The organism is Actinorhabdospora filicis (genome assembly GCF_030269765.1).
In the GTDB taxonomy this organism is placed as follows: domain Bacteria; phylum Actinomycetota; class Actinomycetes; order Mycobacteriales; family Micromonosporaceae; genus Actinorhabdospora; species Actinorhabdospora filicis.
Map to the genome: position 1 here is coordinate 110484 of NZ_BSTX01000008.1, position 55575 is coordinate 166058.

Annotated in this window: 56 protein-coding genes and 3 tRNA genes (2 of these 59 running past the window's edge); 29 read left to right on the forward strand and 30 right to left on the reverse strand. The window is 72.2% G+C overall.

Going from position 1 to position 55575, the window contains the following annotated elements:
• The 3 genes in view from QSK10_RS33325 to nudC are tightly spaced (at most 6 nt apart) and all read left to right on the forward strand, a layout consistent with a single transcriptional unit that may run on beyond the window.
• On the forward strand, window positions 1-501 hold the end of the coding sequence (locus QSK10_RS33325; protein ID WP_285667543.1) for a M16 family metallopeptidase. The gene continues 810 nt to the left of window position 1, outside the view; only the last 501 of its 1311 coding nucleotides appear in the window; its start codon lies beyond the left edge, outside the window; its stop codon occupies window positions 499-501.
• Entirely contained in the window at window positions 498-1811 is a 1314-nt protein-coding gene (locus tag QSK10_RS33330) for a M16 family metallopeptidase (protein ID WP_432705395.1), read from the forward strand. The genes QSK10_RS33325 and QSK10_RS33330 overlap by 4 nt, the downstream gene beginning before the upstream one ends.
• 6 nt (window positions 1812-1817) lie before the next feature.
• Window positions 1818-2672, forward strand: a complete 855-nt coding sequence (nudC, locus tag QSK10_RS33335; RefSeq protein WP_285667544.1) for an NAD(+) diphosphatase — start codon at window positions 1818-1820, stop codon at window positions 2670-2672.
• Window positions 2673-2703: 31 nt separating this feature from the next.
• Here the strand turns inward: nudC and QSK10_RS33340 are convergent, their stop codons facing one another.
• Window positions 2704-4968, reverse strand: a complete 2265-nt coding sequence (locus QSK10_RS33340) for an ATP-binding protein (protein WP_285667545.1) — start codon at window positions 4966-4968, stop codon at window positions 2704-2706.
• Window positions 4969-5083: 115 nt separating this feature from the next.
• On the opposite strand from QSK10_RS33340, the gene QSK10_RS33345 reads away from it, so the two are divergent.
• Window positions 5084-5251 carry a hypothetical protein gene (locus QSK10_RS33345; protein WP_285667546.1) on the forward strand — a complete coding sequence of 56 codons (168 nt, stop codon included), beginning with the start codon at window positions 5084-5086 and terminating at the stop codon, window positions 5249-5251.
• A 54-nt stretch (window positions 5252-5305) separates the two neighbouring features.
• Window positions 5306-5710 (forward strand): signal peptidase I, encoded by a 405-nt coding sequence (lepB, locus tag QSK10_RS33350; protein WP_285667547.1) that lies wholly within the window; start codon window positions 5306-5308, stop codon window positions 5708-5710.
• Between the two features lie 377 nt (window positions 5711-6087).
• Here the strand turns inward: lepB and QSK10_RS33355 are convergent, their stop codons facing one another.
• The 3 genes from QSK10_RS33355 to QSK10_RS33365 form a co-directional block, all read right to left on the reverse strand.
• Window positions 6088-6546, reverse strand: coding sequence for a DIP1984 family protein (locus QSK10_RS33355; RefSeq protein ID WP_285667548.1), 459 nt, complete (start codon window positions 6544-6546; stop codon window positions 6088-6090).
• 45 nt (window positions 6547-6591) lie between these two features.
• Window positions 6592-7419 (reverse strand): hypothetical protein, encoded by an 828-nt coding sequence (locus QSK10_RS33360; protein WP_285667549.1) that lies wholly within the window; start codon window positions 7417-7419, stop codon window positions 6592-6594.
• A 166-nt stretch (window positions 7420-7585) separates the two neighbouring features.
• Window positions 7586-7819 (reverse strand): mycoredoxin, encoded by a 234-nt coding sequence (locus QSK10_RS33365; RefSeq protein WP_285667550.1) that lies wholly within the window; start codon window positions 7817-7819, stop codon window positions 7586-7588.
• A gap of 83 nt (window positions 7820-7902) precedes the next feature.
• Between QSK10_RS33365 and QSK10_RS33370 the strand changes: the two genes are divergently transcribed.
• From QSK10_RS33370 to QSK10_RS33390, 5 genes are all read left to right on the forward strand, one after another.
• Window positions 7903-10017 carry an ATP-dependent DNA helicase UvrD2 gene (locus QSK10_RS33370; RefSeq protein WP_285667605.1) on the forward strand — a complete coding sequence of 705 codons (2115 nt, stop codon included), beginning with the start codon at window positions 7903-7905 and terminating at the stop codon, window positions 10015-10017.
• 163 nt (window positions 10018-10180) lie between these two features.
• The gene (locus tag QSK10_RS33375) at window positions 10181-10618 is read left to right on the forward strand and encodes a hypothetical protein (RefSeq protein ID WP_285667551.1); all 438 of its coding nucleotides are present in this window, start codon (window positions 10181-10183) and stop codon (window positions 10616-10618) included.
• 157 nt (window positions 10619-10775) lie between these two features.
• Window positions 10776-11129, forward strand: a complete 354-nt coding sequence (locus QSK10_RS33380; protein ID WP_432705396.1) for a WhiB family transcriptional regulator — start codon at window positions 10776-10778, stop codon at window positions 11127-11129.
• 1 nt (window position 11130) lies between these two features.
• A complete protein-coding gene (locus QSK10_RS33385) occupies window positions 11131-11370 on the forward strand; it encodes a hypothetical protein (protein ID WP_285667552.1) in 240 nt (79 codons plus the stop codon).
• A gap of 1071 nt (window positions 11371-12441) precedes the next feature.
• A complete protein-coding gene (locus QSK10_RS33390; protein WP_285667553.1) occupies window positions 12442-12654 on the forward strand; it encodes a hypothetical protein in 213 nt (70 codons plus the stop codon).
• 178 nt (window positions 12655-12832) lie between these two features.
• Here QSK10_RS33390 and QSK10_RS33395 read toward each other — a convergent pair whose 3' ends face one another.
• Together QSK10_RS33395 and QSK10_RS33400 are read right to left on the reverse strand one after the other, a co-directional pair.
• Window positions 12833-13369, reverse strand: coding sequence for a M48 metallopeptidase family protein (locus tag QSK10_RS33395; RefSeq protein ID WP_285667554.1), 537 nt, complete (start codon window positions 13367-13369; stop codon window positions 12833-12835).
• A 315-nt stretch (window positions 13370-13684) separates the two neighbouring features.
• A complete protein-coding gene (locus QSK10_RS33400) occupies window positions 13685-13846 on the reverse strand; it encodes a DUF5679 domain-containing protein (RefSeq protein ID WP_184786008.1) in 162 nt (53 codons plus the stop codon).
• 226 nt (window positions 13847-14072) lie between these two features.
• Between QSK10_RS33400 and QSK10_RS33405 the strand changes: the two genes are divergently transcribed.
• Window positions 14073-15386, forward strand: a complete 1314-nt coding sequence (locus QSK10_RS33405; RefSeq protein ID WP_285667555.1) for an ABC1 kinase family protein — start codon at window positions 14073-14075, stop codon at window positions 15384-15386.
• 653 nt (window positions 15387-16039) lie between these two features.
• Here QSK10_RS33405 and QSK10_RS33410 read toward each other — a convergent pair.
• Window positions 16040-17329 carry a zinc-dependent metalloprotease gene (locus QSK10_RS33410; protein ID WP_285667607.1) on the reverse strand — a complete coding sequence of 430 codons (1290 nt, stop codon included), beginning with the start codon at window positions 17327-17329 and terminating at the stop codon, window positions 16040-16042.
• 128 nt (window positions 17330-17457) lie between these two features.
• Between QSK10_RS33410 and QSK10_RS33415 the strand changes: the two genes are divergently transcribed.
• From QSK10_RS33415 to QSK10_RS33445, 7 genes are all read left to right on the forward strand, one after another.
• Window positions 17458-18492, forward strand: a complete 1035-nt coding sequence (locus tag QSK10_RS33415) for a YlbL family protein (protein WP_285667556.1) — start codon at window positions 17458-17460, stop codon at window positions 18490-18492.
• A 42-nt stretch (window positions 18493-18534) separates the two neighbouring features.
• Entirely contained in the window at window positions 18535-21432 is a 2898-nt protein-coding gene (locus tag QSK10_RS33420; protein WP_285667608.1) for a UPF0182 family membrane protein, read from the forward strand.
• A gap of 96 nt (window positions 21433-21528) precedes the next feature.
• The gene (locus QSK10_RS33425) at window positions 21529-22173 is read left to right on the forward strand and encodes a hypothetical protein (protein ID WP_285667557.1); all 645 of its coding nucleotides are present in this window, start codon (window positions 21529-21531) and stop codon (window positions 22171-22173) included.
• 10 nt (window positions 22174-22183) lie between these two features.
• Complete coding sequence (locus tag QSK10_RS33430; RefSeq protein WP_285667558.1) at window positions 22184-22681, forward strand: hypothetical protein; 498 nt, start codon at window positions 22184-22186, stop codon at window positions 22679-22681.
• A gap of 34 nt (window positions 22682-22715) precedes the next feature.
• Complete coding sequence (locus QSK10_RS33435; protein WP_285667559.1) at window positions 22716-23345, forward strand: DUF1707 SHOCT-like domain-containing protein; 630 nt, start codon at window positions 22716-22718, stop codon at window positions 23343-23345.
• Window positions 23346-23463: 118 nt separating this feature from the next.
• Entirely contained in the window at window positions 23464-24792 is a 1329-nt protein-coding gene (locus QSK10_RS33440; protein ID WP_285667560.1) for an FAD/NAD(P)-binding protein, read from the forward strand.
• Between the two features lie 52 nt (window positions 24793-24844).
• Window positions 24845-25474: a hypothetical protein gene (locus tag QSK10_RS33445; protein WP_285667561.1), complete on the forward strand. Its 630-nt coding sequence runs from the start codon at window positions 24845-24847 to the stop codon at window positions 25472-25474.
• Here the strand turns inward: QSK10_RS33445 and QSK10_RS33450 are convergent.
• Genes QSK10_RS33450 through QSK10_RS33460 form a run of 3 tightly spaced genes read right to left on the reverse strand, consistent with a single transcriptional unit; the run spans window position 25434 to window position 29904 of the window.
• Entirely contained in the window at window positions 25434-26366 is a 933-nt protein-coding gene (locus tag QSK10_RS33450) for a TolB family protein (protein ID WP_285667562.1), read from the reverse strand. The genes QSK10_RS33445 and QSK10_RS33450 overlap by 41 nt on opposite strands.
• Window positions 26363-27589, reverse strand: a complete 1227-nt coding sequence (locus QSK10_RS33455; protein WP_285667563.1) for an MFS transporter — start codon at window positions 27587-27589, stop codon at window positions 26363-26365. The genes QSK10_RS33450 and QSK10_RS33455 overlap by 4 nt, the downstream gene beginning before the upstream one ends.
• Before the next feature lie 59 nt (window positions 27590-27648).
• The gene (locus QSK10_RS33460; protein WP_285667564.1) at window positions 27649-29904 is read right to left on the reverse strand and encodes a metallophosphoesterase; all 2256 of its coding nucleotides are present in this window, start codon (window positions 29902-29904) and stop codon (window positions 27649-27651) included.
• A gap of 144 nt (window positions 29905-30048) precedes the next feature.
• On the opposite strand from QSK10_RS33460, the gene QSK10_RS33465 reads away from it, so the two are divergent.
• Together QSK10_RS33465 and QSK10_RS33470 are read left to right on the forward strand one after the other, a co-directional pair.
• Window positions 30049-30933 carry a hypothetical protein gene (locus QSK10_RS33465; RefSeq protein ID WP_285667565.1) on the forward strand — a complete coding sequence of 295 codons (885 nt, stop codon included), beginning with the start codon at window positions 30049-30051 and terminating at the stop codon, window positions 30931-30933.
• Window positions 30934-30943: 10 nt separating this feature from the next.
• Complete coding sequence (locus tag QSK10_RS33470; protein ID WP_285667566.1) at window positions 30944-31690, forward strand: arylamine N-acetyltransferase family protein; 747 nt, start codon at window positions 30944-30946, stop codon at window positions 31688-31690.
• 4 nt (window positions 31691-31694) lie between these two features.
• On the opposite strand, the gene QSK10_RS33475 is transcribed toward QSK10_RS33470, so the two are convergent.
• The 5 genes from QSK10_RS33475 to QSK10_RS33495 form a co-directional block, all read right to left on the reverse strand.
• A complete protein-coding gene (locus QSK10_RS33475; RefSeq protein ID WP_285667567.1) occupies window positions 31695-32426 on the reverse strand; it encodes a nucleotidyltransferase domain-containing protein in 732 nt (243 codons plus the stop codon).
• Between the two features lie 22 nt (window positions 32427-32448).
• Entirely contained in the window at window positions 32449-33405 is a 957-nt protein-coding gene (locus QSK10_RS33480) for an NAD(P)-dependent alcohol dehydrogenase (RefSeq protein WP_285667568.1), read from the reverse strand.
• On the reverse strand, window positions 33402-33629 hold the full coding sequence (locus QSK10_RS33485; RefSeq protein WP_432705397.1) for a helix-turn-helix transcriptional regulator: 228 nt from the start codon (window positions 33627-33629) through the stop codon (window positions 33402-33404). The genes QSK10_RS33480 and QSK10_RS33485 overlap by 4 nt, the downstream gene beginning before the upstream one ends.
• Window positions 33623-34051, reverse strand: coding sequence for a hypothetical protein (locus QSK10_RS33490; RefSeq protein WP_285667569.1), 429 nt, complete (start codon window positions 34049-34051; stop codon window positions 33623-33625). Before QSK10_RS33490 ends, QSK10_RS33485 begins: the two co-directional genes overlap by 7 nt.
• Before the next feature lie 182 nt (window positions 34052-34233).
• Window positions 34234-34653 carry a hypothetical protein gene (locus QSK10_RS33495; protein ID WP_285667570.1) on the reverse strand — a complete coding sequence of 140 codons (420 nt, stop codon included), beginning with the start codon at window positions 34651-34653 and terminating at the stop codon, window positions 34234-34236.
• Between the two features lie 85 nt (window positions 34654-34738).
• Here QSK10_RS33495 and QSK10_RS33500 point away from each other — a divergent pair, with 85 nt between their 5' ends.
• Window positions 34739-35575 carry an alpha/beta fold hydrolase gene (locus QSK10_RS33500; RefSeq protein ID WP_285667571.1) on the forward strand — a complete coding sequence of 279 codons (837 nt, stop codon included), beginning with the start codon at window positions 34739-34741 and terminating at the stop codon, window positions 35573-35575.
• Between the two features lie 143 nt (window positions 35576-35718).
• On the opposite strand, the gene QSK10_RS33505 is transcribed toward QSK10_RS33500, so the two are convergent.
• The 3 genes from QSK10_RS33505 to QSK10_RS33515 all read right to left on the reverse strand — a co-directional run bounded on the left by QSK10_RS33505 (window position 35719) and on the right by QSK10_RS33515 (window position 36483).
• Window positions 35719-35958, reverse strand: a complete 240-nt coding sequence (locus tag QSK10_RS33505; RefSeq protein WP_285667572.1) for a hypothetical protein — start codon at window positions 35956-35958, stop codon at window positions 35719-35721.
• 131 nt (window positions 35959-36089) lie between these two features.
• Window positions 36090-36166: transfer RNA gene (locus QSK10_RS33510), tRNA-Met, on the reverse strand.
• A 240-nt stretch (window positions 36167-36406) separates the two neighbouring features.
• A tRNA-Met gene (locus QSK10_RS33515) sits at window positions 36407-36483 on the reverse strand.
• 142 nt (window positions 36484-36625) lie between these two features.
• Here QSK10_RS33515 and QSK10_RS33520 point away from each other — a divergent pair.
• Window positions 36626-37480, forward strand: coding sequence for a hypothetical protein (locus tag QSK10_RS33520; RefSeq protein WP_285667573.1), 855 nt, complete (start codon window positions 36626-36628; stop codon window positions 37478-37480).
• Here QSK10_RS33520 and QSK10_RS33525 read toward each other — a convergent pair.
• The 6 genes from QSK10_RS33525 to QSK10_RS33550 all read right to left on the reverse strand — a co-directional run bounded on the left by QSK10_RS33525 (window position 37477) and on the right by QSK10_RS33550 (window position 42357).
• Window positions 37477-38382, reverse strand: coding sequence for a DMT family protein (locus tag QSK10_RS33525; RefSeq protein WP_285667610.1), 906 nt, complete (start codon window positions 38380-38382; stop codon window positions 37477-37479). The two genes, QSK10_RS33520 and QSK10_RS33525, sit on opposite strands and share 4 nt — an antisense overlap.
• A gap of 100 nt (window positions 38383-38482) precedes the next feature.
• Entirely contained in the window at window positions 38483-39076 is a 594-nt protein-coding gene (gene rdgB / locus QSK10_RS33530) for an RdgB/HAM1 family non-canonical purine NTP pyrophosphatase (RefSeq protein WP_285667574.1), read from the reverse strand.
• Window positions 39073-39804: a ribonuclease PH gene (gene rph, locus QSK10_RS33535; protein WP_285667575.1), complete on the reverse strand. Its 732-nt coding sequence runs from the start codon at window positions 39802-39804 to the stop codon at window positions 39073-39075. The genes rdgB and rph overlap by 4 nt, the downstream gene beginning before the upstream one ends.
• 360 nt (window positions 39805-40164) lie before the next feature.
• Window positions 40165-40246 (reverse strand) — tRNA-Leu (locus QSK10_RS33540).
• A 44-nt stretch (window positions 40247-40290) separates the two neighbouring features.
• The gene (gene bcp / locus QSK10_RS33545) at window positions 40291-40767 is read right to left on the reverse strand and encodes a thioredoxin-dependent thiol peroxidase (protein ID WP_285667576.1); all 477 of its coding nucleotides are present in this window, start codon (window positions 40765-40767) and stop codon (window positions 40291-40293) included.
• A 75-nt stretch (window positions 40768-40842) separates the two neighbouring features.
• Window positions 40843-42357 (reverse strand): S1 family peptidase, encoded by a 1515-nt coding sequence (locus tag QSK10_RS33550; RefSeq protein WP_285667577.1) that lies wholly within the window; start codon window positions 42355-42357, stop codon window positions 40843-40845.
• A gap of 242 nt (window positions 42358-42599) precedes the next feature.
• Between QSK10_RS33550 and QSK10_RS33555 the strand changes: the two genes are divergently transcribed.
• From QSK10_RS33555 to QSK10_RS33570, 4 genes are read left to right on the forward strand one after another with little or no spacing between them, the layout of a single operon-like run.
• Window positions 42600-43298: an energy-coupling factor ABC transporter permease gene (locus tag QSK10_RS33555; RefSeq protein WP_285667578.1), complete on the forward strand. Its 699-nt coding sequence runs from the start codon at window positions 42600-42602 to the stop codon at window positions 43296-43298.
• Window positions 43295-43648, forward strand: coding sequence for a PDGLE domain-containing protein (locus QSK10_RS33560; protein ID WP_285667579.1), 354 nt, complete (start codon window positions 43295-43297; stop codon window positions 43646-43648). The genes QSK10_RS33555 and QSK10_RS33560 overlap by 4 nt, the downstream gene beginning before the upstream one ends.
• Before the next feature lies 1 nt (window position 43649).
• A complete protein-coding gene (gene cbiQ, locus QSK10_RS33565) occupies window positions 43650-44411 on the forward strand; it encodes a cobalt ECF transporter T component CbiQ (protein WP_285667580.1) in 762 nt (253 codons plus the stop codon).
• Window positions 44408-45151, forward strand: coding sequence for an energy-coupling factor ABC transporter ATP-binding protein (locus QSK10_RS33570; protein ID WP_285667581.1), 744 nt, complete (start codon window positions 44408-44410; stop codon window positions 45149-45151). Before cbiQ ends, QSK10_RS33570 begins: the two co-directional genes overlap by 4 nt.
• Before the next feature lie 1018 nt (window positions 45152-46169).
• Here QSK10_RS33570 and QSK10_RS33575 read toward each other — a convergent pair.
• Window positions 46170-48710, reverse strand: a complete 2541-nt coding sequence (locus QSK10_RS33575; protein WP_285667582.1) for a glycoside hydrolase family 84 protein — start codon at window positions 48708-48710, stop codon at window positions 46170-46172.
• Between the two features lie 187 nt (window positions 48711-48897).
• On the opposite strand from QSK10_RS33575, the gene QSK10_RS33580 reads away from it, so the two are divergent.
• Window positions 48898-49197 (forward strand): trypco2 family protein, encoded by a 300-nt coding sequence (locus QSK10_RS33580; RefSeq protein ID WP_285667583.1) that lies wholly within the window; start codon window positions 48898-48900, stop codon window positions 49195-49197.
• Here the strand turns inward: QSK10_RS33580 and QSK10_RS33585 are convergent.
• From QSK10_RS33585 to QSK10_RS33605, 5 genes are all read right to left on the reverse strand, one after another.
• Complete coding sequence (locus QSK10_RS33585) at window positions 49194-49673, reverse strand: excalibur calcium-binding domain-containing protein (RefSeq protein WP_285667584.1); 480 nt, start codon at window positions 49671-49673, stop codon at window positions 49194-49196. The genes QSK10_RS33580 and QSK10_RS33585 overlap by 4 nt on opposite strands.
• Window positions 49674-49762: 89 nt before the next feature.
• Window positions 49763-50815: a hypothetical protein gene (locus QSK10_RS33590; RefSeq protein WP_285667585.1), complete on the reverse strand. Its 1053-nt coding sequence runs from the start codon at window positions 50813-50815 to the stop codon at window positions 49763-49765.
• 11 nt (window positions 50816-50826) lie between these two features.
• Entirely contained in the window at window positions 50827-51549 is a 723-nt protein-coding gene (locus QSK10_RS33595) for a DsbA family protein (RefSeq protein WP_285667586.1), read from the reverse strand.
• A gap of 30 nt (window positions 51550-51579) precedes the next feature.
• Window positions 51580-52056, reverse strand: a complete 477-nt coding sequence (locus QSK10_RS33600; protein WP_285667587.1) for a MauE/DoxX family redox-associated membrane protein — start codon at window positions 52054-52056, stop codon at window positions 51580-51582.
• Between the two features lie 62 nt (window positions 52057-52118).
• Entirely contained in the window at window positions 52119-52706 is a 588-nt protein-coding gene (locus QSK10_RS33605; protein WP_285667588.1) for a sigma-70 family RNA polymerase sigma factor, read from the reverse strand.
• A gap of 605 nt (window positions 52707-53311) precedes the next feature.
• On the opposite strand from QSK10_RS33605, the gene QSK10_RS33610 reads away from it, so the two are divergent.
• Together QSK10_RS33610 and QSK10_RS33615 are read left to right on the forward strand one after the other, a co-directional pair.
• The gene (locus QSK10_RS33610) at window positions 53312-53950 is read left to right on the forward strand and encodes a zf-HC2 domain-containing protein (protein WP_285667589.1); all 639 of its coding nucleotides are present in this window, start codon (window positions 53312-53314) and stop codon (window positions 53948-53950) included.
• 11 nt (window positions 53951-53961) lie between these two features.
• Window positions 53962-55575 carry the 5' portion of a copper resistance CopC/CopD family protein gene (locus QSK10_RS33615; protein ID WP_285667590.1) on the forward strand. 42 nt of this gene lie beyond the right edge of the window, so the window shows 1614 of its 1656 coding nt (coding positions 1-1614); its start codon is at window positions 53962-53964; the stop codon falls past the right edge of the window.

A 55575-nucleotide genomic window follows, 5' to 3' on the forward strand; every position in this document is an offset into this window, starting at 1 on the left:
CCGGGCTACCTGCCCTACGTCGTGCTCGCCGAGGTCCTCACCGACGGCGACGCCTCCCGCCTGGTCGAGCGCCTGGTGTCCCGCGACCGCGTCGCCACCAGCGTCGGCGGCTACCTCGGCTTCATGGGCGAGCCCTTCGCCGTGCGGGACCCCACGGCGCTGGTGCTGTCCTCGCACCTGCCGCCCGGCGGCGACCCGGACAAGCTCCTCACCACCGTCGACGAGGAGATCGCCCGCCTCGCGCAGGACGGCCTCGCGCCCGGCGAGCTGCACCGCGTCCAGGCGCGCATCGCCACCCACCTGCTGCGCGACGAGGACTCCGTCCTCAACCGCGCCCTGCACCTGGCCACCTACGAGATCCAGCGCGGGGACGCGTCCCTGGCCCTGGACCTGCCCCGCCAGCTGGGCGAGGTCACCGCCGAGCAGGTCACCGCCGCCGCGGCGACCCTGCGGCCCGAGCGCCGCGCATCCGTCGAGGTCGTCCCGGGAGGAGACCAGTGAGCATCACCGAGGTTCCGGACCTGGCGCCGGAGACCACCCTCACCCTGCCCGAGTCGGTCGAGAAGACCCTCGGCAACGGCCTCACCGTCATCGCCGTGCACCGCCCCAGCGTGCCGCTGGTCGAACTGCGCCTGCGCCTCCCGTTCGCCCAGGCCGACACCGCGATCTCCTCGGTGCTCACCCAGACGCTGTTCGCGGGCACCGCGGGCAAGTCCATGGTGGACATCGCCGCCGAGCTCCAGGCCGTCGGCGGCGGGCTGTCGGCCGGGGGCGACCCCGACCGGCTCCTCATCGCCGGCAACAGCCTCGCCGACGGGCTCCCGCACATGTTGCGGATCCTCAACGAGGTCCTCACCGGGGCCGTCTACCCCGCCAATGAGGTCCGCACCGAGCGCGAGCGCATCGCCGACCGCCTCAAGGTCGCCGCGCAGCAGCCCGCGCACGTCGTGGCCCGCGCCCTGAACCGGCGCCTGTACGGCGACCACCCCTACGCCAGCCAGACCCCCGAGGCCGAGGACGTCCTGGCCGTGGAGACCGGCGTCCTGCGCGCCATGCACGACGAGCGCCTCCACCCCAACGGCGGCGTCCTCGTCCTGGTCGGCGACGTCGAACCGCACACCGCCATCGCCGCCGTCGAGGAGGCCCTCGGCGGCTGGAACGGCGCCGGGACGCTCATCGAGCTGCCCCCGGTCGCGCCCTTCGTCACCGGCCCGCTGACCCTCGTCGACCGGCCCGGCTCGGTCCAGTCGAACATCCGGCTGGCCATGAACGGCGTATCGCGCACCCACGCCGACAACGCCGCCCAGCAGCTGACGAACCTCGTCTACGGCGGGTACTTCTCCTCGCGCCTGGTGGAGAACATCCGCGAGGACAAGGGCTACACCTACTCGCCGCGCTCGGGCGTGGAGCACTCCGCGGCCGGCACCGAGCTGTCCATCTCCGCCGACGTGGCCACCGAGGTCACCGCCCCGGCGCTGTGGGAGACCCTCTACGAGATGGGCCGCCTGGCCACCGTCGCACCCGGCAAGGAAGAGGTCGAGCAGGCCCGCAGGTACGCCCTGGGCACCCTGCGCCTGGGCACCTCCACCCAGTCGGGCCTGGCCGGGCTGGTCTCGGTGCTCGCCGGATCCGGGCTGCGCCTGGACTGGCTCGCCGGGCACGCCACCCGCCTCGCCGAGACCACCGTCGACGACGTCGCGCGCTTCGCCGCCGCCAACTTCGCCCCGGCCAACGCCGTGGCGGTGATCCTCGGCGACGCGCAGGTCATCACCCCGTCCCTGCGCGCGATCACCGCGATCGAGGCGGCCTGACAACCGATGCTCCCACTCCTCTCACGGGGCGTCATCGACCGGGCGGCGCACCGCCGCACCGACGAGGCCTGGCTGGCCGCCGCGTGGCGTTCCTCGCGCGTCCTGGTCATGGACACCGACGGGCGCGTGCCCGTCGATGACGCCGGTGGGCTGCGCCTGCTCGACCCGGGCGACGTCCCGGCCGGGGAACGCTGGTTCCTCGGCCAGGACGCCGACGGCACGCCCTACTTCGCCGTCCACGCCGAGGTCGGGGCGTCCTCGTCGACGCTGCGGGAACTCGCCCTCGACCTGAGCGACGCCGACGCCGAACTGGTGTCCACCGCCCTCGCCCTGGTCAACTGGCACGCCTCGCACGTCTACAGCCCCGTCACCGGCACCCCCGCCGTCACCACCCACGCCGGATGGGTGCGCTCACCCGAGGGCGGGGGACCGTCGATGTTCCCCCGCACCGACCCGGCGATGATCGTGCTGGTCACCGACGGCGGCGACCAGTGCCTCCTGGCACGCGGCGCCGGGCGTCCCGCCAACTGGTACTCGTGCCTGGCCGGATTCGTCGAGCCCGGCGAGTCGGCCGAGGCGTGCGTGGCCCGCGAGGTCCAGGAAGAGGTCGGCCTGGCCGTCCGCGACATCACCTACGTGGTCTCGCAGCCCTGGCCGTTCCCCGCCTCCCTCATGCTCGGCTTCTACGCCGTCGCCGACCCCGCCGACCCCATCCAGCGCGACCCCGGCGAGATCGCCGACGCCCGCTGGTTCACCCGCGCCGAACTCCGCGACGCCCTCGAAGGGCGCTCACCGGACATGGCGACCCCCGGCGCGATCTCGGTGGCGCACCACCTGATGTCGGGCTGGGCCTACCGCTAGCGAGAGGGCACCGGACACCCGGTGCCCTCTCTCACTTCCCCAGCAGCGCCCGGACCTCGCCGGCCTGCGCGTCGCCGATCTCGGTGAACAACCGCAGCGCCTCCTCCCACTCCTCCTCGGCGGGCTTGCCCAGCGCTTGCCGCGACACACCCCGGAACCGCTGCGTGGCCGCGATGCCCCAGCGCTCGCCGATCTCCCGCAGCAGCGCCAGGGCCCGGTCGAAGGCGTCCAGGGCGTCCTCGTGCCGCCCCAGGCCCGCCAGGCCGCGCCCGAGGTTGTGGCGGGCGATGGCCTCGGCCCGCACGTCGGCGCACTCCACCGCCAGCTCCGCGGCCCGCCCGGCGGCGGCCACGCACTCGCCGTACCGGCCCTCCAGCCGGTGCAGATCGGCGATGTTGGTCAGCGCCATGCCCTGGTGCGAGGCGTCATCGCGGGCCACCCAGATCGCCAGCGAGCGCTCGTAGACGTCCATCGCGTCACCGGTGCGGCCCAGGGACGAGTAGCCCGCCCCGAGGTTGTTCAGCGCCAGCCCGGCGCCCAGCTCGTCGCCGAGCTCCTCGCGGATCACCAGGGCCGCCTCCCAGTCGGCGACGGCCTCCTCGAACCGGCCCGCGCCCCTGCGGGCGATGCCCAGCGCGGTCAGCAGCAGCGCCTCGGCGGGCCGGTCGCCCACGGCCCGGGCGGAGTCCAGGCCGGTGAGGTGGGTGGTGATCCAGTCGGCGCGCAGGCCCCGGGTCTCCAGGAACGGCATCAGCGAGATCGCGATCTGCCAGGCGTGCCGGTGCAGCCCGGCGCGGGCGGCGGCACCGACGGCGGCGACCAGGTTCGGATGCTCCAGGTCGAACCACGCCAGCGCCCCGGCCCGGTCGGCCGGATCGAACGGGGACACCGCCTCCCCGGCCAGCTCCAGTGGCCGCCGCCGCGGCGACAGCCGCAGCGACGCCCGCCACGCCGAATGCAGGTACCACGACAGCAGCAGACCCACCGCCGCGCGCATCTCCCGCTCACCCCCGTGCGCGCGGGCGAAGGCGGCCAGCAGATCGTGGACGCGGTAGCGCTCGGGATGCGGCCGCTGCACCATGTTCGCGTCCGACAGCAGCTCCAGATCGGCCCAGGCCGCGTCCGGCGTGCGCCCGCTCAGCGCCGCCGCGACGTCCAGGCCCAGCTCACCCGGATGTGCCCCCAGCAGCCGGAACGTGCGCCGCGCCGACTCGGGCAGCCGCACGTAGGAGGCCTCGAAGGCGGCGGCGACACTGCGGTCGGCGTCGGCGAGCCGCGCCAGCGCGTTCCCCTCCGGCAGCTGCTCCACGAAGGCCGCCACCGGCCAGTCCGGGCGGTGCTGCAACCGCGCGCCCACCACCCGCAGCGCCAGCGGCAGCGCACCCACCCGCGCCACCAGCGTGTCCACCACCTCCGGCTCGGCGGTGACGCGCTTGCGGTCGGCGATGCGCGCCAGCATCTCGGCGGCCTCGGCCGCCGACAGCACCCCCAGCGACAGCGAACGCGCGCCGTCCAGCCCCAGCCGCCGCCGCGAGGTCACCAGCACCGCCGAGTCGGGCCCCGACGGGAGTAACGGCTCGGCGAGCGCGGCGTCCCGGCAGTCGTCCAGGACCACCAGCAGCCGCCCCGACGCCGTCCGCGAACGCCACAGGACCGCGGCCTCGTCGGCGTCGGCGGGCACCTTGGCCGCGTCCAGCCCCGAGGCGCGCAGCAGCGTCCCCAGCGCGTCCAGTGGCTCGCGCGGCGGCCGGTCGGGCCGGTGCCCGTGCAGGTCGAGGAAGACCACGTCGTCGAAGTCGGGGGCGAGGCGGTGGGCGACGCGCACCGCGAAGCTCGTCTTGCCGACCCCGGCCATGCCGTCCACGACGACGATGCGCGAGGAGCCCGTCAGGTGCGCCTCGACCGTCCGCAGCTCGGCCTCACGGCCGGTGAAGTCGGGCAGGTCGCGCGGCAGCGAAGGCCTGCGGCCACCGCCGCGCAGCTCCCGCCACGCCGCGGCCCACCGGGCCACCACCGGCGGGATCTCCTCCCCGGACAGCCCGCCCACGGCGAGGCAGGCCGCCACATAGGCCTCCACGAAGGACCGCCGCGGCAGGCTCGGCAGCCGCTCCCCCCGCAGGACATAGGAGACGGTGCTCGGCGGCAGCGCGTCGATGACGTCGCCGTTCGGGGCGGTCGTGGTCCCACCCCGCTGGCGCAGCTCACGCAGGGACGGGCGGCCCGCCCAGTCCCGCAACTCGGCGAGCAGGGCGATGAAAGCGGCGGGATCGTTGGCGCGGACGGGATCGGGGGACACGGCGGCTCCGGCGGAAGTTGATCTCTCAGGCCGTCTCAGATTGTCCACCTCCTTCTCGGACACGCCCTCCGCTGATGAGCTGTGATCACTGTCAACCGATCGCGGAGGTCCCCCCGTGAAGCTCATCGCCAAGCTCGCCGACCGCCTGATGGCGCGGGTCGCCCCCAAGGCCGACGCCGACGCCGGCTGCATCTTCCTCTACGAGCACTGCTTCAGCTACAACGGCCGCAAGCGCTGCTGTGCCTACTACGACAACTGCGCCCGGAAGTGCTACGACGAGTAGAGCCAGACCGGACGGCGGGCCGTCGCCATGCCCGCCGTCCACTGAGGAGTCCCCATGCCGTACCTGATCGCCGCCGCCATCGGCTGTCTCTCGGTGACGGCGGTACTGCTGATCAGGACCCGGCTGGTCATCGTCACCGTCCACGGGCCGAGCATGGAGCCCGCGCTCGCCGACGGTGACCGGCTCCTCGTCCGCCGCGCCGGACTGGACCGCGTGCGCGGCGGGGACATCGTCGTCCTCGCCAGCCCGCAGCGGGGGTCCACCTGGTTCGTCAAGCGCGCCGTCGCCGTCCCCGGCGACCCGGTGCCCGAGGCCCTGCGCGAGATCGCGGGCGGGGAGACCGTCCCTCCCGGACGGTTCCTCATCCTCGGCGACAACCCGGCGGTCAGCGCCGACTCCCGCCGCTTCGGCTACCAGCGCGCCGACGGGCTGCTCGGCGTGATGGTCCGGCGGATGTAGACGTCCCGCTCGGGACAGGTCAGGGCCCCGGTTCGGTGAGCCGGGGCCTTTTCGCGACCACCCCGGAGGCGGTCCGCCCTTCGGCCTCACCCTCGCCGGGATCGCCGCTCACCTACGGGGAGTGGCCCAGCGCGAAGGCCCGGCCGACCGGCCGGGCCTTAGCGGTACGTGGAGGTCCCCTGTCCCGCCCTCCCCGCCCCGGGTCCACACGGTGGTGATGAGTCGTGCGCGATGCGCTCTCACTTGTAGGCCGTGCGGGGCATGCGATGTGCAGGTGAGGATTCGAACCCCTACGCCGCCCTCGGCGCGCCATGCAAGTCGGCCGGATACCGCCGGCCCGGTTCGTGTGCGCCCCCGGGGCGAGTACCGACTCCACGTCACTCCAGCAGGTCGGCCTCCCAGTTCGCGCGCTGGACGCGCAGGTCCAGCTCCCGCAGCTCGCGCGCCACCTCGTCGGCGCGCGCCCGCAGGTCGGCCACCGACAGCGCCGAGAGCATCTTCAGCTCCGAGCGCAGCTGCCGCTGGTACCCGCCGGTGGCCGCCGCGTCGGCCGCCGAGGTGAGCACGCCGTGGTGCAGCCGCAGCACGTCCCGCCTGGCGAGGGCCTCGGTGAGCGTCATCGCGTCGATGTGCACCTCGGCGTTGGTGCGGTTGATGCGGCCCATGAGGTACTCCAGCCGCGCCAGGACGCGCGCGACCTCGTCGAGCAGCGCGGCGGCGTCCTCGGTGGGCGTCTCGCCCTCCTGGTACCGCGCGTTGCCCAGGACGCGGGCGCGCAGCTCCTCGACCCGGCGGGCGGCGTCGGCGCGTTCGGCGAGGGCTTCGGCGAGCTTCATGAGGGGAGGGTATCGAGGCGCGGACGCGGGCGCGGCGGGTTCGGCTCAGCCCGTCCCGGCCTGCGCGGGAGGCTGCGGATTGGCCACCAGGACGACGGTGATCGCGTCGACCGAGAAGGTCCGGCCCTCGCCGTGGCGGGCGTGGAAGGTGCGCCCGAGCTGCTCGCCCGAGGAGTACACGTCGACGATGCCCTGGTGCACCCGGCCCGCCTGCGCCCCGGTGACTGCGGCCTGCTCGACGGTGATCCGGTCGCCGCCGTCCACGGCGACCACGGCCGCGACGTGGTAGGGCCAGCGTGGCGGGTTGGACGGCACTTCGCGCCTGCCCCTGGGCGGGACGGCCCACCGGTCCTCGATGATCGCGTAGGCCTCCCCGACGTTCGGGGCGGCGCCCCGATCGGTGCCCTGCGGCCCGGCGGCGCGCCAGTTGTTCGCGCGCTGCCGGTTCTCGGTGTCGCCCTCGCCGAACAGGTCCTGAGTGCCCCGGAACAGGCTGTAGTCGCCGCCGGGCGCGAGCTGCCGGCCGTGCATGAGCTCCTCGGCGGTGTGCGCGCAGTCGGCGAGGAACTGGCCGCCGGGCAGATAGTGCACGAACCGCCGGTTCAGGTAGGTGGCCACGGCGGGCGTCGGGCCGCAGCCGCGCGGCGCGGGCGCATCGTCGCGCGCCCAGATCCCGGTGGCGTCGGAGCGGGTGGCCCCCGTGACGATGTACAGGCCCCCGGCGGTGACCCGGTAGGGCGCGGTGAAGTCACCGTTGTTGGTGCGGCGCTCGGTGAAGCGCTGCGCCACCGCCGCGTTGCCCGCCGCGCGCTGCAACGCCAGGATCGCCTCGTGCGGTCCCGGCGTCCGGCCCGGCTCCGCCCGGCGCGGCACGGGTCGTTCCCCCATCGGCGTGCGAAAGCGCATCGGCCCACCCCCGGTTCATTGAATCGGAAGCCGGCCGTCCGGTTCCAGGGACCGAGGGGCAGAGAAGATCACCCGAAGGGGACGCGCCCATGAAAAACGGGCCGCCCGGGGCGGCCCGCGGTTCCACCCGCCACTAGACGGCGAGCTTCTCCTTCACCTGCACGATCGTGGGGTTCGTCATCGCCGAGCCGTCGGCGAAGCGGACCGTCGGTACCGTCTGGTTGCCGCCGTTGACGCTCATCACGAAGTCGGCGGCGGTGGGGTCGGCCTCGATGTCCACGATCTCGTAGGCGATGCCCTCCCGGTCCATCTGCGTCTTGAGACGACGGCAGTAACCGCACCACTCGGTCGAGTACATGGTCAGCATCGAACACACCTTTCGTCCGTTACAGGGAACCTCGATCGAGGCTACGCCGGTTGCAACGTCACAGGCGCCTGGAATGATGGCCGATTGTGACCGGAAACCGAGTCGAGCAGGTCCTGGCCGGGTTGGACGACGAGCAGCGGGCCGCGGTGAGCGCGCCGGCGGGCCCGGTGTGCATCCTCGCGGGGGCGGGGACGGGTAAGACGCGCGCCGTCACGCACCGCATCGCCTACCGCGTCGCCAAGGGCGACGTGCGGCCCCAGCACGTGCTGGCCGTCACGTTCACGCAGCGTGCGGCGGGTGAGCTGCGGGACCGGCTGCGGCCCCTGGGCGCCGACGGCGCGCAGGCGCGGACCTTCCACTCGGCCGCGCTGCGGCAACTGCGGTACTTCTCCTCGCGCCTGCTCGGCAGCCGCGAGGTGCCCGAGCTGATGGACAGCAAGGCCAAGTTCGTCGGCATCGCCGCCGCCCGCCTCGGGCTGGCCTTCAGCCGCACGAAGCTGCGCGACATCGCCGGCGAGATCGAATGGGCCAAGTCCAGCCTCGTCGAACCCGACACCTACCAGGCGATGGCCCTGCGCGCCGGGCGCGACATCCCCGGCGACGCCGCCGAGGTCGCCAAGATCTACACCGCCTACGAGGAGGGCAAGCAGCGCGCCGGGGTCATCGACTTCGAGGACATGCTGCTCTACACCGCCCGGGGCATCGAGGAGCACGACGACATCGCCCAGCAGATCCGGGCCCAGTACCGCCTCTTCGTCGTCGACGAGTACCAGGACGTCAACCCGCTCCAGCAGCGCCTGCTGGACGCCTGGCTCGGCGACCGCGACGACCTCACCGTCGTCGGCGACGCCGCCCAGACGATCTACTCGTTCACCGGCGCCACCGCCGACTACCTGCTGGACTTCACCCGCGTCCACCGCGAGGCCACCGTCGTGCGCCTCGTGCGCGACTACCGCTCCACCCCGCAGATCGTCGGCCTGGCCAACGAGACCATCGGCGCCGCCACCGGCGCGCAGGCCCGCCTGCGACTCAAGCTCATCGGCCAGCGGCCCGACGGGCCGCCGCCGCAGACCCTCACCTTCGACGACGAGCACGCCGAGGCCGCCGCCGTCGCCGCCCGCTGCGCCGAACTCATCGCGCGGGGGGTGCCCGCCGGGCAGATCGCCGTCCTGTTCCGCGCCAACGCGCAGTCGGAGGCCTACGAGGCCGCCCTCTCCGACGCGGGCGTGCCCACCGTCGTGCAGGGCGCCGCGCGCTTCTTCGACCGCCCCGAGGTCCGCCAGGCCGTGGTGGCCCTGCGCGCCGCCACCCGCACCGCGCCCGCCGAAGGGCTCGTCGACACCGTCACCGAGGCCCTGGAGGCCGTCGGATGGCGTCCCCAGGGCGCGCCCGGCGGTGGCCAGGCGCGCGAGAAGTGGGAGGCCGTGGCCGCCCTCGTCCGCCTCGCCGAGGAGCACGCCCACCTCGACCTGCCCGGCTTCGTCGACGAGCTGGCCCGCCGCGCCGCCGTCCAGCACGTCCCGACCGTCGACGGGGTGACCCTGGCGTCCCTGCACGCCGCCAAGGGCCTGGAGTGGGACGCGGTCTTCCTCGTCGGGCTCGTCGAGGGCACGCTGCCCACCACCTACGCCCGGACGTCGGCGCAGGTCGAGGAGGAGCGCAGGCTCCTCTACGTCGGCATCACCCGCGCCCGGCACTCGCTGTGGCTGTCGTGGTCGCTGTCGCGGCTGCCCGGCGGACGCCCGCGCAGGCCCTGCCGCTTTCTCGCCGAACGCCTCGCCGGGGACCGTCCCGAACTGGCCAAGCCACCCGCGGCCAAGCCCGGCAAGAAGGCCCCGAAGTCGGGCCCCATCATCTGCCGGATCTGCGGAAAGACCCTCATCGACGCCGAGGCCCGCAAGCTCGGCCGCTGCGTCGACTGCCCCTCCAACATCGACGAGGAGCTCTACGAGCGGCTCGTCGAATGGCGCCTGGCGGTCGCCCGCGCGACCGCCCTGCCCGCCTACACCGTCTTCACCAACGCGACCCTGACGGCCATCGCCGAACTGCGCCCGGAAGAAATTTCTTCCCTCGCCAAGATCGCCGGTGTCGGGCCGAGCAAGATCACCAAGTACGGCGAGGCGGTCTTGGCGCTGGTGGGGGGCGCTTCCGTCGATGACCTATCGGCCGAACAGATGAACTCGGCAACGACTTCATAAATACGGTTGCGCGCTCGTGAGGCGGGGGCATAGCCTTCAAACCGCTGCGGCAGGACCAGGTGTGGGCCTACCGGAGTGGCGGTGTCGGGTTAGGGTTGACACCGAGTTATCGACAGCCGGTCCGTCACGGGCCCAGGAGAGCAGAAATGGAGGTGTGTTTCCGATGGTGAGCAACACGTTGATCGAACGTCGCGAGGCGCACGACCCTGCCCTCCTGACCGCCATCCGGAAGCCGCTTTCGCAGGACGCGTTCGCGTGCCCGGCGAATGGCGACCGGGGCCTGAGCCTGTGGACCGGTGGCAAAGCCTCCGTCCTGCCGGCCGTGACCGAGCCGATGACGACCGCGAGCGAGCGCATGGAGCGCCGCCTTGCGCCCGTCTTCGCCGGTGTTCAGGGGACCAGTGTGTCCATCGCCGGACGCGAGATCGTCGCGGGCACCTCCGGTAAGCGCGAGACCGGTGTCTTCGGCACCCGTGTCGCCACCGGTGGCTTCGCCCCCGCACACAACTACAAGTCCATCGTTCTCGCTCAGCGCGACCCGCGCGGAGCCAAGGGCGACACGGGCGGACTCCCGCCTCGAAGGAAACCGGACGAAGGCTGAAAAGCCTCTCCGGACTCACTTCGAGGCCGCGGAACCCGCCACCGGGATCCGCGGCCTCATTGTTTTTCGCCTCTCAGATCCCGGTCAACGAAGGAATGACATGACAGTTCGAACGCTCGACCGAGACCACAACTCGACCGAAAGAGAGGTGACCGGGGTGTTCACCCTTGGTCTGGACCTGACCACCGAGCAGGCCGTCGCCGCCACCGGCCGCACGCTGCCCTGCCGCACCAATGACGCCGACCTCTGGTTCGCCGAGACTCCCACCGAGCTTGAGTTCGCCAAGTCCCTCTGCAACGACTGCCCGGTCAAGGTCGAGTGCCTGGCCGGCGCGCTGGAGCGCCAGGAGCCCTGGGGCGTCTGGGGTGGCGAGATCTTCGAGCGCGGTGTCGTCGTGGCCCGCAAGCGGCCCCGTGGCCGTCCGCGCAAGGACGACGCGATCGTCGCCGCCAAGGCGCAGGCCGCGCTGGCCGACCGCACCGCCGGTCTCGTGGAGAAGGCGGCCGCCTGACATGAACACCGACGTCCTCACACCTGCCGAGACTCCCGCTCAGGACGCACTCGGCGCCGGCAAGACCCACATCTTCAAGACTTTTCGCACCAAGAAGGACAACACCATGAATCTTCTCAATGAAGCCCTCGCGCGAGCGCGAATGCGTGAGCTCTGGCGAGACGAGACCCGTTACGTCGGCCGCCACCGCGGCGCGAAGGACATCCTCCTCCGCGCGCGCCGGCGCAAGGACGCCAACTAGTCCCGCCAGTCGTCCACCGTCGACACCCACCACCGCAGCAGGATCCCCGCCGGGCCGATGAAAACCCGGCGGCCAGACTCCGAGCGGACCCGGTGACGTGAAGACGCGGACGGCGACCTGATCTGAACGGGTGGAGACATCCACCTCGCCGCCCGTACCGGAGCACGTGCCCGGTACGGGCGGTTTCGTGTGTACGGACCACCGTGGACCGTGCGCCGGGTCGGGTCGGGTCGCCGGACTATGGCGTGCCGCGTGCCGGACGCCGGGTGTGCTGGGGCCGGGGTGCCGGGCCGTGACGAGGCGCGCGCCGGGTCCCGGCGGGCCTAGTTGCCGACGGTGTGGGTGACCTGCGCGGTGTCGGCTTCGGGGTACGGCTCGACCGGACGCCGTGTCGCCCGGCCCGGCGCCGACCGGTGACCAGGGCGGGTTCGCGGGCGGCGGGAGCCCGAGCCGACGCCCGGCGAACCCGTGGCCGCGCGGCATTCGGCCGACTCGGCCGGGTCATCTGGCCTACCCGGCCCACCGGTCCAGGCTCGGCCGAGTCCCGAGTCCCGAGTCCCGAGTCCCGAGTCCCGAGTCCCGAGACCAGAAGCCACAAGCCGCAAGCCGCAAGCCCTCAAGCGGCCACCCCTGCCCACCGGCCGACCTCGGTCCCGACGCCGGGTTCGCCGAGATGGCGGCGGCCATCATCGCCCGGTTCGCCGTCAGGGTGCCGACTCCGATGGCACGCCTCACCATCCGTCACGGTGGCGCGCCTTCCGTCCGCGCGGGTGCGGGCGGTCCCGGGCGCCCGTGTCAGGGCCCACCGTGCGTCACCGCACCGCGCTGTCCACCCGGCCCGCCCGCCCCACCACCCGGCGGGCGGACGTCATCCGTCCGGTCAAAGATCGCCGGGATTCCGCAACCGGGAAGCCCTTTCTCACGTGATCTGGATGATCTTCCCGTGACGGCGGGGAGAATGAAGATCGACATCTAGGTGTCCGCGAGTTGACAGTGGACTACGCGCGCTTTGTCCCGGGTCGGCACGTCAGGGCGGCGTAGCGTCGATGGCGAGCGATAGGGAGGTTCGCGGTGTCCACGGCATCTGAGCACATCGCCATCATCGAAGATCCCCACCTGGCCCTGGGGCGCCATTGCGGGCGCTGCGGGAGATCGGCGGGGGAGGACGCTCTCATCTGGACGATGGAGCGGAACGAGCGGGGCCTGGTCTGGACCTGCCCCGAGTGCACACGCCGCAATCTCGCCGCCATCGAGGGGGGACTCGACCAGGCCTTCTGGGACTGACGGCGGCTCGCGGGGAGCGTCCGTCGGCCGGGAGTCACACGGGCGGTGCGCGGGCTTTCGATGGGCTCTGTTTCGGGGGCACTGTTTCAGGAGAACTGTTCCCAGGGGCACCGCTCGTCAGAAGGCAGCGCACACTGTCGTCGCGGCCGGGCGGGCCGCGAGGCGGGACCGTGTTCGGTTAGGCGACCGCGGCGTCGGCGACGCCTTCGAGGTATCCGCGGGCGCGTTCGGTCTTGGGGTAGGCCTCCAGCAGCCGCCAGAAGTCGGCGCCGTGGCGGGGGATCACCAGGTGCGCCAGCTCGTGCAGCAGCACGTAGTCGATGACCCAGCCGGGCGCGGTGCGCAGGCGCTCCGACAGCCGGATCGTGCGGTCCTCGGGGGTGCAGGAGCCCCAGCGTCCCTGCTGGTTGGACACCCATCTCACTGACGCGGGGTGCGCCGCCTCGGGGTGCTCGGGCAGGTAGCGGGCGGCGAGGCTGACCGCGCGCTCCATGAGCGCGTCGTCGCCGTGTCTGCCGGTGCGCTTGTCGCGGGCGTCGAGGCGGCCGAGCATGTGATCGACCCACTCGCGCTCTTCGCGCCGGGTGAACTTAGCGGGGATGAGCACGACCACGCGTCCGCCGTCGCGGTAGGCGGACACGGTTCGGCGTCGGCGGGTACTGCGCCGCACTTCAACGGCGGGCGCCGCCTGCAATGGAACTGCCTTCCGGGCCATGTCGTACGCTAATCAGCCCATGCCACTGGCGCGCAAGGGTTGACTTTTCAACTTGCGGTGAAACGTCCCGCGATGGGTGAAGAATCCCCGCCTCGCCATGCCTCTGATCCCAGAATGTGGGAGAAGCCGCGCGGGGGCATGGGAAACGTTCCCATGCCCCTCGAACCGCCGGTACGGTGCGGCGCCGCGTGCGTCGGCGTGAATCGCCGACCGGGGCGCCGGCCGGTGCCTGAGCGGCGCCCGGCTTCGCGGGGTTCCGGGGCGTCCCGCGGCCGGTGAGCCTCGACACGTCCCAGTCCTGCGAAATCGGCTTCCCTAGGCCTTGCCCAGGATCCGGTTCATCGTCGTACCGCACACCGGGCACTTGCCCTTGGCCATGCGGCGGCCGGAGTCGGTCACGTTCACCGTGCCCTCGAAGTCCCGCTTCTCGCGGCACTTCACGCAGTAACCGTTATATGTCTGAGTATCCGTGGCCACCATGACCTCCTGTTGCGACCCTCACCCGCCCCCTTGGCGGGCGCAACCGTTGCCGCGTATGCGCACAACCCGCACAGAATGCCACGCGTACGCGTAATTCGTGCGTACGGGGCCAACCTCGCGTGTCGCCCACCGCGCTTGGCCGGTCGGCGTGCCCGGGCGGCGGCCGCGTGGCAGCATTGTGGGCGCGCGCCCCGGTGCCGGGCCGCGGAAGCAGGAGGGCGTTTTGAGCGACATTCCCCGCCGCGCGTTCAGCCGGACGACGAAGTTGGCGTCCCTGCCCCTCGGTTTCGCCGGACGCACCGTCCTGGGCCTGGGCAAACGCATCACCGGCATGGCCAGCGAGGTCATCAGCCAGCAGGTGCAGGAACGCACCGCCGAGCAGCTCTTCAGCGTCCTCGGGCAGCTCAAGGGCGGCGCGATGAAACTGGGCCAGGCCCTGTCGGTGTTCGAGGCGGCCCTGCCCGAGCACCTCGCCGGCCCCTACCGCAAGGCCCTCGTCAAGCTCCAGGAGGCGGCCCCGCCACTGCCCGCCGCGACCGTCCACAAGGTCCTCGCCGCCGAGCTGGGACCGCGCTGGCGGCAGCGTTTCAAGGAGTTCGACGACAAACCCGCCGCGGCCGCCTCCATCGGCCAGGTCCACCGCGCGGTCTGGAAGGACGGCCGCGACGTCGCCGTCAAGGTCCAGTACCCCGGCGCGGGCGACGCGCTGATCAGCGACCTGAAGCAGCTGGGCCGGTTCGCCTCGCTCTTCGGCGTCCTGCAACCCGGACTCGACGTGAAGCCGCTGGTCACCGAGCTGCGCGAACGCGTCGTGGAGGAACTCGACTACACCCTGGAGGCCCGCTCCCAGCGCGCCTTCGCCAAGGCCTACGCCGAGGACGACGAGATCTTCGTGCCCGCCGTCGTCGCCGGTTCGATGCGCGTCATCGTCACCGAGTGGACCGAGGGCACCCCCATGGCCAAGGTCATCGCCGAAGGCGACGAGGAAGCCCGCGACCTGGCCGGGCTGCGCATGTCCACCCTGCACTTCTCGGCGCCCTCCCGCGCCAAGCTCCTGCACGCCGACCCCCACCCCGGCAACTTCCGCATGCTCGACGACGGCCGCCTCGCCGTCCTCGACTTCGGCGCCGTGGCCCGCTTCCCCCGCGGCCTGCCCAAGCCCATCGGCCGCCTCACCCGCCTCGCCCTCGACGGCGAGGCCGACCTCGTCCTGGACGGCCTGCGCACCGAGGGCTTCGTCCCCGCCGACCTCGACGTCGACGCCCAGGCGATCCTCGACTTCCTGCTGCCGATGCTGGAACCCATCGCCAAACCCGAGTTCCGCTTCTCCCGCGCCTGGCTGCGCGCCGAGGCGACCCGCATCGCCAACCCCCGCAGCGACGCCTACCAGCTGGGCAAGAAGCTGAACCTGCCCCCGTCGTACCTGATGATCCACCGCGTGACCCTCGGCTCGATCGGCGTGCTCTGCCAGCTGGAGGCGGCGGCGGGATACCGAGGGGTGCTGGAGAAGTGGCTGCCCGGGTTCGGGGAGGAGTAGCCGGGCGAGGCCAAGGCCATCGCGCCGATGCTGCACGGGGATGACTTAGGCGGCATCGGACGGGCCGTGCGCCCGTGTGCGGACGGTGGTTATCGGCCGCGGCTGCGGCCGGAACCCGCGCGCTGTAACGGAGATCACGTACCCCGGTGATGATGCCACCGGGGGAGAGGGTCGGCTGGGGTGCGCGGGACCCGGGTGGCGCGAAGAGCCTCGGCCTGCGCCTGGAGCGGTGTCCGTGAGGCGGCCGGAACCGGCTCACCTGGTACCCCGACGCGCCTCCAGCCTGCCGGTCGAATGGGGCGAGGCCGAGTTGCGTGCGATCCGCCCATGGTGCGCCGAGGGGGCGAGTGGGCGCGGTGATGACAGAACCACCGGCATGGGTTCGCCATTGCGGTGGGTGCGGCTGAGGCCCGGGCCGCCCGTGAGGTGCACGATCACGTCGGCTAGTGGGCGGTGAAGCACCCGTTGCCCGTGTCTTCTCGGGCTCGCCGCGCCCGGGATGCCGCTGTTCGGGCCTGCCGTGGCAACAGGCGAGGCGGCTGATACCGCCCCACCCGGTGCACCGACCCGTCCCCACCCACGAAAAACGGCGGGCGCCTCGCGCCCGCCGTTCCTCACTACTGCTTCTACCGATCCTTCTACCGATCCGAGCGCTACTTCTTCGCGTCGGGCCCGTCGCCCTGCTCACCCTCACCGGGCGCGTCGTCCGAACCGCTGTCCGCACCCCCGTCGGGCCCCGAGCCGGAGCCCGAGTCCTCCTTCAAGCTCTCCTCGAAGAACGACATGTCGATCTCCCCGAGGTCGAAGCCGCCGCTCACCCAGCCGTCCGGGTCGCCGAGGGCCTCGGCGTCGGGCAGCAGGTCGGGGTGCTCCCAGACCGCGTCGCGGCCCTCCACGCCCCGGGCCTCGGTGAGCTTCGCCCAGAGGGTCACCGCCTCGCGGAGGCGCTTCGGCCGCAGTTCCAGGCCGACGAGGGTGGCGAAGGTCTGCTCGGCGGGTCCGCCGGCGGCGCGGCGGCGCTGGAACAGCTCGGCCAGCTGCGGCAGCGACGGGAGACGGTCGCCGGCGGCCTCGCCGACCACGTGGGTGACCCAGCCCGCGATGAGGGCCAGCACGGTCTCCAGGCGCGCCAGGGCGGCCTTCTGGGCGGGCGTGTCGGTCGGCTTGAGGACCTCCGACAGGTCCAGCCCCTGCATCGTCTCCGGGCGGGACGGGTCGATCTCGCTGACCGCGTCCTCCACGGCGGAGGCGTCGATGTGGATGCCGCTCGCGTAGGCCTCGACGGTGCCCAGGACGTACGCGCGCAGCCACGGGACGTGCTCGTACAGCCGGTGGTGGGCGGCCTCGCGCAGGGCCATGTACAGCCGGACCTCGTCCTCGGGGAGTTCGTGGTCGGTGCCGTAGGCGGCCAGGTTCGCCGGGATCAGCGCGGCATGCCCTTTGGCGCCCAGGGGGATGCCGATCTCGGTCGAGGTGAGGACCTCGGTGGCCAGCCCGGCCAGGGCCTGCCCGAGCTGCGAACCGAACATCACCGAGCCCAGGCCCTTCATGATGTCGGCCATCGGCCCGAGCATCGCCTTCATGTCCTCGGGGACGAGCTCGCCCATCGACGCCACCATCTTGGTCGCGACGGGGTCGCAGAGGCGCTTCCAGGTGTCGATGGTGTTGGCGATCCAGTCGAGGCGGCTCCAGGCCTCGGTGGCGGACACGCCGGACGGGAGGGACGTGGTGGGGTCCAGCCACAGGTCCGCCAGACGCAGGGCCTCGGTGGCCTTGGTGCGGGCCACGCCGTCGACGCCGGGGTCCTCGGCGCGGACGGCGTTCTCGGCGAGCTGCCGCGCCATGTCCCAGTTCACCGGCCCGCTCTTCGAGGTCGAGGCGGCCATCATCTGCTGGAACTGGGCGAGCATCTGCCGGACCTTGGGGTCATTGGGGTCTGGCATGCCACCGGACAGGTCGAAGCCGAACGGGTTATCGGTGCTCACCAGACAACCGTACGTCAATGAACCTGAGAAGTTGACCCGAGCGGGCTCAAGTCACGCGACGCGACGGGGCTGGCTACGCTTTCCCGATGAGACGTCGTGGCTGGACGGTGCTCCTTGGCGCCGTGTTCGTGGCCGTGCTGACATGGCAGTCGCTGTCCGTGCGGGTCCCTTACGTGGCACTGGGCCCCGGCCCGACCGTCGACACCCTCGGATCGGTGCAGACCGACGAGGGCGAACAGCCCATCATCACCGCCTCCGAGCAGTACCGGACGCAGTCGGCCGGCAAGCTCCAGCTGGTCACCGTCCGCGTGTACAGCGAGGTGGAACTGGCGCGGGCGATCTTCTACTGGCTCTCCGACGAGTACGCGGTGGTGCCGCGCGAGCTGATCTACCCCGAGGATCAGACCGAGGAGCAGATCGCGCAGAAGCAGACCGAGCAGTGGACGCAGTCGCAGAGCAGCGCCGAGACGGCCGCGCTGCGCGTCCTGGGGCAGCCGGTGCGGGTCGTGGTCACGCAGATCACACCCGGCTCGGCCGCCGAGGGCGTCCTCAAGCCCGGTGACGTGATCGTGGCCGTGGACGGCAAGCCGGTGACCTCGGCGCAGAACCTGGCCGCGCAGATCGCGGCGAAGGCCCCCGGCGCCGAGCGGGAGCTGACCGTCACGCGGGACGGCAAAGAGGAGAAGCTGAAGGTGAAGCCCGGCGACGGCGGCCAGGGCAACGCCTTCCTCGGGGTGTCGCTCGAACAGAAGCAGGACAACCCGTACGACGTGCGCATCAACACCAAGGGCCTGGACATCGGCGGTCCCTCCGCGGGCCTGATGTTCGCCCTCGGGATCATCGACCGCGTCGACGCCACCGACCTGACCGGCGGGCTGAACATCGCCGGGACCGGCGAGATCGACGACGACGGGAACGTCGGCCCCATCGGCGGTGTCGCCGAGAAGGTCATCGCCGCCCGCGACAACGGCGCCACGGTCTTCTTGACCCCGTCCTCCAACTGCCCGGCGGCGAAATCGAACGTTCCCGACGGCCTGACCCTGGTCAAGGTGAACACACTGGACGACGCCCTCAACGCGCTCAAGGCGTTGCGGGAAGGACGAACGCCGGAACTGTGCTGAGCTAGTCACAAGAACACCGAGTGAGGGAGTCCCCCCGTGGCGATGCGCAATCCGTTGCCGCGCATGAACCGGCGAGGCAGATGGGTCCTTGGTCTGCTGGTCGGTCTCATAGCGCTGCTGACGGCGACCGGATGGATGGTCGGCATCTGGACCGACTATCTCTGGTACGACGAGGTCGGGTTCACCAAGGTCTTCTCCACGACGCTGCGCACCCGCGCGGTCCTGTTCGCCGTCTTCGGGCTGGCGATGGCGTCGTGGGTGGTGCTGAACCTGTGGCTGGCCCACCGGTTCCGGCGCCCGGCCGCGCAACTGAGTTCCCCGGACCAGCAGGTCCTGGACCGTTACCGCCGGGCCCTGTCGCCCCGGCTGAGGCTGTGGACGATCCTGCTGGGCGCGGTCGTCGGGCTGTTCACCGGCCTGGCCGCGCAGGACCACTGGCAGGACTGGCTGCTCTTCTCCAACGCGCAGGACGTCGGTGTCACCGATCCCCAGTTCGGCAAGGACATCGGCTTCTACCTCTTCGACTACCCCTTCTGGACCTACCTGCTGAGCGTGGCCTTCACCGCCACGGTCATCGCGCTGATCGGCGCCCTGGGCGCGCACTACCTGTACGGCTCGATCCGGCTGTCGGGACGCGGTGAGCGCATCACCACCGCCGCGCGCATCCACATCTCCTCCCTGATCGCGCTGTTCGTGCTGCTCAAGGCCGTCGCCTACTGGATGGACCGCTACGGCCTGGTCATCGCCGAGAACGACGTCACCGGCCTGACCGGCGGCGGCTACACCGAGATGAACGCGCTGCTGTTCGCCAAGGAGATCCTCATCTTCGTGGCCATCATCGGCGCGGTCGCGGTGGTGCTGTTCTCCAACGGCTTCGGCAAGACGATGCTGTGGCCGGCCTGCGCGATCGGCCTGGTGGTGGTGTCCGCGATCGCCATCGGCGGCATCTACCCGTACGCGGTGAAGTCCATCAGCGTCGCGCCGAACGTGCCCGCCAAGGAGGGCAGGTACGTCCAGTGGTCCATCGACGCCACCCGTGACGCCTACGGCATGGACGGCGTCCAGCCGGTCGACAGCGGCGTCACCGCCAACGGCGACGCCACGGCTCTGGGCACCGACAAGCTGACCGTGCCGAACGTGCGGCTGCTGGACCCCAGCATCGTCGCCGACATCTTCAGCCAGAAGCAGCAGGCGCGAGGCTTCCACGGCTTCCCCGACAAGCTGGACGTCGACCGGTACAAGACCGCCGACGGCGAGCTGCGCGACTACATCGTGGGCGTGCGCGAGCTGAGCCCGGACAAGTACTCCGAGCAGCAGAAGAACTGGACCATCCGGCACACCGAGCTGACCCACGGGTACGGCTTCGTGGCGGCCCCCGCCAACCAGATCTGCGGCGAGGGCGAGCCCTACTTCGTGTCCGGGTTCCTCAACACCGACCAGGTCGCGGCCAACTGCCGCTCGGCGGCCGAGGAGATCAAGGTCGACCGGCCGCAGATCTACTACGGCGAGCTGATGACCGACTACGCCGTGGTCGGCGTCCCGGACGGCGCGCAGCCAAAGGAGTTCGACCACCCGTCGGCCTCCGGCGACGCCAAGACCACCTACGCCGGTTCCGGTGGCGTGGAGATGGACTCCCTGTGGAACCGGATGCTGTACGCGTGGGAGTTCCGGGAGACGAAGTTCCTGCTCTCGGAGGAGTTCAATGAGAACTCCAAGCTGCTCTACGTGCGCAACCCGATGGACCGGGTGGCCAAGGTCGCGCCGTTCCTGACGCTGGACGGCGACCCGTACCCGGCGGTCGTGGACGGCAAGGTCGTGTGGATCCTCGACGGCTACACCACGTCGGCGACCTACCCGTACTCCGACAAGGTCGACCTGGAATCGGCCTCGAAGGACACCCTGACCGGCACGGGCACCACCGCCCAGGCCGGGCGCGAGGTCAACTACGTCCGCAACTCGGTGAAGGCCACCGTCGACGCCTACGACGGCACGGTGAGCCTGTACTCGTGGGACGACGCCGACCCGGTGCTCAAGGCGTGGAACGCGGCCTTCGGCGGGATCGTGAAGCCGAAGGCGGAGATCCCGAAGTCCCTCGCCGACCACTTCCGCTACCCCGAGGACCTGTTCAAGATCCAGCGGGACCTGCTCCAGCGCTTCCACGTCACCGACGCGGCCACCTTCATCGGCGGCAACCAGGCGTGGGAGACCCCGGTCGACCCGGCCAAGCCCGACGGCAAGCAGCCCCCGTATTACGTGGTGGCCAACTACCCGGGCCAGACCGGCGCGCAGTTCCAGCTCACCTCCACGATGTCCCCGCGGACGCGCGGATCGGTGACCTCGGGGCTCCTGTCGGCCTACTACGACGCCGAGAACAAGCCGAAGTTGCAGCTCTACACCGTCAAGGAGGAGCTGTCGTCGTCGCTGCAGACGCATCAGAACCTGACCTCGCTGCCCGAGGTGGTCTCCGATCTGCGGCTGTTCGAGACGAACAAGACGACGGTGGAGTACGGCAACATGCTCGCCCTGCCGGTCGGCAACGGCGTCCTGTACGTCGAGCCGCTCTATCTGAGGCAGCAGGCCGCCGGGACCAACGGCGTGTCCCTGCCGCAGATGCGGAAGGTGCTGGTCGCCTACGGCAAGTTCAATGCCTACGCCGACACGCTGCCCGACGCGCTCCAGTCGATCATCAAGCAGTACACGACCGGTACCGGCACACCACCGCCGACGACCGATCCGGGCACCACACCACCGCCGACGACGACGAACCCGGGTAAGGACGATCCGGCCGTCACCGCGGCGGTGGAGAAGATGAACAAGGCCATCGAGGACTTGCGGACCGCCCAGAAGAACGGCGACTTCAAGGCCCAGGGCGAGGCCCTGGCCGCCCTCGACGCGGCGATCAAGGAGTACGACGCGGCGGTGAAGGCGGCCGGGGGCTGACCCTCACCAACGCGGACACGGGCGGCGCCTTCGGGCGCCGCCCGTTCTTTGTGCCCGCCGGTAAGATCGTCCGACCCCACCCCGAGGAGCCCGCCCATGCCCGCCTCCGACGAGCCCGCCCTGACCCAGGGAGAGGCGGAGATCGCCGCCGCCGTGCCCGAGCCCGAGCCCGAGGAAGCCGCGGAGCCCACCCCGGAGGAGATCGCCGAGCGGGCGAAGTCGGCCGACCCGGTGGCCAGCGGGAAGGTCTGGCGCTGGGGCTACCTGTTCACGATGGTCATCTTCGGCGCCTTCAGCATCTGGCGGCTCGACTACGACGTCGAGGACGACCGCTACGACCTCGTCGACGGCTTCTTCTTCGGCGTCCCGCTGTGGGCCGCCGGGCTGTTCGGGCTCTACATCGCCTGGTGGCTGATCCGCTACCTGGCCATCGACATCCGCGACGGCGTCGCCGTCGAGGCCCGCTACACCTCGCCGTACGGGGACGGCAAGTACCTCTACAAGTACCCCGGCGCCGACGGCAAGACGCACTCCTACCACCTGGTGCACAAGAAGGACGCGAAGCCGCCCGCCATGCTGGGCCTGCGGGTGATCAGGAGTACGGCCGTCCCGGCCTCGGCGCAGGTCACGCGGTACGTCCTGACCACGGTCGCGATCCTGATCACCGGTGGGCTCGGCGGGCTCGCCTGCTACTACGCCGCCACGCTCATGCCGGCTCCGGCCGTCGCCACCCTCATGTGAGAGAGCGCCCATGACCACCCGTGTCTGGCTCTACGCCTACCTGATCGTCATGTCCGTCCTGACCGCGTTCAACCTGGTGAGCCTCCTGCTGCTGTCGGACAGCCCGGTGACCGCGATGGTCTCCATCGCCGTCGGCCTGCCGCTGTGGGCCATCGGCTCGGGCCTGATCTTCGCGGTCTGGCGGCTGGTCCGCTCGTGGCGGCGGCTGGCCGCCGCGCCGCTGGTCGAGGCGCGCCTCGTGGGCGCCGACGGCGACACCGACCTCTACGAGTACGTCGTCGCGGGCCACGCGCCACAGCCGTTCCGGCACCCGCGGCGGGGAGCGTCCCCGCCGGTCCTGCCCCTGCGCGTCATCCCGGGGGAGGGCGCCGAGACTCCGGCGCGGCTGCGCTCGCGCGGCACCCTCGTCACCGTCGGCGGACTCGTGCTCGGCGGGATCGGGCTGATCGCGTGCGCCCTGGCCGCGATCTACCTGCCGGGCACCGCGCTGTACTACGTATTCGTGTGAGGCGGGCGGGCGCCGGCCGCACTAGGCTGGCGCCATGCCGAACCTCCCCGACCGGCCCGACGACCGGCAGTTGATGCGGGCCTCCGACGCCGACCGCGAGCGCATCGCCGACATCCTCCGCGCCTCGGCCGGCGAGGGCCGTCTGAGCCTCAGCGAGCTCGACGAGCGCCTGGCCTGGGTCTACGAGGCCCGCACCTACGCCGACCTGGAGCCGCTCGTCTCCGACCTGCCGGTCGCCGAGATGAGCCGCCGCTCGGTCGAGCGCCGCTACGACACCGCCGCCGAGGCCGGTGCGCCGAAGTGGCTGGTGGCATTCATGAGCGGCGTCAACCGCAAGGGCGAGTGGCTGCTGGGCCGCGTCCTGAACTTCGTGGCGGTGATGGGCGGCGGCAAGTTCGACCTGCGCCGGGCGCGCGTCCCCGCCGGTGAGGCCACGATCCGCGTGTTCGCGCTGATGGGCGGCTGCGAGATCATCGTGCCGGAGGAGTCGGAGGTCCACGTCGACGGCTTCGCGATCATGGGCGGCTTCTCGCAGCACACCGGCGGCATCGGCCCGGTCGGGCGGGGCCCGCGCATCCGCGTCACCGGCTTCGCGCTGATGGGCGGCGTCGAAGTGAAGCGCAAGCCGTCACTGAAACGCTCCGGGGACCGGGACGACGACTGAGCTCCGATCGGCACCCAATAGACTTCTGCGGTCACCCACGCGCCCAGGTCGGCGGCGTGGTGCCACCCGGTAACTCCTATCGCGCCTATAGGATTACTCGAAAATAGGAGGCGATGCGATGCGGACGTTCCAGGTCGCGGTCATCGGCGGTGGAGCCGCCGGCGTGCTCACCGTCACCGCGCTTCTCGGCACGCCGGTGCACGAGGTCGCGCTGGTCGACCCCGAACCCGGGCGCGGACTGGCCTACGGCCCCGCCGAGCCGTGGCATCTCCTCAACTCGCCCGCGCGGGCGATGAGCGCCTACCAGGGCGATCCCGCCCACTTCCTGGAGTGGTGTCAGGCCACCGACCCCTCCGCCGGGCCGGGCGACTTCATGTCCCGCCGCACCTACGGCGAATACCTCGCCGAGACCCTCGGCGTCGAGGAGACCGCCGCCCTCGGGCGCCTCACCCTCGTCCGCGACCGGGCCGTGCGCGTCCTGCCGCACCAGGACGGCGGCATGGTCGTCCACACCCGCACCGGCGAGCTGCGCGCCGACCACGTCGTCCTGGCCGTCGGGCAGGGCCCGGCCCGCCGCCTGAAGCTTGCCGAGGCGGTCGAGGGCGACCCCCGCTACCTGGCCGACCCGTGGGCGCCCGGCGGCCTGGACGCCCTACCGCACCGCGCGCCCGTGCTGCTGCTGGGCACCGGCCTCACCGCCGTCGACGTCCTCCTCAGCCTCACCGAGCGCGGCGCCGAGGGCCCGGTCACCGCCGTCTCGCGGCACGGCCTGCTCCCGCGCGAGCACAGCCGCGGCGCGGCCGAGGCCGTCGGCGCGGTCACCGCGCCCGAGCCCTCGAAGTCCCTCGCGGAGCTGACCCGGCGCGTGCGGCGGCTGGCCGCCTCGGTCTCCGACTGGCGCGCGGCCGTCGACCTGCTGCGCCCCCGCGTGGACGAGTACTGGCGCGGCCTGAGCGACGCCGGGCGCGACCGCTTCGCCCGCCACCTCGCCCGGCACTGGGAGGTCCACCGCCATCGCATGGCCCCCTCGGTCGCCGAGAAGGTGGCCCGGCTGCGCGAAAAGGACCGCTTCACCGTCCGCTCCGGCGGCGTGGACGCCATCGAGCCCACCCCGGAGGGCCTGGCCGTCACCATCGGCGGCCGCAACGAGATCTACGGCGCGGTGGTCAACTGCACCGGCCGCGACCGGCTCACCCGCTCCGACGACCCGCTGATGACGGGCCTGCTCGCCGACGGGCTGGCGCTGCCGGGGCCCGGCGGGCACGGGCTGCACGTGAACCCCGAGGGCGCGGTGCGCGACGCCTCCGGCCGCCCGAACCCGGCACTGTGGACGGTCGGCCCGCCCCGCTACGGGTACCTGTGGGAGACCACGGCGGTGCCCGAGATCCGGCTCCAGGCCTCGGTGCTGGCCGAGCGGCTGGCGACGGGCGCACCCCTAGGGGTCTGACCTGGGGGAAGATCCGGAGGTCAAGTAGTCTCTCTATATATAGCCTGTCTACATGGTGTTAATGGAGAGAACACTGTGGACGGAGCACCCCTTCGAGCGTTTCGCCAGGGGTGCCAGTCTCATCGCCGGGCCGGTCCTGAACGCGATCGGCACCTTCTACTGGAACGACGAGGGACGCCACGGCGTCACCGGCGGCGTCATCGCCGCGCTCTCGTCGGTCGTGTGGCTCTACGGCCTGCTCGGGCTGTGGGACCGCGTCCGCGCCGCGAAACCCGTCATCGGGGTCCTCGGCTCGCTGCTGGCCGTCTCGGGATGCTTCGGCGGCATCTCCTTCGGCCTCCAGGGCTTCTACGAGGCCGCCTTCGGCCTCGACAAGGAGGCCTCGCTGGCGCACCTGGCGCAGCACCCGGCCGCCACGCCACTGGTGCTGTGGCTGCCCGGGGTGACGTTCCCGATGTCGGTCATCGCGCTCGGGCTGTGCCTGGCCACCCTCAAGAAGGCTCCCCTATGGACGGCCGTCACCCTCGTGGTGGCCGGGGCGGTCTTCCCCATCAGCCGCATCCCGCGCATCGAGATCATCGGCCACGCCGCCGACCTGCTGCTCCTGGTGCCGATGGTGGCGCTCGGGCTGGCGCTGATCCTCAGCCGACCGGAGAGGGAGACGCCCCCGGGAACGCCATGACCGGCGATCCGGTGCCGTCGGCCGGGACGGTGAAGACCGTGGGACGCCCCTCGTGCGCCTTCACGTACATCACCGTCCGGTCGTCGGCCCAGGCCGCCTGATCGTCCACGTGCCCGGTCTCGGCCAGCGCCACATCGGCGCCGGTGCCGAGATCGAGCACGTGCAGGCGCCACCGGTCGCCGGTCCGCTGCTTGTAGGCCACGCGGGTGCCGTCCGGCGACAGCGAAGGGCATTCCACGTTCTCGCGGATCGCGGTGAGGGTGCGGGCGGAGATGTCACCGCGCATCAGCCGGGTCTTTCCGCCCGCCGACATCGTCGCGTAGAACGTGTTGTCGTCGGCGGCGAAGGTGATGCCCCAGTAGTTGACGTCGGCGGCGGTGAACCGTTCGCCGTCCACATAGGACGTGTAGTCCTCCAGGGAGCCGTGGTGCAGGCCGGTGGCCAGGTCGTAGAGCCCGGCGGTGGTGGAGAAGCGGCCGTCGGCCATGTAGTCGTCGCCTTCGCGGAACACCGTCCAGGCCACCAGGTGGCCCGAGGGCGAGACCTGCGTCCGCGACGGGTTGCCCCACACCGGGGTCCGCAGCCTCTCGCTCAGATCGCTCCCGTAGACGATGAGCTCGGCGGAGAAGGCCGGGCCGAGGGCGCGCAGGCACGACAGCAGCCCGGCGCGGTAGTAGGCGCGCTGGCACTCCATGCCGACGAGCGTGGATCCCGCGCCGTCGCCCTGCCGGACCCGGCCGTCCTCGACGTACACATAGGACCCCGGGCGGCCGAGGTCCAGGCCGGTGGCCGCCGGGGTCGCGGCGGAGGCGTGCCGCCAGAGCACGTAGCCTCCGCCGAGGGCCAGGACGAGCGCGATCACCGCGATCCCGGTGAGCGTCCTGCGGGTCATGCCGGGACCTTCCGTCCGATGAGGACGGCGGTGAGCACCGCCGTCGCGAGAGCCGCCGCGGCGATGGTGAAGGCGGGCCCGAGCGCGGTGGCCTGGGTCAGGACGCCGAAACCGATCGCGGCGGCGCCGCGGCCCAGGGCCTGCGTGGTCTGCACGACGGCCATGCCGGTGGCGCGCACCTCCCCGGGCAGCAGCTTCCCGGCGTGGGCCATCAGGACCCCGTCGGATCCGGCGTAGAACAGCCCGTGCAGGACCAGGACGCCGATCGCCACCGGCCAGCCCCGCACCGGCCCCGCCAGCGCCAGGTACCCGCCCACCAGCAGCAGGTGCGCCAGGACGAAGACCCGCCACCGCCCGAGCCGGTCGGCCAGCAGCCCGACGGGCGTGGCGGCCAGCATGAAGGTGAGCGCCGATCCCAGCGGCAGCAACGGGAGCACCGCCGGTGGCAGTCCCATCCCGCGCTGGATGGCCAGGTACAGGAACATGTCGCCGACGGTGGCCAGCCCCAGCAGGCCCGCCAGCAGCCAGATCCGGCGGACGCCCGGCGCGGTCACCGCCCGGATCGCCGTCCGCAGCGCCGCCCTGCGTTTCACGTCCACCGTGGGCGGTGTGCGGACGAAGAACAGCAGCGCCAGCACGCCCGCCACGGCCAGGCAGAAGCTCGCCGCGAAGACGGTGTCGTAGCCGCCGGTCACCGCCGCCAGCAGCGCCCAGGCCAGCAGCGGCCCGAGCAGCGCGCCGGCGGTGTCGAGGGTGCGGTGGACGCCGAAGGCCCGCCCGAGCGCGCCCGGCGGCGTGGCCGCGGCGATCAGCGCGTCCCTGGGCGCGGTCCGCACGCCCTTCCCGAGCCGGTCGGCGCCCACCATGAGCCCGATGCCGGTCATCGAGCCGCCCGCCAGGGGCAGCCCCAGTTTGGTCAGCGCCGACAGCCCGTACCCGGCCGCCGCCACCAGTTTCGGCCGTCCCAGCCGGTCGGCGGCGTAGCCACCGGCCAGCCGCAGGACGGCGGTCGCGCCGGTGTACACCCCGTCCAGCACCCCCAGGGACAGGTAACCCAGGCCCAGTCCGTACATCAGGTACATCGGCAGGACGGCGGTGACCATCTCCGCCGACATGTCGGTGACCAGGCTGACCAGGCCCAGCGCCACCACCGTGCCGGAGACCTTCGCCGCCGGTGAGGTCACCGCCTTGCCATCCGCCGCCCTCGTGGCCGCCAGATACATCTCACACCTCCACAATGGACGGGCCCGCCGCCCCAGTGAAAAGCGGCGGGCCCGGGTCGTCAGCGCGGCCCGGACCGGCGCGCGCCGGTGGAGCTGGCCACGTGAGCGAAGCGAACCATGGGCAACGCGGTGAGCACCCGTGTTCCCGAAGGTGCTTCCGTAGAGGTCGCCGGAGGGATGTAGTTGGCGGGAGGTGCCGCCGAGGTACCGGTGACCTTCACGTCATCGACCTGCGCCTCGAACAGGCTGCCGCCCGCCGCGTCGGCGGCGCTGACCAGCAGCGTCACGCTCTGCCCGGTATAGGCCGCCAGCGAGACCGTGGCCGTCTGCCAGGCACCGGCCACCTCGGCCGCCGCGCCCACCTTCTGCCACAGCTGCGTCGTCGTGCCACCGCTGGTCACGCTGACCCGCAGGTAGTCGTCGGCGCTGGAGTTGTCGCCGTGGGCCACGTTGTAGCCGAAGGACAAAGACGCTCCACTGGGGACGGTGAACGCCGGCGAGCGCGCCGACGTCACCCCGCCGTCCAGGTCGTTCGCGCCGTACGCGCTGCCCGCCAGGCGGCCCGTCGACAGCGCGTTCACACCGCTGGGCGTGGTGCCCAGCTGCTTGACCTGGTTGGAATAGGTCGACGTGGTCTGCTCCGGGTCACCGCGCTCGAACTTGCCCGCGCTCGCGGTGTCGGAACCCGCCGGGTTCACCGTCCAGCCCTTGTCGGTCTCGAAGTCGTCGCTGAACGACGACGTCCCGGTGCCGGTCACCGTCAGGTTCACCGTCGCCGTGCGGGTCACCCCGTTCGACGTGCCGGTCACGGTGACCGGATAGGTGCCGGTCGCCGCGCTCGCCGAGACCGACAGGGACAATGTGGACGTTCCCGAGCCGTTCGCCGGGGGCGTCACCGACGCCGGCGACAGCGACGCCGTCACGCCCGAGGGCGCGCCGGACGCGGTCAGCGCCACCGCCGAGGAGAACCCGCCCGAGGAGGACACGCTCACCGTCGACGAGCCGCTGGAGCCCTTGGCCACCGAGACCGCCGAAGGCGATGCCGCGACGCCGAAGTCGGCCGTCTGGGAGGCCTTGTGGCAGTTCCCGGTCACGTGGTCGGTGAAGGTCCGCCCGGCCACCGGCACGAAGTCGAAGACGTAACCGGTCGCCGACAGCTGGAACTTCGCCACCCCGAAGGTGTTGTTGTTGAACACCTCGGAGGGGCCCGCCGAGCTGGACGTGGAGCTGTAGAGCGCCCGTCCGCCGGTGCCGATCACCCACGTGCGCAGCCCGTTGGCCTGGTCGGTCTGCCCGGAGGCGTTGACCGGCGCGAACCGCTCGTAGTGGTGGTCGTGGCCCTGGATCAGGACGTCGGCCTTGGCCGCCACCAGCGCGCTCACCACCGGCGCCATGCCGGTGTCGTCGCCGTGGTCGCCGCTGGAGTAGCGCGGGTGGTGCGTGTAGGCCGCCGTGCAGGGCTTGGTGTTGGCCGCCAGGTCGTTCTTCAGCCAGGTCAGCTGCGCCGAGCTCGCCGTGTGGCTGATGTCGCTGTTGACCACGACGAAGTGCCAGTCGCCGACGTCCCAGCTGTAGTAGCCCTTGCCGCGCTCACCGGCGATGCCGGTGTTGTTGCCGGTGCCGTTGAAGTAGTCGAAGTACCCGGACGCGCCGGACGTCCCGTACTCGTGGTTGCCGGGCGCCGGGTGGGTCTTGGCCTTGAACTGGCCCCACGTGGGCGCGTACTGGTTGTTGAACTCGGAGAGGGTGCCGCTCTCGTAGGCGTTGTCCCCGGCGGTGAACACCGCCACCGGGTTGATGGAGCTGATCAGGTCGTCGGTCTGGTTGCAGGCCGTGCCGCAGATGTCGCCGGCGCCCGCCACCACGACCGTGGCGTCGGCGGCGGTGGACTGCCAGGCGTCCACGGCGTAGGTGCTGGCGGCGTCCTCGACCGACGGCGTGATCGCCACGCACTCGCCGGGGAAGGACCGCGTGTAGAAGCCCTTGCCGGGCCAGTTCTTCGCGGTGAGGGTGTAGGAGCCGCCGCGCGAGCCGGTGAGCGTCACCGAGTCGTCCCCGCGCAGATCGAGGGCGCTGAACCGCAACCGGATGCGCCCGGCGCCCGCGTCGCAGACCTGCCGTGCGCCGGGCGCGACCACGCCCTCGCGCTGACCGCCCTGCGCGACCTGTTCCACCTGCTCGATGACCGGGACCCGGGCCGCGTCGGCCACCAGGTCCGGTCCCTGCCCGGGATGGGCCCCGGCCTGGGAGGCGGCCGCCGTGGCCGCGATTAACAGCGCCAGGCCACCGGCCGCGGCGAAGAGCTTGCGTCTCATGTCGATCGTTCTCCTCTCGGGCCTCCACCGGGCCCGTCACCGCGTGATTAGATCGGCGTGGCGAGAACGTGACCAGTCTCGAAGCCCGGAATCTCCGGATAACTCTGCATGGTCTTTTGGTGACGAGGTGAACAGGGAACGGCCGTGAACCCCTTCAGCTCCGCCCTACGCACCGCGATCACCGCCAGCGGCAAGAGCCTGGTGGCGCTGTCCCGCGAGCTGCGCGCCCGCGGCGCGCCCGCCTCGGTGTCCACCCTGAGCGGCTGGCAGACCGGGGAGAACCACCCCGAGCGCGCCTCGTCCCTGGCCGCACTGGCCACGCTGGAGGAGATCCTCGGCCTGCCGCCCCGGACACTACTCGCGCTCGTCCCCTCCCGCCGCCCCCGAGGACGCTGGCGCGCCCCGGCCTCCACGACCCTCCCGCACCGGCGCATGTGGCGCTCGCCGGAGGCCGTCGAGCGCGTGCTGGCCCGGCTGGACGCCGCCCCGGCCGACCTCTACGTCCCCGCCCGGGTCTCGCGGACGGTGAAGATCGTGGTGGACGGGCGCGGCTTCGAACGCGAGTCCCACCACCGCAACCTGCTGCGCGGCGGGCGCGAGGAGACCACGCGCGTGTTCGGGATGCTGCGCTCGGCGTCCCTGCCGCGCCTGCCGGTGGTGGCCGGCACCGACGGCTGCCGCCCGGGCCGGATGCGCGCCGACGTCCCGGCCGCGCTGACCGCCTTCGAGCTGCTGCTGGACACGCCCCTGCGGCCCGACGAGCTGCGCCAGATCGACTTCGTGGTGCGCTTTCCGCCCGGGCAGCGCGAACGCCACATGGACCTGCGCGTCCCGCCGGGCCTGCGCGACGTGGTCGTCCAGGCCGCCTTCGACCCGGCCTGCCCGCCGCGCGGCTGCGCGGGCTTCTACCAGGCCGCCCAGGGCCGTCCCGAGACGCCGCTGGACGCCGGGAACGGCCCGGCCTGGTTCCAGTTCGCGGTGATCGACCCCGCCCCGGGCATCTACGGGATCCGCTGGGAATGGGACTAGTGTTCGCTGCATGGACGCCGCCACCGCCGACCGCTACCTCGCCCGCATCGGAGCCGACCGGCCCGAGGTCCCCGACCTGGACGCCCTGCGCGCCCTCCAGAGCGCGCACCTGCGCTCGGTGCCCTTCGAGAACCTCTCCATCCACCTCGGCGAGCCCATCGAGCTCGACGAGGACTCCCTGGTCGGCAAGATCGTCGACGGCGGCCGCGGCGGGTTCTGCTACGAACTCAACGGCCTGTTCGCCGACCTGCTGGAGCACCTCGGCTACCACGTGGCCCGCCTCCAGGCCATGCCCGGCCTGGTCCCCTTCGACCACCTGACGCTGATGGTCGAGATCGACGAGCCGCTGCTGGTCGACGTCGGCTTCGGCCGCTTCGCCCACGAGCCGCTGCGCCTGGAGTCGCGCGGCAAGCAGCAGGACCCCGACGGGATCTACACCGTCGAGGAGGTCGAGTACGGCGACCTGCTGGTCCGCCGCGAGGGCGAGAAGGAGTTCGTGGTCGACCTGCGTCCCCGCGAGCTGGACGCCTTCGTCCCGACCTGCTGGTGGCACCAGACCTCGCCGAAGTCGCACTTCACCCGGTCCCCGGTGTGCTCGCTGGTGGTCCCGGACGGGCGGGTCACCCTGCGCGGCCGCAAGCTCATCACCACCGTCGGCGACGAGAAGCGCGAGGAGATCATCACCGACGACGCCGAGGTCCTGGGCGTCTACCGGGAGATCTTCGGCATCGAGCTGGACCGCCTGCCGGGGGAGTGACGGCTCAGGCGACCAGGCGCGCGATCCCCTCCCGGACCAGCCGCCTGGCCAGGTCGCCGCGCTGAACGCGCTCCCTCCCCGTCAGCGGCACCGTCTCCCCGTCCCGGCGGCGCCTGATCTGCTCGGCCAGCTCCACCGGGACGCCGAAGTCGCCCAGCCGCGCGATCGCCTCGGCCTTGGTGATCAGCCGGTCGGCGTCCACCGTCGCCGCCACCCGCGCCAGCGTGACCAGGCCCAGGTCGACGTACAGGTCATCGGCCCAGATCCTGCGCCGGGTCACCGCCCAGGACCAGTAGCCGGTCAGCTCGGCCAGCGCCGCCCGCCGCACCTCGTCCACCGACAGCGACGGCACGAGCTCCTCCGGCGCCGGGCCGAAGACCGTGATCCCGCCGCGCAGGAGTTCGGCACGGGCGATGCCGCTCACCGCGCGCTCGTAGAGTCGGCCGTGCGCCCAGTAGGCGTGCTCGCGCGCGAGGTCGGTGGCGTCGTCGGCGGGCAGGTAGGCGCAGTGCAGCTTCTCCACCGCCAGCTCCTTGTGCAGGGCGACGACCGTTTTGAGCTCCCGGCGGTCCGGCCGCGCGCGGGTCACCGCGATCACGTCCATGTCGCTGATGCCGGGCCGGTAGTCGCCGAAGGCGAGGGAGCCGCCGACGTAGACGGCGAGCGGGCCGATCAGTTCCCGCAGCCGCCCGGCGAAGGCCGGCACCTCGGGGGCGGGGGAGAGGCGAGGGTCCATCGGCCCATTGTCCACAGCGGACTCACACGGTCACGACGACCTTGCCGCGCACCCGCCCCTGCCGCATGTGGTCGATCGCCGCGCCCGCCTCGGCCAGCGGGAAGACCCGGTCCAGCGGCACCGTCACCGCCCCCGACTCGATCAGCTCGCCGACGCGCGCCAGCCGCGCGCCCTTGACCAGCGAGACCAGCCCGCGCAGCCGCTGCCCGGTGAACGGCGACAGCGCCTGCGCCCGCAGGGATCGGCCGAAGCCGCCGAACCACTTGCCGTCGGTCTCGCCGCCGATGATGACGAGCGTGCCCTTCGGCTTCAGCAGCCGCCGCAGCGCCGGGATGGAGCGCTGGCCGCCGGTGTCCAGGATCGCGTCGAAGCGCCCGGTGGGCTCCTCGCGCGTGTAGTCGAGGACGTGCGCGGCGCCCAGCCCGCGCACGAAGTCGGTCTTCTCGCCCCGGCACACCCCCGTGACCTCGGCGCCCAGGGCGGCGGCCAGCTGGACGGCGTAGGACCCGACGCCCCCGGCCGCGCCCAGCACGAGCACCGAGTGGCCCGCGGCGATACGGGCGTCCTCGACGGCGTCCAGCGCCGTGCACGCCGAGACCGGCACGGCCGCGGCCCGCTCGAAGGACAGCCCGCGCGGCATCGGCGCGAGTTTGGCCGGTTTCGCCCGCGCGTACTCGGCGTAGGTGCCCTCGCCGTTGCCGAAGACCCGGTCGCCGACCTTGAAGGCGGTGACGTCGCGGCCGACGGCGGCGACGGTGCCGGCCAGGTCCATGCCCGGCACGCGCTGCCGGGGGCGGCGCGGCCCGGTGGCCAGGCGCACGAGATAGGGGCGTCCCGCCATGAGGTGCCAGACGCCCTGGTCGACCCCGGCCGCCGCGACGCGGACCAGGACGCCGCCGGGCGCGACCGCCGGGAGCTCGATGTCGTTTAAGGTCAGCACGGCCGAGGGACCGTAGCGGTCCTGGGTGATCGCCTTCATGATTCTCCTTCGTCGGGGTACTGGAAGACGTCGTCGAGGCCGACCCGGAAGACCCGGGCGATCTTGAAGGCCATCTCCAGTGATGGGGAGTAGCGGCCCTGCTCGATGGCGATGACGGTCTGGCGGGTGACGCCGACGCGCTCGGCCAGTTCCGCCTGCGTCATCTCGCCGTTGGCGAAGCGCAGGGCGCGGATCTCGTTGCTGACCCTGGTCGGTTTCACCACGGCTGGAATCCCCGCCGGTAGGCGGCGATGCGCGCGAGCGCCCCCAGCAGTGACGAGAGCGCGAAGCACAGGTAGACCGCGTTGGCGATCCAGAAGTAGGGCGTCTCCAGCATCGCCATCACCATCGCGGCGACCCCGCCGATGACGAGGAACGCGTGCCCCACCCACGTCCCGAAGCGGTCGATCTCGCGGTCGCGCTCGTCCTTGCGCCGCTGCCCGCGTCCGCCCACGGCCACCACGACGACCTCGGCGGCGACGCTCGCGACGATGGCGCCGCCGATGCTCCACAGCATCGCGGGCACGTAGGAGGCCTCGGCGAGCGGGCCGTCCCCGGCGCCGGTGACGACCACGGCGACGTAGGTGAGGTAGGCGGCGAGGGTGACGGCGATGAAGATCCAGGCGCGTTTCTCTTCGAAGGCCATGGATCGAAGGTAAAGAATTTTTGACACCGGGTCAAGGATTCTTGACCTTGGCGGGGACGGGCGGGGCCCGGAGCTGCGGTGTCTCGGCCGCACGGCCCCTCAAGTCGGTACCGGCGGCGGGACGGCGTTGCCCACCGCGAGCAGGCTCACCGCCACGCACACGCCGTAGCGGACGGCCGCCATCACCAGCAGCGCCAGAGCCGCGTCCGGGTACACCGCGTCCGGCCGCGCCGGATTCGCCCGCCCGGATCGGCGATGACCACCACGGACTCACCCGGGCGCAGATCGCCGCCGCTCAGCCGACCCGCGATCGGCGAGCCGCCGGGCCGGGCCAGGGCGTAGGCCGCCGGATCGTGCCCGTAGCGGGCGACCACCGTCGCGGTGACCCGCTCGCCGCGCAGGTCCAGGATCGCCGCCGAGGCGTTGCTCAGCACGCACACCCCGGCGACCAGCAGCGTGACCAGGACCACGGTCACCGCGATCGCGGCGGCGAACGGCATCGCGATGCCGAGCACGCCCGGCGGCCTCGCCGTCCCCGATAACACCGCGATGGCGATGAAGGCCGGCGGCAACACCACCGCCGCCGCACGCGCCCACCTCATACATCGACGATAGGCCCTCAAGCACCCTGTGACGCGAATCGCCCGGCCTGTCGCAAACACCGCTTCAGGAGCAGAATCGGGTGCCATGGGCATCTCTTCGATCAACCCGATCGTCATCCCCACCGAGGCCGGCACCTTCGACGGCCTCGCCGCCGGGCCCGAGGAGGGGACGCCGGTCCTGCTCCTGCACGGCTTCCCGCAGTTCTCCGTCCAGTGGGAGCACCAGCTCGCCGCGCTCGCCGCGGCCGGATACCGGGCGGTGGCGCCCGACCAGCGCGGCTACAGCCGCGGTGTCCGTCCCGCCGAGGTCACCGCATACGCCGCCCCGCACCTGATCGGCGACGTCCTGCGCATCGCCGGGGCCCTCGGCTGGGACGGCTTCCACGTCGTCGGCCACGACTGGGGCGCGGCGGTCGCCTGGCTGACCGCGATCACCGTGCCGGACCGCGTCCGCAGCGTCACCGCCGTCTCCATTCCCCACCCCGGAGCCTTCGGGCGCGCCATCCGTGAGGACCCCGAGCAGCAGCGCAAGTCGGCGTACATGGACCTGTTCCGCCAGCCCTCGCCCATCCCGGAGCAGGCCGTGCTGGCCGAGTTCAACCGCTTCGGGATGCCCGAGAAGCGCGTGAAGGAGTACCGCGACCGCTTCGCCACCGAACCGGGACTGCTCACCGCCGCGCTCAACTGGTACCGCGCGATGGGCACCGGTGGCGACCGGCCAGGCCAGTGCGAGGTTCCCGCGCTGTTCATCGCCAGCGACGCCGACGTGGCGGTGGCGATGTCCGGCGTCCACGACACCGTCAACTGGGTGAGCGGGCCCTACCGGCTGGAGATCCTGGAGGGCGTCGGCCACTTCGTGCCCGAGGAGGCCGCGGAGGAGACCTCGCGGCTGCTGCTGGAGCACCTGGCCGTGTACCGGTGATCGGGGCGTCGTAGAAGAACGCCGGGACGCCGTGGCGTCGTCCGTGCCCGCGAGGCCGGCGGCGTCGCGGCACCGGTCCGGCGGCCGACTGCCCGGGGGAGATGACGACCGGCGGGGCGGCGCCGGCGTCTCACCTGTCGGGGTTACGGGCAGATCTGCGAGACGACCTCGCACCGGCGGCGGCCGGTCCACACGTAATCGCCCCAGCAGTCGATCTCGTACTCGGCGCGGATGATCTCGGCGTGGTGTCCGGGCGTGCAAGGGCAGTAGCCGATGGTCTGCCAGACCCTGGTGCCGGTTCCGGGAGTGCAGGCTCCGGCGGCGGACGCGGGGATCAGCGCGAACAGCAGTCGATCGGCGGCGCGCGTGATGAGACGTTTCATGTCACCTCCCTCGGGGGTATGGGGAGGCCGATCGTAGCCGGGTCCAGTGTGGACGGTCGATCGAGATTCGCCGGGAGAGCCGTCCGGGGGTGTGAAAAGGCCCCCGGACCGGAGTCCGGGGGCCTTTCACGTGGTAGCGGGGACAGGATTTGAACCTGTGACCTCTGGGTTATGAGCCCAGCGAGCTACCGAACTGCTCCACCCCGCGTCGCTTGAGTGCTTGGAAAGCATACCCTGTGCCGTCGTGGGCGGTTCCACCCGTCCGGCGGAAGGGCTTCGGCTCGCTCGTGGTCCTTCTCGGACATCCGCTCACGCGGCTCGAACGGGTCCTCGGCGAGGCCGCACAGGACGGGGAAGGCCCCGGCGAACGGCCGACGGACGCCCGTTCGCCGAAGCCGTCCGAGGGCGAGAAAAAGACCCCCGGACCGGAGTCCGAGGGTCTTTCACGTGGTAGCGGGGACAGGATTTGAACCTGTGACCTCTGGGTTATGAGCCCAGCGAGCTACCGAACTGCTCCACCCCGCGTCGCTTGAGTGCTTGGAAACCATACCCCGGGCCGTCGTGATCGACAAATCCGGGGGGTCTCCCTCCGTTCACCGCCCGGTCAGGACGGTCGATATCACCCGTTTCGCGGGTTTATGGTCGCCTCTGCCGCGATGATCGGGGCATGAGTCAACCGTATGGGCCGGTCTCGCCGGCCGACATCAGGCCCAAGACCACCTGGTACTGGGTGGCGGGGATCATCGCCGTGGTCGGGATCCTGCTCGGCTGCGGCGCGCTGCTGCTGACCGGGAAGCTGTGGTCGAACGCGCTGCCGGACGCCAAGAACACGTTCGCGTCGGGTGAGCCGATGACGGTGAAGGTGGACGAGGGCGAGGAGAAGCTCATCTACGTCCAGTTGCCCTACATCGAGAACGGCAACAAGACCGCGCCGCCGAACGTGACGGCGTGCGAGGCCGGTCCGGAGGTGACGCTGGGGACGCCCGGCTACGACCTGATGCTGCCGGACTCGCAGGCCAAGCGCGAGTGGCAGGCGGTCATGACGATGTCGGCCTCGGCCGCCGGGTCCTACCAGATCGTGTGCGTGCAGACCGACGGGACGCTGGCCGTCTACGGCATCGGGTCGATGCCGTTCGGCGGGGCGATCCTGGCGGGCGCGGGCAGCCTGCTGGTCGGCATCGGCCTGCCGTGTGTGTGCATCGTGGTCGCGCTGATCATCGTGATCGTGGTCATCGTGCGCCGCCGGAGCGCGCGCCGCCGGCTGAGCGGTGGCGGCGCGGCGGTGGACGAGGCGATCCGTCGGGAGCAGCAGCGGGGTAGCGAGCCGCCGCAGTACTCGACGCCGCCGCCGACCTCGGAGCGGTACAGCCCGCCGCCGACGTCGCCGGTCCCGCCGCCTCCGCCGCCCCCGTCGGACCCGTACGCGGCCCCCGAGGGCACGCAGGACCCGTACACGCCGCCCTCGGACCCGACGGCACCGCCGGAGCCCCCGAAGCCGGGTGAGGAGCCGAGGAACCCTTAGACCGTGTCGCGCACGGGGGTGCGGGTGCTCCCGGGCTGCGGTGATGACACCGGCGGTGGCGCGGACGCCTGCGCGACGGCGGCCTCTTCGAGGGGCCGCCGTTCGTGCGCCTGGGGTTCGGCGTAGCGGGTGAGGGCGATGATCGCGCCCAGCGTCACCAGGAAGCCCAGGGCGGCCAGCCACTCGCGGCCGGGCGCGATCTGGTCGCCCAGCAGCAGCAGGCCCACGACGGCGGCGGGCGCGGCGAACGCGGCGTCCATGGACGCCACCGAGGCGGTGGTGCTGCCGCGCTGCATCGCCATCGCCAGCAGGAGCTGGCCGGTGAGCGAGTAGATGATCATCAGGTAGAGCAGCGGGTCGGTCACGAACGCGACCGGGTCGCCGAAGTTGGCCAGGGGCCGCGAGGCCACCGAGGCCGCGCCGAACGCGAGCCCCGCCAGCCCGCCCAGGACCACCGAGCCGGTGACGCCCTGCAGCCGCGCGCAGAAGTACCCGGCGACGGCGATGCCGACCAGGATCACCACCAGCGCGATGATCGCGGCGGGCGTGAGCTGGTCCGAGGGCGAGGGCCGCGCCGAGACCACCAGCGCGACGATGCCCAGGGACATGACCGTGAGCAGCAGGATCTCCGAGCGCGGCAGCCGCCACTTGAGGATCAGCACGCCCAGGACGGCGGTGATGCCGATCCCGGCGGCCACGCTGGCCTGCACCAGGAACAGCGGCAGGTACCCGCGGGCCATGAACGCGAGGATGAAGCCGAGGCTCTGCAGCGCGACGCCCAGGACGTAGGTCTTGTGCGCGGCCAGCCGCCACAGCAGCCGTGGGGAGAACGACTGCTGCGCCTTGACCTTGTTGGCGGCGATGGCCTGCAGGAAGTTCGCTACCCCGTAGGTGACGATCATCGCCGCGAGGTAGAACCAGCCCGCGCTCATCACCAGGCGAGAATAGTCCGCGTTGGCGGCTCGCCGCCGCTCAGCCGGGCAAGATCACCCTTGCCGCAGGTCACAGCTCGGCCAGCCGGGCGGCCAGGTCACGGAACGCGCGGCCGCGGTGGCTGAGCGCGTCCTTGACCTCCGGGGCCAGCTCGGCGGTGGTCACCTCGTGGCCCTCGGGCACGAAAACCGGGTCGTAACCGAAGCCGTTCTCCCCGCGCGGCTCACGGATGATCCGGCCCCGGACCTCGCCCAGCGCGACCAGCTCGGTCCCGTCCGGGTGGACGTAGGCGGCGGCACACACGAACGCGCCACCCCGGTGCTCGTCGGGGACGTCGCCGATCTGCCCGAGCATCAGCTCCAGGTTCGCCCGGTCGTCGCCGTGGCGTCCCGACCAGCGCGCGGAGAAGACCCCCGGCATGCCGTTGAGGGCGTCCACGGTGATGCCGGAGTCGTCGGCCATCGCCGGCAGACCGGTGTACCGGACCGCCTCGCGCGCCTTCAGCAGCGCGTTCCCGGCGAAGGTGAGCTCGGTCTCGGGCGCCTCCGGGTACTCCGGGACGTCGTCGAGGCCGACGAGCTCGATCGAGGGCGCCACCTCGGCGAGGATGCGGCGCAGCTCCTTGAGCTTCTTGGCGTTGCGGCTGGCCAGCACGGTCTTCATCGGCTCAGCAGCGCCTTCACCTGCATGCCGGTGAGCTCCTTGCAGCCCTTGGCGGCCAGGTCGAGCATCGCGTCCAGCGCCGCCCGGTCGAAGACGTTGTCCTCGCCGGTGCCCTGAACCTCGACGAACTCGCCGTCGCCGGTGCACACCACGTTCATGTCGACCTCGGCGGCCACGTCCTCCTTGTAGCAGAGGTCGAGGCGGGCCTGGCCGGAGATGACGCCCACCGACACCGCGGCCACCGACCGCTTCAGGACGTTCTCGGGACGCCGGACCTTCTTCTCGTTGCCGATCCAGGTGATCGCGTCCTGCAGCGCCACGTAGGCGCCGGTGATCGCGGCGGTGCGGGTGCCGCCGTCGGCCTGCAGGACGTCGCAGTCGAGGGTGATGGTGTGCTCGCCGAGGGCCTTCATGTCCACGCAGGCGCGCAGGCTGCGGCCGATCAGGCGGGAGATCTCGTGCGTCCGGCCGCCGATCTTGCCCTTGATGGACTCGCGGTCGCCGCGCGTGTGCGTGGCGCGCGGCAGCATCGAGTACTCCGCGGTGACCCATCCGCCCTGCCCGGTGCCCCGGCGCCAGCGCGGGACGCCGTCGGTGACGCTCGCGGTGCACAGCACGCGCGTCCCGCCGAACTCGACGAGCACCGAGCCCTCCGGGTGGTCGGTCCAGTTGCGCTTGAAGGTCACGGGACGAAGCGCGTCGGGTGCGCGGCCATCGGGTCTGCTCACAGGAGCAGGGTATCGGGTGCGGGCGTGAGCCGGGCTCGCGGCGTGTGGAAGCGCGCACGAAGGGGCGACACCGGAGCGGCGAGCGTGGCCGGACGATCACCCGGAAGACGGACCGGAGCGAACGCGCCCCGGCCGGACGGAGACGGCCCGAGAGCGGGGACACCCACCCCGCGCGACCCGGACGGCGGGACGGCCCGAAGCCGGAGACGCCCACTCACCGCAACCCACGGCAGAGGGGGAGTTTGAGGGTGGAGACGAAGTCGCCCCCTCAGGAAGGGGGAGCGGGAGTCTGAGGGTGGAGACGGCAGTCGCCCCCTCAGGAGGGAGGAGTCGCCCCCTCAGGCAAGGGGAGCACAGTTGTGCGCGAGGCGGGACTTGAACCCGCACGTCCGAGGACACTGGAACCTAAATCCAGCGCGTCTGCCAATTCCGCCACTCACGCGCGGCCGCGCCGTCCCCGGCGCGGCCTTGTCGAAGTCTAGTCGGTCAGTCGGAGTCGAGCCCCAGGTCCTTGCGCAGCTTCGCCACGTGCCCCGTCGCCCGCACGTTGTACTGGGCGAGGGCGATCTCGCCGTCTTCGTCGATGACGAATGTGGACCGAATGACGCCCTGGACCACGCGCCCGTAGTTCTTCTTCTCGCCGAAGGCGCCGTAGGCGGTCAGGACCTTCTTCTCGGGGTCCGACAGCAGCGGGAACGTGAGCGCGTCGCGCTCGCGGAACTTCGCCAGCTTCTCCGGCTTGTCGGGGGACAGCCCGAGGACCTCGTAGCCGGCCGCCTGGAGGCTGGCCAGGGAGTCGCGGAAGTCGCAGGCCTGCTTGGTGCAGCCCGGCGTCATCGCCGACGGGTAGACGTAGAGGATGACCTTCCGGCCGCGCAGGCCGGACAGGGTCACGTCCTGCCCCTCGTCGGTGGGCAGGGTGAAGTCGGGCGCGGTGTCGCCCGTTTGAAGCCGATCGGTCACGGGCCCGACCCTACCGCCAGGGGACGACAGGAGGCCGCCGGACGCGTCCGGCGGCCTCCTTCGATCATGCGGGGGTTAAGGCTTGGTCAGCCCCAGCGCGTACGCCCCGCCACCGCTGTACGAGTACACGCGGTACCGGTAGTAACCGGCCGTCCCGGAGTAGCTGATGGTCTCCTGGCTGCTGGAGCTGTCGGAGGTCGCCACGTCGGTCCAGGCGCTCCCGTTCCACTTCTGCAGGTACAGGTCGAAGTCGGTGCCGCTGGGGCCCTGGAGGCACGCGGAGTGCGTCCCGGACACCGTCGACTGGTAGTAGGAGTTGTTCGGCTGGTAGGCCTGCTGGCCGGTGCCGGACAGGGAACCCGAGTAGTTGTTCGGGTGGGTGCCGCAGGTGCCGGGGCCCGGGCCGGGGCCGCTGCCGCTGGTCTTGAGGGTCGCGCCGGAGGCCGAGAGGGCCTCGCCGACGGGCTGGAAGTAGGTCGTGCCGCCGGAGGAGCAGTTGCCCGAACCGCCGGAGGTCATGCCCTGCGCCGAGGCGCCGGAGATGAACGAGCCGCCGGAGTCGCCGGGCTCGGCGCACACGTTGGTGCGCGTCACGCCGGACACGGTGCCCTGCGGGTAGGTCACCGACGTGTTCAGCTGCTGCACGGAGCCGCAGTGGTAGCCGGTGGTCGAGCCCGAGCGGCAGATCGAGGAGCCGACCGGCGCGACATTGGCGTCGGCGACCTCCTGGCTGTTGCCCTGCACGCGCGGCGAGGCGGTCCAGCCTGCGCCGGCGTCGATGTAGGAGTAGTCGTTGCCGGGGAAGGACGAGAGGACGAAGGTGCCGGGGGAGCCGGTGCCGGAGGTCACCGAGGCGCCGGTGGAGCCGCAGTGCCCGGCGCTGACGAACCCGTCGCCGCGGCTGGGGTGGACCACGGAGAAACCGACGGAGCAGCGCGAGGAGGTGTTGATGTAGTACGCCGTGCCGCCGACGATGTCGGCGAAGGGCCGCGGGGTCTCGCCGGCGACCTCGACGCGCAGGGCGTTCGCCGGAACGCCCAGCTTGACCGCCCACGCGCGCGCGTCGCCGGTGGCGCGCTGCCTGGCGAGGACGACGACCTTGTTCGACGTGATGTCCACGTGCCAGCCGGTGACGCCGGCCGGTGCCGAGGAGTCGTCCAGGAGGCGCTGGTAGCCGGTCAGCGTCTTCTGTGCGTAGGTGACCAGGGTCGGGGTGTACCCCAGGGCCTCGACCTTGCCGAAGGCCGCGGGCGTCGTGACGGCCACGTAGACGGTCGAGGTGCCGTCCCCGATCCAGAGGCCGCCGTAGGTCTTGTCGAGGGCGAGCGCGACGCCGGGCTGCGCCGTCATCGCCAGTTTCTCGGTGGTCAGGCGATCCAGGACCTGGTCGGCGGTGAAGCCGAAGGTCCGGCCGAGCTCGGCGACCATGCCGGGGGCGATGGTGGCCGCGAGCCGATCGCGGGTCTGCTCGCGCAAGGTCTGCGCGGGGTCGGCGGCCGCGACACCGCTGGTGACGGTGAGCGCGGTGGCGCCGATGACGAGTGCCGCGGCGACGGCGGCGATGCGGGGTAAGGCTAAGAGCTGTCGCATGAGAGGGGTCCTGCTTTCGTGTGGTGAGAGATCACAGGAGGGTTACCGGGTGTTTCCGGGAATGCCGTATGTCCGGAGTGGCACCACTCTAGCGACCAAGACCGTTTTGGGGCAGTTGGTGCCAGTCAGTGAACCTGGGAAAGTTCCTTGCCGATTCCAAGTGTGTCGGACTTGTTGCAAAGACCTTGCAAATACGGGTCTAGAGTCAGAGCCCCCTGCCCCTCGGTTACGGAAGGTCTCTCATGGACACCGTGGCGATGCATATATCCAATGGCATCGTCGGCCCGGGCACCTCTGGTGTCTTCGCCGCCATCGCCCTCGCGGCCCTCGCCGTCTGCGTCCTGCGCGGACGCCGCGACCTCGACGACCGGCTCGCCCCCATGGCCGGACTCGTGGCCGCGTTCATCTTCGCCGTCCAGATGCTCAACTTCTGGGTCCTGCCCGGCGTCAGCGGCCACCTCCTCGGCGGCGCGCTCGCCGCGATGCTCGTCGGGCCCTGGATCGGCGCGCTCTGCGTGAGCATCGTCCTGATCGTGCAGGCCCTCGTCTTCGCCGACGGCGGCGTGTCCGCCATCGGGCTCAACATCACCAACATGGCCGTCATCGGCACGTTCCTGACCTACGGCGTCCTGACGCTGCTGCTCAAGGTCCTGCCCCGCAAGCCCGGCGCGATCGCCGCCACCGCCTTCGTCGCCGCGATCGTGTCCGTCGTCGGCGGCGCCTCCGGCTTCGTCCTGGAGTACGCCCTCGGCGGCGAGGTCGGCGACATCTCCCTCGGCAAGGCCGCCGGGCTCATGATCGGCGTCCACGTCCTCATCGGCATCGGCGAGGGCCTCATCACCGCCGCCACCGTCCTCGCCGTCGCCAAGGTCCGCCCCGACCTCGTCTACGCCCTGCGCGGCCGCGCGCTCGCCCCCGTCGCCCAGGAGAGTGCCGCGTGAGCCGTCCCAAGGTCAAACTCTTCGCCTTCATCGCCGGTGGCCTGCTCGTCGCCGCCGTCCTGGCCGGCGTGGTCAGCAACTTCGCCTACAGCGCCCCCGACGGCCTCGACTCCGTCAGCCGCGAAGGCTGCACCTTCGACGAGAACGACGAGATCACCGGCGGCGAATGCATGGCCAAGACCGCCCGCGAGCACGAGGTCGGCGGCCCGCTCGCCGACTACGCGATCAAGGGCATCGACAACCCCGTCATCGCCACCGGCCTGTCCGGGCTGATCGGCGTGGCCATCACCTTCGCCATCGGCGGCGGCGCCTTCTGGCTCGTCCGGCACCGCAGGCCGAAGGACGCCTGACATGGGCGCCGGGCACGCGCACCTGCTGCACCTGCCGCACGACTCCGCCGTCCACCGACTGCCCCCCGAGGTCAAGATCGCAGCCTCGGTGGGCTTCACCCTGCTCGTCGTGCTCACCCCGCGCGAGGCGATGTGGGCCTTCGGCGTGTACGCCCTCCTGCTGGCCATCGTCGTCGCGGCGGCCCGCGTCCGCCCCGGCTGGCTGCTGCGCCGCGTCGTCATCGAGCTCCCGTTCGTGCTGATCGCGCTGCTCCTGCCGTTCTTCGGCGGCGGCGAGACCGTCCACTGGCTCGGGCTGAACCTCTCGGTCACCGGCCTCTACGGCGCCTGGAACATCGCCGCCAAGGGCACCCTCGGCGTCGTGTCGTCCCTGCTGCTGGCCGCGACGACCCCCGTCAACGACCTGCTCACCGGCCTCGACCGGCTGCGCTGCCCCCGCGTCATGACCCAGATCGCCGGATTCATGCTCCGCTACGGCCAGGTCCTCGGCGAGGAAGCCGCCCGCATGCGCGTCGCCCGCCTCTCCCGCGGCTACGAGCAGCGCTTCCTGTGGCAACTGCGCGCCTGGGCCACCGGCGCCGGGGCCCTCTTCCTGCGCGCCTTCGAACGCGGCGAACGCGTGTACGTCGCGATGCTCTCCCGCGGCTACGCCGGAGTCATGCCCCGCCTCGGCGGACGCCCCGCCCGCCCCGCCGAATGGGCCGCCGCCCTGACCCTGCCCGCCGTGACCGGGGCGGTCGCCCTCGCGGCGGCACTGACATGATCGATTCCATGGTGCTCTCCCTGCGCGGCGTCCGCTTCGCCTACCCCGACGGCCGCCGCGCCCTCCACGGCGTCGACCTCGACGTCCGCCGCGGCGAACGCGTCGCCCTCCTCGGCCCCAACGGCGCCGGGAAGACCACCCTCGTCCTGCACCTGAACGGCATCCACGCCGGCGAGGGAACCGTCGAGGTCGACGGACTCCCCGTCACCAAGGCCAACCTCACCGAGATCCGCCGCCGCGTCGGCATCGTCTTCCAGGACCCCGACGACCAGCTCTTCATGCCCACCGTCGCCGAAGACGTCGCCTTCGGTCCCGCCAACCTCGGCCTCCGCGGCCCCGAACTCGACGCCCGCGTCGACGAGGCCCTCGCCCAGGTCGGCATGAGCGAACACCGCGACCGCGCCCCCCACCACCTCTCCTTCGGCCAGCGTCGCCGCGTCGCCGTCGCCACCGTCCTCGCCATGCGCCCCAGCGTCCTCGTGATGGACGAACCCTCGTCCAACCTCGACCCCGCCGCCCGCCGCGAACTCGCCGACATCCTCCTCGGCCTCGACGTGACCCTCCTGATGGTCACCCACGACCTGCCCTACGCCCTCCAGCTCTGCGAACGCGCGCTGATCCTGGACGCCGGAAAGATCACCGCCGACGGGACCACCCGCGAGATCCTGGCCGACGAGGCGCTACTGGCCCGCCACCGGCTGGAACTGCCGTACGGGTTCACGGTGCCGACGGGGGCTTGAGGGGCGGGGCCGCCGGGTGACGTGAGGCCGTAGGGAGCATGCCCGGCCGCCGACCGGGCATGGACGCACCACGCACACCGGCCGGGGAGACGGGCCACGGCGGCTCGGCGGAGCATCACGTACGCCACGCCACGCCACGCCACGCCACGCCCGAGCCGCGTCGCCTTCGGCTCGCGGGCAGCGTGGCCGGCTGGCGGGTTCGATCCGGCCCACCAGCCACCAGCCACCAGCGGCACTGGCCGTGCCACGGGCCCGCCGCGACCGGCAACCGCACACCGCGCCATGGCCGTGCCACCAAAGGCAATCCGGCGTGGCATCGCTCCCGGGGACTCGACCCGCTGCACCCCACCCCGCCTCACTCCGCCCCGCCTCGCCCTGCCTCGCCCCGCCTCGCCCTGCCTTGCCTCGCCGCGCCCCGCCGTGGCGTGGCGCGCCGAGCCGGACATCGCCGACCGATGGGCGAATGCCCTCGCCACACACCTCGGCACCGTGGCGGCATGACCCACCACCATCTCCACCGGTCGATCCCGGTAGACCGGGCGGTCTGGCGTTCGCGCCGGTCGAAGTGGTGCTCGCCGATGTGGTTCGCGGGCGAGGCGGGTGCCCCGGCGGCCACCGGGTATCGCCGCCGCCCTCGGCCCGCCGTGATCGAGGTGCTGCACACGCCGCGCGCGGAAATCGCGGGAGGCGCATGAGCTCGGCCGAGGTCCGAGCCTCGGGCCGGGGTCCGTGGTCGGGTGATCGCCGGGCGCATGTCGCGGTACTCGGGCGCCGAGCCAGATCGCCCAGCCGGGTCGCCGCATCCGCTCGCCGTGCAGGTCGCCGTTGCGGGGTGCGTGCGGATCATGCCGGGCCGAAGTCCCCGGGCGGCTTCACCGCCCCGCCACACCGTGGCCCGGTGGGCGGCGGGGTGCCGTGCCGCCCGTCTGTCGCCACCACCTTCCACCCGCCGGTCTCCTCACCGGGCCGTGGCCGGGTGGCGGCCGTTCACCGGCGCGTTCGCTCGCCCCGCGCGTTCTCACCATCTCACCCCCACCTCCTGCACCTCCGGTGCCGTCGTTCCGCTCCAGCGGAGGCGGATCGCGTTGGTCCGCACGTTCTCCACCCGCAGCTCGGTGTAGTCGTCGAAGTGGCCGATGGAGGTCCAGGTGTCGCCGGTGCGGATCTCGGCGGTGCCGGTGCCGTGGCCGACGAAGGTCACCCGGGAGAGCGGGCCGGTGCGGGAGGCGGTGAGGGTGAGGGTCTGGCCTTCGCCGTCGCCGCTGCCCCGGTAGGTGGTGTCGAGGGAGCCGTCGGCGGCGGCGCGCAGGTCGCCGGAGGGGCCGCCGGTGACGGTGTAGGTGACGCGGTCGAGGTCGGTGACGGCGAACTCGCGGACGACCACCCATTCGGCCGTGTTGTCGGCGGTGGCGCGGTAGCGGATGTAGCGGGCCTCCGCTTCGCCGGCGTCGGCGCGGACCTCGGCCTCGTCGGAGGCGGTGAGGCGGGTCCAGGACGTGCCGTCGCGGCTGCGTTCCAGGACGCCTTCGTGGACGAAGTCGCCGGGCCGGTCGTCCTTGCCCATCAGGAGCGCGATCCGGCCGACGCGGTGGACGCCGCCGAGGTCGACGGTGAGGGCGTCGCCGGTGCGGGCTGCGCGGCGGCTCCAGTAGTAGGTGCCGGTGTCGCCGTCGAGCATGCGGGCGGGGCCGTTGTCGCCGTAGACGTCCATGGTGGAGCGGGCCGAGGCGGGCGGCATGATGCCCAGGCGGCGGTCGAGGTCGGTGAAGGCCTCGGCGATGAACACGTCGAGGACGCCGTCGCCCACGCGTGGCGCGACGCCCGAGTGGGGCCTGCGGACATCGCGGACGGCGCGGGCGGCGGTCATGGCGTCCACCGCGCGGCGGCGGTCGGACAGTGCCTGCGGGCCCTTGTCGTCGAGGACGTCGAGGGCGGCCAGCAGGGCCTTCGCCCACAGGTCGGTGGCGTCGAGCCAGGCGCGGGCCTCGGCGGCGAAGGCGGGGGAGACGCCGGCGCGAATGCCGGTGGGGGCCGCGGCGAGGCGGGAGGCGTAGGAGCGCAGTTCGGCGCCACCGGCGGCGATCGCGGCCTTCAGTCGCGGTGACTGCTCGCGGTGGAGGGTGCCGTCGTAGGTGTTCACGTCGGCGAAGAGCTTGAGCGGGCCGAGCGGGCCGGACTCGGCCAGCGCGGCCGTCCAGGCCTCGCCGGGGTCGTAGGCGGCGTCGTTCCAGGCGAAGGCGGCGGCACCGAAGACGCCGGGGCGGCTGACGGTGGGCTGGTTGGCGGGATTGGACACCAGCCCGGAGAGCGGGCCGGACAGGCCGCGCTCGCGGCCGGTGTAGTCGCCGAGCGGGAGGCGCCCGGCGATGTAGTCGTTGACGGGGTAGTTGTCCCAGAGCATGAGGTCGTGGCCGACGTCGGCGCGGGCGCGGCGGGCCTGGTCGACGGTGACGGTGCCGGGGATGACGGCGGTGCCGGTCCAGTGCACGATCACCGACGCGTCGAGCCGGTCGCGCAGGGCGGCGCGGTACGGGGTGTCGCCGAGGCCCCAGTACTCGGTCGGCACGAACCCGGGCGCCGGGAGCCCCTTGCCGCGCGCCCAGGACGCCACCCGGTTCAGCAGGTCCGCCTGGGCCTTGCCCGCGCCCGCCCCGCCGGAGCCGTAGGCGGCGGCGTCGCCATCGCAGTGCCAGTCGCCGGCCCGGATGTCGTCGAAGGCGAGGGTGAACTTCCGGACGCCGCGCGCCCGCAGCGCCTCGAACTTGCCGAGGACCGCGTCGGCGTCCCGGGTGTCGCCGAAGCAGATCGACAGGCCGGGGGACAGCGCGAAGTCCATGGTCACGTGCCCGGCGCGGGCGCGGGCGGCCAGCTCGCCGAAGCGGTCCAGTTCGGCCGCCGGATAGGCCTCGCGCCAGCGGGCCCGGTGGTACGGGTCGTTCTTGGGCGCGTAGATGTAGGTGTTCATCTTGTGCGCGGCCAGATAGTCCAGATGCGACAGTCGCTCGGCGTGCGACCAGGCGTCGCCGTAGAAGCCCTCAACGGTGCCGCGCACCGCCATGCCCGGCCAGTCGCGGACGGCGACGCCGGGCAGCCCGCCGTCGGGCCCGATGAGCTGCCGGAGCGTCTGCGCGGCGTAGAACTGGCCCGGACCATCGCCGCCGATGGCGATGTGGCCGCGCTTCCCCGAAGCGGCCACGGTCAGCGCGTAGCCCTCGGGCGGCAGCCCGGAGGGATCGGCGTCCACGGGTGGATCACCGGCGAACCACACCACCACGCCGGTGCCCGGATCCTCGCCGGACTCGCGGATGTCGCCCACCCCGGCCGCGCGCAGGGCGTCCCGGACGGCCCGCACCGCGGCGGCGTCGGTGGTGGCGCCGGTGACCAGTCCGACGCGGTCGCCGAGCCGGAAGCCGTCGCCTTCGGCGGAGTACTCGCGCGGCTTCGGCCAAACCTGTGGGCGGCCCTCGGCGTGCGCGGGCCGGGGCGCCGCCACGGCGGATGTGAGAGCCAGCGCGGCGGCGAGAGTGAGAGTGGAAAGGACGGTGTGAGCAGGACGCATGAAGCCTCCCCCGAGAGGCGGACGCGCTCGTGTCCGGACAGCCGTGGCAACGGACTGTGGCTCGTGAACCGTGTGGACGGTCCATCAGGGACGATCGCGACCTGACCGATAGCCGAGGATGGCATAGGGGGCGAAATCTGTCAAATAGGACATGCAGTAGTATGGCCGGTTCGCGCTAGCCTCACGCATGAGCTCTGAACAGCACGGGATCGCCGACGCGATCGCCGCCCTGCGCGCCGACCTGACCGAGGCCCGCCGCCGCGCGGCGGCGGGGGCCAAGGCGGCCGGGGAGAACCGGATCCGCCTCGAAATCAAGGAAGCCGAGGCCGAGATCGGCCTGGAGGCGCGGGAAGAGGACGGGAAGGTCCGCTTCGTGGTCGCGCAGGGCGGGGCGGAGGCGACGCACCGGGTGCGGATCGTCTTCGGCGTGAAGGGACGCGGGGGGAGCCTCGTGGAGGTCTCCGACGAGGAGGACGAGGACTTCTAGGTCTCGCAGACCAGGCCGTCCTTGTCGCGGTCGATGTACCAGTCGTACTCGGGGTCGACGCCCTTGCGGTAGGGGCCGTAACCGTGCGCGTTGGCCTCCTTGCAGGTCTTGTAACGGGGGTCGTTCTTCGCCGCGGGCGGCGGGTCGTCGTGCCCCTTGTCGCCGGAGTCCTTCCCGTCATCGCCGTCGCGGTCGTCGCCGTCGTCGGCCGGCGGCTTCGAGGACTTCGACGGCGACGGGCTCGCCGACGGGCTGGGCGATGGGCTCGGGCTCGACAGCCTGGACGAGGGCGTGCGGGACGGCGTGGGCGTGGCGTGCGCCTGGTCGGCGGCGGGCTTCGACGGCTTGTCCGGCGTGAGTCCGAGCAGGTTCAGGCAACCGCCGCAGATCACCAGCGCGATGATCGCGCCGATGATGCCGATGACCGTCGTCTGCTTGCGGGTGAGGGGGCGTGGGCGTGGGGGCTGGTTCACCATGGGGGCCTTCTTCTCCGGGCACGGGAGAATCGACGTTAACCCTGCTCAGACGGCGCATCATGGATTGATCGGACACATTGTCGCGCCGATCAGTGCATCTGCCCCTTGCGCCTGGCCCGCACCAGCGCCCCCACCGCCAGGCCCGTGCCCAGCCCCAGCCCGGCCACGATCAGCACCCGGTCCACGTCCCCTGACCACGGCGTGGGCGTCACCGCGTAGGCGAACGAGGGGATCCGCGACAGCCCGGCGAACATCCCCAGGCACACGCCCGCCACGCCCAGCGCGAGGTCCGCGGCGGGTTTGCGGGCGAAGGCGTAGGCCGCCGCCGCGACGCTCACCGCGCCGCCGAAGAGGGGCCACAGCTCGGCGGTGAACAGGATCTTGAACCAGCCGGTCTGGAGGTCCTGCGAGGTGATCGCGCGCCCGATCGCGTCGGCGACCGCCGCCGCGCCGGCCACGGCGGCCGCGCTCGCCAGGCTCAGGCGCGCCACGCGGTCCGGGATGCGGGTGGACACGCCGACGAACACCACGGCCGCTCCGGCCAGCATCGTCAGCGCCGCCCAGGTGCCCGCCGACGGGGGAGCGACCCAGTCCAGGGTGCCGGTGAGCTGGTAGGGCGTGACGCCGACGCGCAGGGGGATCGTCCAGTCGAGGATGCGCTGGTCTGTTGTGGCGCCCGCGACTTGGGCGGGCGGTGCCTCGTTCATCCAGTGGGCGCGGTGATCGAACCAGCGGACGCGCGGCTCGTCGGTCGCCTTCTGCCAGTAGGGCGCCTGCGAGGGGGCCGCGTAGGCGGGGACGGCGGTCGCCCCGGTCGCGGTCTCGTTCAGGTAGGCCGCGGGGGAGAACACGTTCACGAACACGCCGTCGGGCGAGATCAGCAGGTAGGGCTCGCCGGAGTAGCCGAGGACCTCCACCGGCAGGTCGCCGGTGTTGGTCAGCTCCAGGCGGCTGGCGGCCTCCACGGGCCGCACCTCCAGGCCCGGCAGGCCGGGGACGCTCGTCACGCTCACCCGGTAGTCGGAGTTCTCCAGCCCGGCGGTGCCGTGCGCGACGGCGATACCGGGTGTAACCAGGAGGATAAGGACGGCGAAGAGCCCGGCGAGGGCGGCGGATCGTCCGCTGCGCCGCGCCGGGCTCACATTCGCCGTCCTCAGGTCGCGCTGGGGCTCGGGTTCGCGGCCAGGGCCGCGTCGAGGGTCGTGCCGAAGTCCTTCAGCTCCACGACCTTACCGTTGATCTTGGTCCACGGCGTGCCGCTGAGACCGTCCTCGGAGGCCACCTCGGTCGCCTTGTCGATCCAGCCCGCGTAGGTCTGGTCGGTCACGCACGTGCTGAACGTGTCGCCCAGGCCCATCGTGCGGCCGATCCCGGCGAGCTGCTCGTTGGTCATGCCCGCGGTGTTCTCCGCGGGTTGCTGTTTGAACAGCGCGGCGGCGTACTCGGGGAACTTCGCGTCGTCGGCCGCGCAGACCGACGCCGCCCCCGAGCGCGTGGAGTAGTCGGTGCCCTGCGACATGCGGTTCAGGATGGCCACCGGGTGGGTCACCAGGGTGATCCGGCCCTCCTTGACGCCCTGGTCGAGCTGCGGCCCGTAGGTCTCCTCGAACTTGTTGCACACCGGGCACATGAAGTCCAGGTACACGTCCACCTTGATGGGACCGGTGCCGCGCGCGAATCCGTAGTTCTCGGTCTGCGCCTTGGGCTGCACCACCTCGGCGGAACTGTTGTTCTTGACGATCCCCCAGGTGATGATGCCGCCGATCACGACCAGCGCCGCCACCACCGAGACGACGATCGTCACGCGCTTGCGGCGGGCCTCCGCCTCTCGCTGCGCCTTGACGACGGCCGAGGCCTTCCTCTGTGCCTTACCCATCGGTACCTTCCTGTCGCGTACACGCCACGGTCACTCGCCGCGGATCCAACGGTCGACGGAAAGGGGTGTACGCGGCCAGAGCACCAGTATCGCCGACGCGATCAGGAGCCCGACATCGCGGAGGAGGTCCCAGAAGTAGTTCGGGGACTGCCCCGCGGTCAGTTCACCACCGTTCCCGAAGCATCCGCAGTCGATGCTCATCCCACGGGCCCACGCCGAGGAGATGCCGATGATGAAGGCGATCTGGAGGAGGCCCGACACGGCCGCCGCGTACCGCGTGAGCAGGCCCGCCAGCAGGAAGAGGCCCACGGCCATCTCCACGAACGGGAGCGTGTAGCCCACCGCCGACGCCATGCCCGTGGGCAGCAGCTTGTACGCCTGCACCGCGCGCACCGAATCGCCCAGCTCCGGCAGCTTCAGCGCCGCCGCCACGATCCACACCCCCGCCAGAACGAGCCGGCAGGCGACGCCCAGCCAGGGCAGCCAACGGTTCTCGGTCTTCGTCATCACCACTTAGTCGCTTCCTCGCGCGTCGAAGTTCCCTCGACACGGACGCGGCGGTGGGCGGCTCAGTTCCCCTCTGAGACGGGATTCTCCGACGGATCGTGCAGAAGCGTGGCCACCAGATCAGCGCGCGCCCGCGCCACCCGCGAGCGGATGGTGCCCACCGGCACCCCCTCCACCGCGGCCGCCTCAGCGTAGGGCAACCCGAGGACCTGGGTGAGGACGAACGCGGCGCGTCGCTCGTCGGGCAGCCGCCGCAGCAGGTCCCGGACGTCCACCGCGCCCGCCGGATCGGGCTCCCGCAGGCCCGGCTCGGCCCGCACGGCCACCGCCGCCGCCAGCTTCCGGCGGCGCACCACCGTCCGCAGATGATCGGCGCACACACGACGCGCGATACCCAGCAGCCACGTGCGCGCGGTGCTGCGCGCCTCGAAGGCCGGGAGCGAACGGAACGCCCGCAGGAACGTCTCCTGCGCGAGGTCGTCGGCGCTGCCCCGGTCGATGAGGGACGCGCACAACCGCCACACGTCCCGCTGCGTGGCGCGCACGAACGCCGCCTGCGCGACCGGATCGCCCGAACGCGCCGCCAGCGCCCACGACGTCGCCTCGTCATCGGCGTCGGGGCGGGGGACCGCGGTGTCGGGAAGGCTCACAGACACCGAGAGTACGGGGGTCGCGGGCGGAGCTGAAGACCGCTCACCCGGTGTCGTGGGGCGGAAGGGGACACGAGAGGGCGGAGAGACGAGGGGGACGCGCGCCGGGGTGCCGGTGACGTGGAGCTCAGGTGACCTGCCGGACGAGTGCGGCACCGACGTGCCCTCGCGAAGGCCGGCGAACCGGATTCACCCGCCGCCGGGACGACACGCCCGGAACCGGCACGTTCGGGGGAACGCGGGTGACGCGCGCCTCACCGGCGCGTGGATGAGGTCGCCGCCCGCGATCGCGTGGAGGGACGGAGACCGCCGCACTCCGCGCCGCCCGGGCCGCCACCACCCGCGCGGATTGACGGGCCCAACCCGGCGGCCACACCGAGTGGGCACTCCACCGCACGCGCTCACGCGGAGGAACGAGAGGCCGGTGCGGCAACACGGCGGCCGAGTGGGATTCACCCGTGACCACCCGCCGAGGTGACGCGAGGCCGTGTCCCACCCACGACCGCGCCCCTCGCCGAACCACCCCACCCGTGATCCCCACGACACCCGCCCGACACCCCCTTCCCGCCGGGAACCAATCCCCGCCGCCGCCCGACTACACCAGCGTGGACTGTGACACCGCGCGAGCCGCGCTATCGGCCATCCTCGACGGCGAGACCCCCGGCGACCAGCACGAGGGTGACGCCGTCCACGAGCACCTCCTCACCTGCCCCGGCTGCGCCGCCTGGCACGCGCGCGCCCTCGAACTGCGCGAGGCCGCCCTCGCCTCTTCGGCGACCGAGCCCCCCGACCTCACCGAACGGGTCCTGTCCGCCGTCCGCGAGGACGGCCGCCGCCAGGAGGTCTACGCCGAATCACTCCTGGCCGGACGGCGGCGCATCCTGCGCATCGCCGTCGGCGTCGCCGCGGTCGTCCAGCTCGCCCTGGCCGTCCCCGCGCTGCTGACCGCCACCGGCATCACCGACTTCCAGGTCGTGCACACCAGCCGCGAGATGGCCTCCTTCGACATCGCCGTGGCCGTCGGCTTCCTCCTCGCCGCGCTGCGCCCGGAGCGGGCCAAGGCCTTCGTGCCCGTCGCCGTCGTGCTGGCCGTGTGCCTGCTGTTCAGCTCCTCCCTCGACGTCGCGCAGGGCATGCGCGCGCTCGCCGACGAGACCGGGCACATGGTCGCCTGCGTTCAGGCGGGCCTGCTGTGGCTGCTGGGGCGCACGGCGGTCCGTCCCCCGCGACCGGTGACGGCGTGAGGACGCCCGGCGTGGCCCGGGTCGCGCGCGGCCTCGGCCTGCTCGCCGCCGTCCTGACCGGTCTCGTCACCGTCCTCCTCAGCTCGCAGGCGGCCTACGCGCACGCCACCGTCGTGTCCACGAGTCCCACCGCCAACACCGTCCTGCCCACGCAGCCGGTGGAGGTCTCGGTCACCTTCAGCGAACCGGTCAGCCCCGTCAAGGCGCAGACCTGGGTCGTCGCGCCGGACGGGGCGCGCGCCAACAGCGGCGACGCCGCCGTCCGCGGCGCCACGATGACCCTGCCGCTGCGCCAGGGCCTGCCGAACGGCACGTACCTGGTCACCTACCGGGTGATCTCGGCCGACGGGCACCCCGTGCCCGGCGGCTTCACGTTCTCCATCGGCGCGCCCTCGGCGGCGGCACCGGCGCTGCCGGACGCGCCGGACGTGGACCCGGCCGTCGAGCTGCTCGTTCAGGTCAACCGGGGACTCGCCGTCGCCGGGCTCGCGCTGGCGCTGGGCCCGACGCTGCTGCTGATCGCGGCCTGGTCCGCGCCGCGCCGGGGCGTCCTGCGGCTGACCGCGACCGGCTTGAGCCTGGTCGCGGTCACCGCCATGACCGGGCTGTACCTCCAGGCCCCCTACACCGTCGGGTCGGGGCTGTTCGGGGTCGGGCGCGGCGACATCGCCGAGGTCGTCTCCAGTCGCTTCGGCATCGCGATGCTGCTGCGGATGCTCACCGTGCTGGCCGCGCTGCCGATCCTGCTGTTCGCGCTGCGCCGGGACGCCCGCAAGAGCGACAAGTGGTGCCTGGGTGTCCTGGGCCTGGCGTGCGTGGCCAGCTGGCCGCTCGCCGGGCACGCCACGACGTCCCCCATGCCGCCCCTGACCGTCCTCACCGACACCGTCCACGTCGGCGCGGGGGCGATCTGGGTCGGCGGGCTGGCCGCGCTCGTCGGTTTCCTCGTGCGGCCCTCGCGGGCGGAGGAGGCCGCGCGGTTCCTGCCGGTGTGGTCGGCGTGGGCCACGCGGCTGGTCATCGCGCTGGCGGTGGCGGGGGTCGCGCAGGCGCTCATCGAGATCGGGCAGCCCGCCGCGCTGTTCTCCACGACCTACGGGCGTCTCGTCGTGGTCAAGGCCGCGCTGTTCGCGCTGGTCCTGGGCACGGCCGCGATCGCCCGCGCGATGCTGCGCAAACGCGTCCCCGACGAGCCGCTGGACGAGCGGGAGACGCGCGGCCTGCGGGGCGTCATCGCCGCCGAGCTGGTCATCGCGGCCGTCATCATCGCCGTCACCGCCGTCCTGGTGCAGACCACGCCCGCGCGCGTTGCCTACACCGAGCAGCAGCAGGAGACGGCCGGGCCGGTGTCCAAGCGCCTCAGCTCGAACTACTTCCAGCTCCAGCTGGAGATCGACCCGGGCCGCGTCGGCGCCAACACCATGCACCTGTACGCCTTCGCGCCCGACGGCACCACGGAGATCGACCCGCTCGAATGGAAGATCACCATGTCGCTGCCCTCGCAGAACCTCGCGGCCGTGCCCGTCGACAAGATCCTCGAACTGTCCCCCAACCACGTGACCGCCGACTTCACGGTGCCCACCGCCGGGGACTGGTCCTTCAGCCTGACCCTGCGCACGGGGCGC

Coding starts and splice junctions, on each gene's coding strand:
- nudC (WP_285667544.1), top strand. CDS start 1,818: ATGCTCCCACTCCTCTCACGGGGCGTCATCGACCGGGCGGCGCACCGC.
- lepB (WP_285667547.1), top strand. CDS start 5,306: ATGCCGTACCTGATCGCCGCCGCCATCGGCTGTCTCTCGGTGACGGCG.
- QSK10_RS33355 (WP_285667548.1), bottom strand. CDS start 6,546: ATGAAGCTCGCCGAAGCCCTCGCCGAACGCGCCGACGCCGCCCGCCGG.
- QSK10_RS33365 (WP_285667550.1), bottom strand. CDS start 7,819: ATGCTGACCATGTACTCGACCGAGTGGTGCGGTTACTGCCGTCGTCTC.
- QSK10_RS33375 (WP_285667551.1), top strand. CDS start 10,181: ATGGTGAGCAACACGTTGATCGAACGTCGCGAGGCGCACGACCCTGCC.
- QSK10_RS33385 (WP_285667552.1), top strand. CDS start 11,131: ATGAACACCGACGTCCTCACACCTGCCGAGACTCCCGCTCAGGACGCA.
- QSK10_RS33395 (WP_285667554.1), bottom strand. CDS start 13,369: ATGGCCCGGAAGGCAGTTCCATTGCAGGCGGCGCCCGCCGTTGAAGTG.
- QSK10_RS33410 (WP_285667607.1), bottom strand. CDS start 17,329: ATGCCAGACCCCAATGACCCCAAGGTCCGGCAGATGCTCGCCCAGTTC.
- QSK10_RS33415 (WP_285667556.1), top strand. CDS start 17,458: ATGAGACGTCGTGGCTGGACGGTGCTCCTTGGCGCCGTGTTCGTGGCC.
- QSK10_RS33420 (WP_285667608.1), top strand. CDS start 18,535: ATGCGCAATCCGTTGCCGCGCATGAACCGGCGAGGCAGATGGGTCCTT.
- QSK10_RS33425 (WP_285667557.1), top strand. CDS start 21,529: ATGCCCGCCTCCGACGAGCCCGCCCTGACCCAGGGAGAGGCGGAGATC.
- QSK10_RS33430 (WP_285667558.1), top strand. CDS start 22,184: ATGACCACCCGTGTCTGGCTCTACGCCTACCTGATCGTCATGTCCGTC.
- QSK10_RS33435 (WP_285667559.1), top strand. CDS start 22,716: ATGCCGAACCTCCCCGACCGGCCCGACGACCGGCAGTTGATGCGGGCC.
- QSK10_RS33440 (WP_285667560.1), top strand. CDS start 23,464: ATGCGGACGTTCCAGGTCGCGGTCATCGGCGGTGGAGCCGCCGGCGTG.
- QSK10_RS33445 (WP_285667561.1), top strand. CDS start 24,845: ATGGTGTTAATGGAGAGAACACTGTGGACGGAGCACCCCTTCGAGCGT.
- QSK10_RS33450 (WP_285667562.1), bottom strand. CDS start 26,366: ATGACCCGCAGGACGCTCACCGGGATCGCGGTGATCGCGCTCGTCCTG.
- QSK10_RS33455 (WP_285667563.1), bottom strand. CDS start 27,589: ATGTATCTGGCGGCCACGAGGGCGGCGGATGGCAAGGCGGTGACCTCA.
- QSK10_RS33460 (WP_285667564.1), bottom strand. CDS start 29,904: ATGAGACGCAAGCTCTTCGCCGCGGCCGGTGGCCTGGCGCTGTTAATC.
- QSK10_RS33470 (WP_285667566.1), top strand. CDS start 30,944: ATGGACGCCGCCACCGCCGACCGCTACCTCGCCCGCATCGGAGCCGAC.
- QSK10_RS33475 (WP_285667567.1), bottom strand. CDS start 32,426: ATGGACCCTCGCCTCTCCCCCGCCCCCGAGGTGCCGGCCTTCGCCGGG.
- QSK10_RS33480 (WP_285667568.1), bottom strand. CDS start 33,405: ATGAAGGCGATCACCCAGGACCGCTACGGTCCCTCGGCCGTGCTGACC.
- QSK10_RS33490 (WP_285667569.1), bottom strand. CDS start 34,051: ATGGCCTTCGAAGAGAAACGCGCCTGGATCTTCATCGCCGTCACCCTC.
- QSK10_RS33495 (WP_285667570.1), bottom strand. CDS start 34,653: ATGAGGTGGGCGCGTGCGGCGGCGGTGGTGTTGCCGCCGGCCTTCATC.
- QSK10_RS33500 (WP_285667571.1), top strand. CDS start 34,739: ATGGGCATCTCTTCGATCAACCCGATCGTCATCCCCACCGAGGCCGGC.
- QSK10_RS33505 (WP_285667572.1), bottom strand. CDS start 35,958: ATGAAACGTCTCATCACGCGCGCCGCCGATCGACTGCTGTTCGCGCTG.
- QSK10_RS33520 (WP_285667573.1), top strand. CDS start 36,626: ATGAGTCAACCGTATGGGCCGGTCTCGCCGGCCGACATCAGGCCCAAG.
- QSK10_RS33525 (WP_285667610.1), bottom strand. CDS start 38,382: ATGATCGTCACCTACGGGGTAGCGAACTTCCTGCAGGCCATCGCCGCC.
- rdgB (WP_285667574.1), bottom strand. CDS start 39,076: ATGAAGACCGTGCTGGCCAGCCGCAACGCCAAGAAGCTCAAGGAGCTG.
- QSK10_RS33550 (WP_285667577.1), bottom strand. CDS start 42,357: ATGCGACAGCTCTTAGCCTTACCCCGCATCGCCGCCGTCGCCGCGGCA.
- QSK10_RS33555 (WP_285667578.1), top strand. CDS start 42,600: ATGGACACCGTGGCGATGCATATATCCAATGGCATCGTCGGCCCGGGC.
- cbiQ (WP_285667580.1), top strand. CDS start 43,650: ATGGGCGCCGGGCACGCGCACCTGCTGCACCTGCCGCACGACTCCGCC.
- QSK10_RS33570 (WP_285667581.1), top strand. CDS start 44,408: ATGATCGATTCCATGGTGCTCTCCCTGCGCGGCGTCCGCTTCGCCTAC.
- QSK10_RS33575 (WP_285667582.1), bottom strand. CDS start 48,710: ATGCGTCCTGCTCACACCGTCCTTTCCACTCTCACTCTCGCCGCCGCG.
- QSK10_RS33580 (WP_285667583.1), top strand. CDS start 48,898: ATGAGCTCTGAACAGCACGGGATCGCCGACGCGATCGCCGCCCTGCGC.
- QSK10_RS33585 (WP_285667584.1), bottom strand. CDS start 49,673: ATGGTGAACCAGCCCCCACGCCCACGCCCCCTCACCCGCAAGCAGACG.
- QSK10_RS33595 (WP_285667586.1), bottom strand. CDS start 51,549: ATGGGTAAGGCACAGAGGAAGGCCTCGGCCGTCGTCAAGGCGCAGCGA.
- QSK10_RS33600 (WP_285667587.1), bottom strand. CDS start 52,056: ATGACGAAGACCGAGAACCGTTGGCTGCCCTGGCTGGGCGTCGCCTGC.